Genomic DNA, 56,617 nt, shown 5'->3' with positions numbered 1-56,617 from the left:
CGGTGTTCGCGCTGTGCATGCTGACGCAGGATTTCGCGATGATGGTCGCGATGCTGGCGCTGACCTCGTTCCTGGTCGGCTTCCATCTCGGGCCGATCTTCGCGATCGCGCAGACCGTGGCAAAGCCGAGCATGCGCGCGCTGGCCTCCGCCCTGATCGCGCTCACCGCCACCTGCTTCGGCCAGGGCGTCGGCCCGCTGGCCGTCGGCATGGTCAACGATGCCCTCAAAGGCAGCTATGGCGCGGACGCCGTGCGTTATTCCCTGCTCTCGGCGGCGGTCACGACCACGTTGGGCGCCCTGCTGTTCGTCTGGGCGGCCTGCACCATCCGGGACGATATCGGCCGGGCCGCCGCCTGAGGGCGCCGCCTCGCCGCAAGCGCGGCGAAACCAACCGGGCTTATTAATGAAACCATTTTGCGGAACCCGCGAAACCATCCGGAAACAGATGGTCCTTAAGACATGAGCCCATAGACGGCGGCAAAGCCCGTCGGGAGGCTCAGATGAACCACTCAATTCACTCTGCTGATCGTGCGACCCACCTGAAGATCGTGGTGGTGGCGCTGGTTGCCGGCATTGCAGTGGCCGGTTTCGGGATTGCTGCCCGTACCAACGCCGATTACGGCCAGACCGCCCAGTCCACCCAGATGATCAAGGCCGGCAAGCCTGTGGCGATCACCAGCGCGGGCACGTCGGAGATTCGCTGACGGCGAAAAGGTTCGATTTGACCCCCAACCGGCCGCCCTCGGGCGGCCTTTTGATTTTCAGCCGTCGACTGAAGGTGGCCTGCCAAGCCTTTGAAATGTCAAGGGTGTATTCTATAGCTCGACGAGCCGGCAGACTGCGCCAAAGTCAGTCGGCCCGGTAGCTGCCGCAGCAATGCTTGAATTTCTGCCCCGAGCCGCAGGGACAGGGATCATTCCGGCCGGCATCGGCCTGCCCGTAGCGCAGCCGGTTCAATATCTTGCTGTTCTGTTCGAGGATCATCTTGCGGCGCGCCTCCTGCACCTCGATGACCGCCGCATTGTCGCCGGTATCCCAGAACGCCTGCGGCTTCAGGTGGGCGAGCTTGCCGCTGACATAGACGGGGTAAAACCAGCCGAGCGTTCCGTCGCGCAGGCGCTGCAGCGTCGTCAGGTCGTAGAGGAAGAAACCTGCCTCCAGCAGCGTCGCGTTGATGTCCTGGAAGTCGTCGATGTCGGCCTCGCACACGACGACGCTGCAATTTTCGAGCACGTAACGCGCGCCCTTCAGCGCGGCCTTTTCGGCGCCCTGCACGTCGAGCTTGAGCAGGAACGGCGGCTCGAGCGACAGTTCCTTGACCAGCGCATCGAGTGTCGTCGCCGGCACCTTGACCTTGCTCTTGATCAGGTCGTTGAGCCGCGCCCAGTAGAGATCGCCCGCCGGGCGCACGGACGACCAGTAGGGATGCACCGACTCGGTGATCTCGATCTCACCCTCATGGTCGGTGATGGCGCAGATCCGATAGTGCCCGCCAAGCACCTCCTTGATGGCCTTCAGGGAGTTCTCATAGATCCGGTTGGCATCAATGTTGAGCGGCACCGCACCACCGAGCCGTGACAGGTGGTTAAGAACGAAATGCCCATCGGCACAGCCAAGGTCGATCACGGCCCCGTACCGCACGCCCTTGGCGAACAAATTTTGCAGCGTTGCGCTGAAATCGGCTGCCTGCATTGGATTGATCCGAATGAGAGCGGTTTGACCGGTCGTCGGCGGTCTGGCGGGTTGCACAATGTGTTGCACACCGCTTGTTGCGGGCAAGATCGGAAACACGAAAAAATCGAAAATAACGACCACCCGCTCGCCGATCGTCGCATACGCGCTTTGCTCCGCTGGCGGTTTGCCAGGGAGGGTTTCTATTCAGCGATTAAGTTATTGATTTCCGCCATAAAATGGCGCGAGAGACGGGGCTCGAACCCGCGACCTCCGGCGTGACAGGCCGGCGCTCTAACCAACTGAGCTACTCCCGCGTGGCGCACAGATGTCCGCGGAACGAGGGGGGACTTAAAGGCCGGGCTTGGTGAAGTCAAGGACGTTGCATCCACAGCCTGAAGGAGCGGATATCCGCCGGTGGCGCGCAGGAACGTGACCCGGCCGCGCCGGGCGGCGTAGTCAGTCCGGTCCCGAATCGTCTACGCCTCCGGGAACCTGCGGGGTCCGGGGGCGGTCTCCCCAGCCACCGGCAAGAATCGAGGAGGCCAGACATGGCGAAGAAGGCAGCCGCTCCCGCCACCATCACCCTCAAGCACCTCGCCGCCGACATCGCGGAAAGCCAGGACCTGTCGAAGAAGCACGCCGAGGCCGTCCTCACCGACATGGTCGAGCTGATCGCCAAGCACCTGAAGAAGGGCGACCGCGTCCGGATCGTGGGGCTGGGCATCCTCCAGGTCCGCAAGCGCGCGGCCCGCACCGGCCGCAATCCCGCCACAGGCGAGCCCATCCACATCAAGGCCAGCAAGAAGGTCGCCTTCCGCCCGGTCAAGGAACTGAAAGAGGCGATCTGAGGTGACTGTTCGTTAAGCCTGATCGAAGCTCGTTCCGGCCGCAACGTGGCCCGCTTTTCTGATATACCGCCTGCTCCCCCTGACCCCCGGCGGTTTGACCAGAAATGTCCTCACTCATCTTCACGCATACCGTGACCGAGCGCTTCCTGCGCTACGTCACCATCGACACCCAGTCCGATCCGGAATCCCCCAGCTCGCCCTCGACCGAGAAGCAGAAAGACCTCGGCCGCGTCCTCGTCACCGAGCTGAAGGCAATGGGCGTCGCCGACGCCCATCTCGACGACTACGGCTACGTTTACGCAACGATCCCGGCCAACACCGACAAGAAGGTGCCGGTGATCTGCTTCTGCTCGCACATGGACACCTCGCCCGACGTCACCGGCAAGGACGTGAAACCGCAGGTCGTGAAGAACTATCGCGGCGGCGACATCACCCTGCCGGGCGATACCAGCCAGGTGATCCGCTTCGCCGAGCATCCCGCGCTGAAGAACCAGATCGGCAACGACATCATCACCACCGACGGCACCACGCTGCTGGGCGCCGACAACAAGGCCGGCGTCGCCGAGATCATGGATGCCGCGCATTTCTTCATCTACAACCCCGATGCGAAGCACGGCACCCTCAAGATCCTGTTCACGCCGGACGAGGAAATCGGCCGCGGCGTCGACAATGTCGACATCAAGAAGCTTGGCGCCGATTTCGGCTACACCATGGACGGCGAGACCGCGGGCTCCGTCGAGGACGAGACCTTCTCGGCTGATGGTGCCACCATCACCATCAACGGCGTCAGTGCCCATCCGGGCTATGCCAAGGGCAAGATGGAGCACGCGATCAAGATCGCAGCCGCCATCGTCGAGCGACTCCCGAAGGAAGGCTGTTCGCCCGAGACGACGTCAGGCAAGCAGGGCTTCCTGCATCCAATCGGCATCGACGGTGCGCTCGAGCAGGCAACGCTCTCCTTCATCGTGCGCGACTTCACCGAGGAAGGGCTGAAGGAGAAGGAGGTCCTGCTCGAGAACATCGTCAAGGATGTGATGAAGGACTATCCGCGCTCGACCTACAAGTTCGAGGTCAAGGAGCAGTATCGCAACATGAAGCAGGTGATCGACCGTCACCCGCACATTCTCGAATACGCCATCGAGGCGATCCGCCGCGCCGGCCTGCGCCCGATGCGCACCGCGATCCGCGGCGGCACCGACGGCTCGCGCCTGTCCTTCATGGGCCTGCCCTGCCCCAACATCTTCGCGGGCGAGCACGCGTTCCATTCGCGCCTGGAATGGGTCAGCCGGCAGGACATGGAAAAGGCGGTGCAGACGATCGTGCACCTCGCCATGATCTGGGAGGAGAAAGCGTAGGCGCGCGGCTAATCTCGGCGCGCGAAATAATTCCAAGCCCTAGGGAACGTTGGCGATCCAAGTCCCAAGGACGAAGATTGTGAGCACAAAGGCCTTAGCCGGTCAGCCCCGGGCTGGGGCCTTTTCGCGTCTCGATTGCGCCCGGGACCAGCCTGCCCCTCAGGCGGTCGCAGCAGCTTGGCCGCCGCGATACTCCGCCCACGCTTGCCGCAGGATCTGCAAAGATGAGGTGAGGAAAATTCCCGCCATCACGGCGGCAACAGCGAGATCAGGCCATGCCGTTCCGGTACCGAATACGCCAACGGCAGCAATCATCACAATGACGTTGCCGACCGCGTCATTGCGCGAGCAGAGCCATACCGACCGCACGTTGGCGTCGCCGTCCTTGTAGCGCGCGAGCAGGAGAACCGAGGTCAGATTCGCCGCCAGCGCGGCCAGGCTCATCGCTCCCATCAGCTCCGCACGGGGAAGCCCCAGGATCAGGGTCTGATAGACCGTTGATCCGAACACCCAGGCTGCCATCGCGCTGAGCGACACCCCCTTGAACAGTGCGGCGGTGGCCCGTGTCTTGAGGCTCGCGCCGATGACCGAAAGGCTCAAGCCGTAGGTGACTGTATCGGCCAGGAAGTCGAGAGCGTCGGCCTTGAGAGCCTGCGAGCCGGCCAAGTGGCCCGCCACCATTTCGCTCACGAACATCGCCGCGTTGATGGCGATGACGGTCCACAATATGCGCTTGTATCGTGGATCAAGCCCGTCGAAGACCGGAACACCTGCCGAGCAGCAGTCGGCGCAGCCCGACGTGGCGACCTCCTCCACGCGGGGTTTGGCGGCCTTCTCGCAGCACGCGTCGTGTGAGCAGCAGGACTCTTCAGGCACTCCAGGCTCCCTCCGGCGTCCCATTTTACCATGCGCCTGTAACGATGGCGATCTTCCAGGCGCGGTTCCACAATTGCCTCGGCCTCTAGTCCCTACGAACGAAGTCATCCCAATCCGCGTTGCGGACCACTCGATCGACCCCTCGCACCGTTTGCCTTGGAGGAGGAAAATGAGAACCTTGCGAACTGACTGTAACCAAGTCGGCAATACGAGCGAACTATAGCCATGTGGGTATGACGACCACGGAAACCGAGCTCAAGGCACTCATGCTTGCCAGCCAGGATGGCGATGCTGCGGCGCATCGCATGCTGCTTGAGCGGCTGAGCCGCCATTTGCGCGCCTATTACAAGGGCAAGTTCGCGAAAATAGGCCGAGGCGTGGCGGAGGCCGAGGATCTGGTTCAGGAGGCCGTGCTGGCGATCCACCTCCAGCGACACACCTACGATCCGCAGGAGCTGTTAACGCCCTGGGTGCACGCGATCGCGCGCTACAAGCTGATCGATTTTCTCCGCCGAAACCGGGCCTCGGTTACCGACGTGCCGATCGACGAGGCGGGCGACGTCATTGCCAATGACGATAACCTCAGCGCCGAGAGCAGCTTCGATCTCAGGCGGTTGCTCAAACACCTGCCGGAAAAGATGCAATGCGCGATCGAGGCCGTGAAACTCGACGGGCTGAGCGTCGCTGAAGCGGCACAGCGCTGCCACATCTCGGAATCGGGCGTGAAGGTCAATATTCACCGCGGGCTGAAGACCCTGGCGGCGTTGATCGCACAGAGGACGCAAACATGAAGACGGACGAGCTGATCAGCGCGCTCAGCGCGGGTGTCGAACCGGTCAACCGGCGACAGGTCAACCGCAGCGTCGGCACTGCGCTTGTGGTTGGAATGGCCGTTGCAATCGGAGTCACGTTCTTGGCACTCGGTGTCCGCACCGACCTGACCACGCCACGCACCCTGATTTTTCTGTTCCTGAAGATCGCATTCGCGTTCGGCACCACAGGCGCGGCGGCGGTCTATCTGGCACGGCTGGCGCGGCCTGGCGGGGAACGAAGGGTATCCCCGGGCCTCGCCGCACTGCCCTTTGTGGCGATCCTCCTGCTTGCCGGCATCAGCCTTGGGCAGGCGCCGAGCTCGCACTGGGACAGGATGGTGATGGGCGATCAATGGCTCGAATGCCTCATCTCGATTCCGATCATCGCGATTGTCCCGTTTGCCGTCGTCATCTGGGCTGTGCGACAGGCGGCTCCGACCAATCTGGTCCGTACCGGCGCCTTCAGCGGGCTCGTCGCAGGTGGCATGAGCGCGATGGCCTATGCGCTTCACTGCACCGACGACTCGCTGCCCTTCGTCGCGCTCTGGTATGGCGGTACGATCGTGCTGTGCACCCTCGCAGGCGCATTGTTGGGACCCCGGCTGCTGCGCTGGTGAGAGGCTGCACTCACGTCGGCGTGAGCCTGTAACCGACTCGCGGATGGCTCCGAACTCCTCAGAAGAAGCGCAACAGAGGCGCTTCCGCGAAAATCATGGAGCCGGAACTATGTTGACGAAGAGCCTTCTCGCACTCACGCTTCTCTTGGCCGTCTCGGCCAGCGCCCATGCGGGCTCGACCATTTCCGACAGGAGCTATTGGCCGAATGAGGCCAGGCAAACCTCGCAATCCAGAACGTTTGTCCTACCTCAAGGCCCGTATTCCGCGTTGGCCTATGATCGACAAGCGCCTGAGCTGCCCGCCACCGCACCGGCGGGCGGCGCATCCGGATGGCGTTATCAGGGAGGCCCCAAATCCCATTAGGATTGCGCAATAACATGGTACTCCGCGATCGCTCGAAACGGTTAACCACCAGCGCTCCCTGCTCTCACACTTGTGAACCGGGGGACTTTCCAGTGTTGCCACCGTGTGAGAGTGTCGCGCAATGATGGCTTGTCGCATCCTCAGGCTCGTGCTCGCGGTCCTCGTGACCGCGGGGCTGATGGTTGCGCCGCTGGTGACACCAGCAGCGGCGGAGCCTCTGATGGCTAGCGACATGCAGATGACCGGCGCACAGGACATGTCGGCGGACATGCCGTGCTGCCCCGACGAGCAGAACAGCAAGCAATGCCAGGACTGCCCGCTCCTCGCGATCTGCATGCTGAAGGCGTTGCAGGCAGGACGTGTCGTCGCGACCGCCATCCGCTATGCGCGTCCTCTCGCGCTGCTTCGGCCGCTCGATGATGCCATCGGCGACGGCCTCACCCGCCCACCTCCGGATCATCCCCCTCGATCGATCGTCTGACAGGCGCTCCGCCGCCTGGTGAACATGCGTGCCGCAATCGGCGCGCATGGCTGCATACCGTCTCGCGACGCGTCACGTCGTTGCGTGCGACTCCATCAGACCCGTCGAGGAAATTGAAATCATGACAACGTCCCACGTCGCGCGCGCCGCCATGGCCGCGCTGATCGCCACCGCGTTTGCGACCTCCGCACGCGCCGAAATCAAGAACTATGAATTCCAGCTCATGCAGCCGACCGTCAAGGCCGGCGCCGATCGCATCGTGACGGTACGGCTGGTCAACAAGACCTCCGGCAAGACCGTGCCGGATGCCGTGGTCTTCGCCAGCCGGCTCGACATGGCGCCCGACGGCATGCAGGAGATGGCCACCAAGGTCACGCCGATGCCGGGCACCGAGCCCGGCACCTACCGTTTCAAGGCCACCTTCGGCATGGCCGGGCGCTGGCAGCTCTCGCTTGGCGCCAAGGTGCAGGGCGAAAGCGGCACGGTCGAAAACAAGCTCGTCGTCACGGCCGAGCAATGAGCAAGAGCCGCCTCATCGGCACTACCGCTGCGCTTGTCGCAGCGGTAGGCGCCGCGCTGTTTGCCGGCAGCTTTTTGCCGGCGAATGGCGATCCGATTTTGTCCGCAGCGAATGCGGCGGATACGGCCGCCCCGCTCTATTATCAGGATCCGGACGGCAAGCCGCTCTATTCGCCGACGCCGAAGAAGACCGAGGACGGCCGCGACTACGTCGCCGTACCGGCGCCGTCCGATGCCGACGAGCCTAAAGGCGAGCACAAGGCCGATCGCAAGATCAAATATTACCGCAACCCGATGGGCCTGCCCGACACCTCACCAGTGCCGAAGAAGGATTCGATGGGGATGGATTACATCGCCGTCTATGACGGCGACGACAGCGACGACGGTTCGGTCAAGCTGTCGCCCGGCAAAATCCAGCGCAGCGGCGTCAAATCGGAGCCTGCCGAACTACGGCGGCTGCGGACGCTGGTGCGCGCGCCCGGCACTATCCAGCTCGACGAACGCCGGATCTCGGTCATCGCCATGCGCGCCGAGAGTTTTGTGCAGAAGGTTGCCGACGTCACCACCGGAAGCCGCGTGACCAAGGGGCAGTCGCTGATGGAGATCTACAGTCCGGCCGTATCGTCCGCAGCGGCCGAATATCTCGCGACCATCACCTCGAAGACGACCGCGGGCATCGAACCCTACGGCCGGGGCTCGCGGCAGCGGCTGGTCAATCTCGATGTCCCCGAACCCGTCATCGCCGAGATGGAGAAGAGCCATGCGGTGCCGATCACCATCCAATGGTCGTCGCCGCGTGACGGCATCGTGCTCCAGCGCAACGCCATCGACGGCATGCGCGCCCAGCCCGGCGACATCCTGTTTCGCATCGCCGATATCTCGCTGGTGTGGGCCAATGTCGACGTCGCCGAGCGCGACCTCGGCGGCATTGCCGTCGGCCAGCCCGTGACGGTGCGGGCGCGCAGCTATCCCGGTCGGGATTTTGGCGGCCGGATCAGCGTCATCTATCCGCAGCTGAACAAGGAAACGCGCACAGCGCGGATACGGATCGAACTCGCCAACGACGATCTCGCGCTGCTTCCCGACATGTATGTCGATGCCGCGATCGATACCGGCAATCCGGCGCCGGTGCTCAGCGTGGCCGAAAGCGCGGTGCTCGACACCGGCAGCCGGCAGGCCGTCCTGGTCGACAAGGGACAGGGCCGCTTCGAGCCGCGCGAGGTCAAGCTCGGGCGGCGGGGCGACGGCTATGTCGAGATCCGCGACGGGCTTGCCGAGGGCGACGTCATCGTCACCTCCGCCAACTTCCTGATCGATGCCGAGAGCAACCTCAAGGCGGCCCTCAAAGGACTCGCCGAAGGCGGCAACGCCCAAGGCACTAACGCGCAAGGCACTGATGCGCACGGCGGCCACGCGATGGGAGGCAAGCCATGATCGCGCGCATCATCGCCTGGTCGGCACGCAACCTGCTGCTGGTCCTGTTCGGCACCGGCTTTGCCGCCGCGGCCGGCCTCTATGCCTTGCTCCATCTGCCGCTGGACGCCATTCCAGACCTCTCCGACACCCAGGTCATCGTCTACACCGAATATCAGGGCCAGGCGCCCCAGGTGATCGAGGATCAGGTCACCTATCCCCTCACCACTGCGATGCTGACGGTGCCAAGGTCGAAGGTGGTGCGCGGCTTCTCCTTCTTCGGCGTCTCCTTCGTCTACGTCATCTTCGAGGACGGTACCGACATCTACTGGGCCCGTTCGCGCGTGCTCGAATTCCTCAACGGCGCCGCGTCGCGGCTGCCCGCCGGCGTCACGCCCACGATCGGGCCCGACGCCACCGGCGTCGGCTGGGTCTACCAATATGCGGTGATGTCCAAGGAATTGAACCTTGCTGAGACGCGGACGATCCAGGACTGGAATCTGAAGTTTGCGCTCGCCAAGGCGGAAGGCGTGGCGGAGATCGCGAGCATCGGCGGCTTCGTGCGGCAATACAACGTCATCCTCGATCCGCAGCGCATGCGCGACCTCGGCATCACCATGCAGAAGATGCGCGATGCCATCCGCGCCAGCAATGCCGACGTCGGCGGCCGCACCGTCGAGCTTTCCGAGTTCGAATATGTCATTCGCGGCAAGGGCTATCTGAAAAGCGTCGACGACATCGGCAACATCGTGCTGAAGACCGACAACGGAACGCCGGTCAAGCTGCGCGACGTCGCCCGCGTCGAGCTCGGACCGGACGAGCGGCGCGGCATCGCCGAGCTCAACGGCGAGGGCGAGGTGGCGAGCGGCATCGTGCTGCAGCGCTTCGGCATGAACGCACTCGACGTAATCGAGGGCGTCAAGAAGCGATTCAGGGAGATCGCAACCAGCCTGCCGAAATCGGTCGAGATCGTTCCGGTCTACGACCGCTCCAACCTGATCAAGGCCGCGATCGAGACGCTCCGGCATACGCTGCTCGAGGAGAGCATCGTGGTGGCGCTGGTCTGCATCGTGTTCCTGCTGCATGTCCGCAGCGCGCTGGTTGCCATCCTGATGCTCCCCGTCGGGGTGCTGATGGCGTTCGGGGCGATGAAGCTGCTCGGGATCGGCTCCAACATCATGAGCCTCGGCGGCATCGCGATCGCGATCGGCGCCATGATCGACGCGGCGATCGTCATGATCGAGAACGCGCACAAGCATCTCGAGCGCGCCGCGCCCGGCCATTCGCGGGTGGCGATCCTGATCGAGGCCGCCGCCGAGGTCGGCCCGGCGCTGTTCTTCAGCCTGCTGATCATCACCGTCTCGTTCATGCCGATCTTCACCCTGGAATCGCAGGAGGGCCGGCTGTTCAGCCCGCTCGCCTTCACCAAGACCTTCGCGATGGCGGCGGCGGCGCTGCTGTCGGTCACGCTGGTGCCGGCGCTGATGGTGATCTTCGTCCGCGGCAGGATCATCCCGGAGCACAAGAACCCGATCAACCGCTTCCTGATCTGGATCTACCGGCCGGTGATATCAGGCGTGCTGCGGGCGCGGATCCCAGTGATCTTGCTCGCACTTGGCGTGCTCGCCGCCTCGATCTGGCCGGCAGGCCGGCTCGGCTCCGAGTTCATGCCGAATCTCAACGAAGGCACCCTGCTCTACATGCCGACGACGCTTCCCGGCATTTCCGTGACCAAGGCGGCCGAGCTGATGCAGACCCAGGACCGCATCATCCGCTCGTTTCCGGAAGTCGCCTCGGTCTACGGCAAGGCCGGTCGTGCGGCAACCGCGACCGATCCGGCGCCGTCGGAGATGTTCGAGACCATCGTCGACCTCAAGCCGAAGGAGCAGTGGCGCGCCGGCGTGACGATCGACAGCCTGATCGCCGAGATGGACAAGGCGCTGCAGTTTCCGGGCGTCTCCAACGCCTGGACCATGCCGATCAAGGCGCGCATCGACATGCTCTCGACCGGCATCCGCACCCCCGTTGGCATCAAGGTCATGGGCACCGATCTCGCCGGGATCGACAAGGTGGCCCGGCAGATCGAGCAGGTGCTCAAGGCGGTGCCCGGCACCTCCTCGGCCTATGCCGAGCGGAGCCTCGGCGGCTACTATCTCGAGATCACGCCGGACCGCGAGGCGCTGTCGCGTTACGGCATCATGGTGCAGGACGTGCAGGACACGATTGCGACCGCGCTCGGCGGCCAGACGGTGACGACGACCGTCGAGGGCCGGCAGCGCTTCACCGTCAACATGCGCTATCCGCGCGACCTGCGCGACAATCCGAAGGCGATCGCCAGCGACATCCTGGTGCCGATGCCGGGCGGCGGCGCCGTCCCGCTCGGCGAGGTCGCAAGCGTCACGCCGGCGCGCGGGCCGACCTCGATCCGGACCGAGAACGGCCAGCTCGCCACCTACATCTATGTCGACATCCGCGACCGTGACCTCGGCGGCTATGTCGCCGATGCGAGGGCTGCGGTGCAGGCGAGCGTCCAGTTCCCATCAGGCTACTATGTGGTCTGGAGCGGGCAATACGAATATCTGGAACGCGCCACCGCGCGGCTGAAGATCGTGGTGCCGGTAACGCTGCTGATCATCTTCCTGCTGCTCTACCTCAACTTCCGCTCGATCACCGAGACCATGATCGTGATGCTCTCCCTGCCCTTCGCCCTCGTCGGTGGCCTGTGGCTGATGTGGTGGCTCGGCTTCAATCTCTCGGTCGCGGTCGCCGTCGGCTTCATCGCGCTCGCGGGCGTGGCGGCCGAGACCGGCGTGGTGATGCTGATCTATCTCAACCACGCCCTTGCCGAGACCGAAGCGCGCTGCGCGCGCGCCGGCCGTGTCCTGACTCGCGACGATCTCGACAAGGCAATCATGGAAGGTGCGGTCGAGCGCGTCCGCCCGAAGATGATGACGGTGGTTGCGATCATGGCCGGCCTGCTGCCGATCATGTGGAGCAGCGGGACGGGATCGGAGATCATGCAGCGGATCGCCGTGCCCATGATCGGCGGCATGATCTCGTCGACGCTGCTGACGCTGATCGTGATCCCCGCAATCTTCGGCCTGGTGAAGGGCTTCGGGCTCCGTACGGGCGATGGGGCTGTCGCGTCGGAGCAAATTCCGGAGGCCGCCGAATGAGCTCGTAATCCCCCGGAATGTTGCGCCCCGGTCGCACTCGCATCATGAGGTGCGGCTGCGACGTTGAGTTCCCCACACGTAACACTATTGCGGGTCGACACTGTTCCCGCTGCCATGCTAGGCCAGCCGAACCGACAGCGAGAGTGAATTCGTGGTCCTGAATCGCCGACCCTTCAGACGGAGCACCACGCGCCATTGGCGCGGGCTCGTGGCTGTGTTCGTCGCGGTCATGTATCTGCTCTCGGGCGCGCTCCACGGGGCCCACGACATCGATGTGACCAGCCCGTCCGGCGGCTCCGAGATCGCGGCGATGCTCGACCACGGCGCGGCCGGCCATGGCGATCATAAGGCGCTTGCCGGCCATCACTGCCACGGCTGCTTCTCCATCGCTGTCGTGCAACCGGTGCAGCCGGAAGCCGCGGCCGATGTAATGGCAGCGCCGGTCCCGCAGCGGCAGCCGGCGCTCGCCGGCATCGCGCCCGATACGGCATCCCCGCCCCCCAAGCACCTGACCTGAACGGATCAGCCGGGCGCCCCATCGCGCCCATCGGTTCTCCTTCACAGGTTCTGTTCATGTTTTGCAGGCGACTGGCTGCGCGCATCGCGTGCGCGCTGGCTATTCTCATCAGCCCACCCCTGGTGCTGACGTCACACGCCCAGACGCTGACCATGCGCGCGGCGCTCTCGCGCGCGCTGGCCGCGAGCCCGCGCCTGACGGCGGCGGAGCGCGACGTCGGCATCGCCACCGGTCAGCGCATCCAGGCCGGCGCGCTCCTCAATCCGGAACTGTCCTATGAACAGGACAATTCATTCGGGTCGGGCATCTATCGCGGCACGAAATCGGCCGAGACCACGCTCCAGATCAGCCAGGCCTTCGAGCTGTTCGGCAAGCGGGACGCCAGGATCGCGGCCGGACAGGCCGGCATCGAGGTCGCCGCGATCCAGCGCAAGGCCGTCAGGCTGGAAGTGCTGTCGGAGACGGCGATCGCCTTCCTCAGCGTACTCGGCGCGCAGCGGCGGATCCAGATCCTGGACGAGCAGATCGCCGCGATCGACCGGCTGACGCCGCTGCTCCGCCGCCGCGTGGAAGCCGGCGCCTCCTCTCCGGCCGAGACCGGCCGCGCCGAGGTCGCCTCCGCCCTGGTGAAGGCCGACCGCGAGCGATTCAAGGCGACGCTGGCAAGCGCCCGGCGCGAGCTCGCGGTGCTGATGGGCGACCGAGCTGCGAAGTTCGGCGAGGTCTCCGGCCGGCTCGACACCACGGGGCGCCCGCCGACGTTCCAGTCGGTGGTCGCCGCCATCGATGCCAATCCGCAATTGGTGCGCTGGACGGCGGTCTTTGCCCAGCGCAATGCCGAACTATTGATGGCGCGGCTCAAGCCCTATCCGGACGTGCGGATCGCGGCCGGCTGGCGCCATTTCAACGAAACCAATGACGATGCGGCGCGCCTCACCGTCTCGGTGCCGATACCCGTGTTCGACCAGAACCAGGGCAACATCCTCTCCGCGCAGGAAAGCCTCGCCAAGACCGGGGCCGAGCGCGAGGCCAACCGCAACACGCTGATCGTGATTGCCGGCCGTGCCTATGACTCGCTCCAGGGCTCGCTGCGCGAGCTCGCGGTGCTGCGCGAGACCGCCATCCCCAAGGCCACCGAGGCCTCGGAGGCGATCTCGCAAGGCTACGGCCAGGGCCGCTTCACCCTGCTCGAAGTGCTCGATGCGCAAGCGAGCGTCACCCAGGCGCGACTGCGCGAGCAGGAGGCGCTGCAGAACTTCCACGCCGGCGTCGCCACCATCGAAGGCCTCGTCGGCAATCCCTTTGCGCTGGCCCGGGAGAGCGCGCGATGAAGACATCCTCCACCATCCTCGTCGCGATCGTGACCGCAGCGCTCGGTGCCTACGGCTACGCCATGCTTGCAGCGCCCAAGGTCGCACCCGCGGAGCATGTCGAGCGTTCCGAACAGAAGAAGCCGAACGACCATGTCGAGCAGGACGAGCACGGCGCCGACCGCATCCGCATCTCCGACGTCAAGCTCGCGGCCGCCGGCGTGACGCTGGCGGAAGCCGCGGGCGCCACGCTGACCGACACGCTGGCCTTCAACGGCATCCTGCGCGCCAATCAGGAAGCCGTGGTGCAGGTGACGCCGCGCTTTCCGGGCGTCGCCAAGTCGATCCAGAAGCGCATCGGCGACAAGGTCGCCAGGGACGATCTGCTCGCCGCGATCGAGAGCAACCAGAGCCTCACGGTCTACGAGCTCAAGGCGCCGATCGCCGGCACCATCATCGAGCGGCAGATCTCGCTCGGCGAATACGCCTCCGAGCAGAAACCGGCCTTCGTCGTCGCCGACCTCTCCAGCATCTGGGTCGACCTGTCGATCTACCGGCAGGACCTCCGGCGCGTCCGCCTCAACGACGAGGTGCTGATCGACCCCGACGACGGCCGCGGCGAGATCAAGGGCGCGATCTCCTACATGGCGCCGATCGGCTCGAGCGAGACCCAGACCGCGCTGGCGCGCGTGGTGCTGCCAAATCCCGACGGCCGGCTCCGCCCCGGCCTGTTCGTCACGGCGCGGCTGATCCTCGCCGCACGCAACGTCGCAGTTGCCGTGCGGCGAAGTGCGATCCAGACGCTGGAGAACAAAACCATCGTGTTCGTCCGCGAGGACGGCGACAAAATCGAGGCACGTCCGGTCGAGCTCGGCGACTCCGATCCGAAATTCGTTGAGATCCGCGCAGGCCTTTTGGCCGGCGAGCGCTACGTCGCCGAGAACAGTTTTGTGGTCAAGGCGGAGATGGGCAAGGGAGACGCCGACCATGATTGACGCCCTCCTCGCCTTCTCCATTCGTCAACGATGGCTCGTGGTTCTGTTCGCGCTCGTCGCCGGCGGCTTCGGCGCCTGGAATTTCACCCGCCTGCCGATCGACGCGGTGCCCGACGTCACCAACGTCCAGGTCCAGATCAACACGCGCGCGCCGGGCCTGTCGCCGCTCGAAGCGGAGCAGCGCATCACCTTCCCGATCGAGACCGCGATGGGCGGCCTGCCCAGGCTCGACTACACCCGCTCGATCTCGCGCTACGGCCTGAGCCAGGTCACCGTCGTGTTCCAGGACGGCACCAACATCTATTTCGCGCGCCAGCTCGTCAACGAGCGCATCCAGCAGGCAAAGGACCTGCTGCCTGCAGGCACCGAGGTCGCAATGGGGCCGATCTCGACCGGGCTCGGCGAGATCTATGTCTACTCGGTCGAGGCCAAGGCCGGCGCGAAGTCACCGACCGGCGCCGAGTTCACGCCGACGGAACTGCGCACCATCCAGGACTGGATCATCAAGCCGCAACTGCGCACCATCCCCGGCGTGATCGAGGTCAACTCGATCGGCGGCTATGAGCGGCAATTCCACGTACTGCCGATCCCCGGCCGGCTGATGGCCTACAAGCTCGGCTTCCGCGACATCATGACGGCGCTGGCCGCCAACAACGCCAATGTCGGCGCCGGCTATATCGAGCGCAACGGCGAGCAATATCTCGTCCGCGCACCCGGCCAGGTCGCCAATATCGAGGACATCAGGGACATCGTGATCGGCTCGCGCGGCGGCGTGCCGGTGCGCATCCGCGACGTCGCCGACGTCCAGGAAGGCCAGGACCTGCGCTCGGGCGCCGCGACCACCAACGGCAACGAAACCGTCCTCGGCACCGCCATGCTGCTGATCGGCGAGAACAGCCGCACCGTGGCCCAGCGCGTCAAGGCGAGGCTCACGGAGATCGCGAAATCGCTTCCCGACGGCGTGATCGCGCGCGCCGTCTACGACCGCACGCATCTGGTGGAAGCGACCATCCAGACCGTCGAGAAGAACCTCGTCGAAGGCGCGGCGCTAGTGATCGCAGTGCTGTTCCTGATCCTCGGCAACATCCGCGCCGCACTGATCACGGCCTGCGTCATCCCGCTGTCGATGCTGTTCACGATATCAGGCATGGTCGAGAGCAAGGTCAGCGCCAATCTGATGAGCCTCGGCGCAATCGACTTCGGCATCATCGTCGACGGCGCGGTCATCATCGTCGAAAACTGCCTGCGGCTGCTCGCTGCCGAGCAGCACCGGCGCGGCCGGCTGCTGTCGCTCGAGGAACGGATGGAGACGATCCGCGCCGGCAGCAGCGAGGTCATCAAGCCGAGCCTGTTCGGCACGCTCATCATCGCCGTGGTCTACCTGCCGGTCCTGACCCTGACGGGGACCGAAGGCAAGATGTTCACGCCGATGGCCCTGACCGTGCTGATGGCGCTCGCGGGCGCGGCGCTGTTGTCGATCACCTTCGTCCCGGCCGCGGTGGCGATCTTCGTCACCGGCAGGGTCTCGGAGACGGAAAACCTCTTCATGCGGACCGCCAAGCGGTTCTATGTGCCGCTGCTCGACCGCGCCATCCGCTACCGCGGCAGCGTCGCGTTTGGCGCCGTCCTGATCGTCGCCGGCAGCGTCTTCGCCGCGACACGCATGGGCGGCGAATTCATCCCGAGCCTCGACGAGGGCGACATCACCATCGAGACCATCCGGATTCCCGGCACCAGCCTGACCCAGAGCGTCGACATGCAGATTCGGCTGGAGAAGGCGGTCAAGCAAGTGCCGGAGGTCGCGACCATCTTCTCCAAGGTCGGTACCGCCGAGATCGCCAACGACCCGATGCCGCCGAACGCCGCCGACACCTATGTCACGCTCAAGCCGCGCGAGGAATGGCCCGATCCCGCCAAGCCGAAGAACGAGGTGATCGAGGAGATCGAACGCGCCGCCAACACCCTGCCCGGCACCGCCTATGGCATGACCCAGCCGATCCAGATGCGCTTCAACGAGCTCATCGCCGGCATCCGCAGCGACGTCGGCGTCAAGATTTTCGGCGACGATCTCGACGTGCTCGCCGGCATCGCCCAGCAGGTCAACGGCGTGGTCCGCGGCATCGAGGGCGCCGCCGACGTCAAGACCGAGCAGGTCGCGGGCCTGCCGATCCTCACCGTCAAGCTCGATCGCCAGGCGCTGTCGCGCTATGGCCTCAGCCTCAGCGAGGTGCAGAACCTCGTCGAGATCGCGATCGGCGGAAAGCCGGTCGGCAAGCTGTTCGAAGGCGATCGCCGCTTCGACATCGTGGTCCGGCTGCCGGAAAGCCTGCGTGCCGACCCGGACACGATCAAGTCGCTGCCGATCCCGCTGCCGCCGGGCGAAGACGTCGCGGCCGTCACGAAGACCGCCTGGCCGGGGACATCGGGAACGACGCCGCGCTACGTGCCCCTCTCTTCCGTTGCGGCAATCGAGATCGCGCCGGGTCCCAACCAGATCAGCCGCGAGAACGGCAAGCGCCGCGTCGTGGTGATGGCCAACGTTCGCGGGCGCGATTTGCGCTCCTTCGTCGCCGAGACGCAAGCCGCCGTCGCGGAGAAGGTCAAGCTGCCGCCGGGCTACTGGATCGGCTGGGGCGGGCAGTTCGAGCAGCTGGTCTCGGCCACCAAGCGGCTGACCATCGTGGTGCCGGTGGCGCTGCTGCTGGTGTTCCTGCTGCTGTTCATGGGCATGGGATCGGCGGCGGATGCGGCGCTCGTGTTCTCCGGCGTGCCGCTGGCTCTGACGGGCGGCGTCGCGGCGCTCTTGCTGCGCGGCATCCCGCTGTCCATCAGCGCCGGCGTCGGCTTCATCGCGTTGTCGGGCGTCGCCGTGCTCAACGGCCTCGTCATCATCGCCTTCATCGAGCGGCTGCGCAGCGAGGGACGATCCGTTGCGGAGGCCGTGCGGGAGGGCGCGCTGACCCGGCTGCGCCCGGTGCTGATGACCGCGCTGGTCGCCTCGCTCGGCTTCGTGCCGATGGCGCTCGCCACCGGCGCCGGCGCCGAGGTGCAGCGGCCGCTCGCAACCGTGGTGATTGGCGGCATCATCTCCTCGACCGTGCTGACGCTCCTGGTGCTACCGGCGCTCTACATGCTGTTCCGGCGTGACGTGGCAAGCGAAACGCCTAGAATGGCGACTGATTTGGCGGCGTCCAGGGAGGTCTAGGTTTGGGCAGCCACGACCACGGCCATCACCATCATGACCATGCAGGTCACGGGCATGATCACGACCACGGTCATGATCATGGCCATGGTCGTGGTCTTGGCCACGCGCATGTCCATGCGCCCGCCAGTTTCGGCAAGGCCTTCGCGATCGGCATTTCGCTCAACACTGCGCTGGTCGTGGCCGAGGCGGTCTATGGCTATATCGGCAACTCCACCGCCCTGCTCGCGGACGCCGGCCACAATCTCTCCGACGTGCTCGGCCTGGTCGTGGCGTGGGGCGCCGCAATCGCGGCGCGGCGCGCGCCGAGCGGACGCTTCACCTACGGCCTGCGTGCCTCGACCATCCTGGCGGCACTGGCCAATGCCGTGTTCCTGCTGGTCGCGACCGGCGCGATCGGCTGGGAGGCGATTTTACGCCTGCGCGAGCCGGAGCCGGTCGCGGGGGTGACCGTGATGGTGGTCGCCGGCATCGGCATCCTCGTCAACGGTTTCACCGCCATGCTGTTCGCGAGCGGTCGCAAGGACGACATCAACATCGAGGGCGCCTATCTGCACATGGCCGCCGACGCCGCCGTCTCGCTCGGCGTCGTCGTCTCGGCGGCGCTGATCATCTGGACCGGCTGGCTTTGGCTCGACCCCGTCACCAGCCTCGTCATCTGCGCCGCCATTCTCTGGAGCACGACCAGCCTGCTCCGCGGCTCCATCGACATGTCGATGGCGGCCGCCCCCAAGGGCACCGACCTCGCCGCGATCAGGGCGCTCCTGCTGGCGCGCCCGGGTGTGTCCGCGATCCACGATCTGCACGTCTGGCCGATCTCGACCACCGAGACGGCGCTGACCTGCCATCTCGTCATGCCCGCAGGTAGCGGCGATGCGTTCCTGATGGAGACCGCGCAGATGCTGAAGGCGTCCTTCCGCATCGGCCACACCACGCTTCAGGTCGAGACGCATCCGGATAATGGCTGTGCGCTGGCGCCGGATGACGTGGTGTGAAGAGGCATTTGCTCAGCTTCAACTGCGCACAACGGCGTCGAGCAGCGAGCGCTACGACGCCTTCGCCGTCACGATCCAGATCGCGCCCTGAAGTGCCACCGACTGTCCCTTCAAAAACGGCGCGAGCATTTCGCGGATCGAGGCCTTAGCGGCCTCATACGTCTCCGGCGGATGCCCTTGCAGCGCACGGCTGGCCGGGCCGATCTGGAGCGCGCCGTCGACGGCGGCCTCGAGTCCACCGCCGATGGCGATATCCATCGCGAGATTGTGCGGCTCCATCGCCACATCGACGAAGCCCGCCCCTTTCAGGATGCGCATCACGCGCTCTTCGGATGCGAAGGCGAACGGGCCCGGCTCCTCCGGCCCGACCGGCGGCATTTTGGGCACGTGCTTGTAGACCGCCATCAGCGGCGCCATCATCCACGGGTTCTCCTTCGGCTCACGCCAACAGGCGAAGGCGAGCCGCCCGGACGGCTTCAGCGCGCGACGAAGGTTGGTGAAGGACGCAATGGGATCGGCGAAGAACATCACGCCGAAGCGCGAGGCCAGGAGGTCAAAGCTCGCCGGCTCGAACGGATGTACCGTCGCATCCGCCAGCACGAAATCGAGCGGCAGGCCCTTTGGCGCCAGCGCACGCGCCTGCGACAACATGGGGTCGGAGACATCGAGGCCGAGCGCGAAGCCGTTTGGCGCCACCGCCTTCGCAAATGCCACCGTCGTTGCGCCGGAGCCGCAGCCGACGTCGATCACGCGCTCGCCCGGCTTCGGCCCGGCGCGATCGATCAGGACATCCGCGATCGGCCCGAGCAACCTCTCCTGCACCGCATGTCGATCGGCCCAGCGTTGCCCGCTGGGGCCGTTCCAATAGGCGATCTGGTCGACATTCTGCTCGTGTCCGCTGGGTTGCTGCATCGGGACCTCATCGCGCACTCACGCGCCGTTCAGCCCATATCACGAACCGAAGTTGCGGCCCATTCAAATTGAAGGTCGGACGGGCACCGCTTGGATGCTTGTGCCTGGAGCCTACGAATTCGGCCAGGGCAGTTGGGCCTTGAGCTTCTCGCCAAGCAACTCCTCGCCGCAGGCGCTCAGATGATCGGGATCGCTGAACGTCAGACAATCGCCGGTCAGCAGGAAATACTGATCGACCTTGAGCACGTCGTAGAATGACAGATACTTGAAGGTCTGTGGCCCTTCGGCGACTTCCTTGGCAATCTCGGCGTCCAGCGCCTTGAAATGATGGAGCGAGACGGGATTCATCCTGAACGCGTCCCTTGCGATTGACGGCGGATCGCGGAAGTTGACCCGTGCTTCGACAAAGGGACCGAGCCACACGATCTTCGCCAGCGGCGCGATCGTCCGCAGATAGTTGATCGTGAAGGCGACCTTCTCGTAATTGATGAGATATCCCGTCTTCCACTCGAACAGGTGGTGGTTTTCCGAATTGCCTTCCAGGTCGGTCAGAAGGTGAGCTCCCGACACGTTGAAGACGATCCCGCGCACGGAAGCTCCGTTGCGCTCGAGGAAGCCCTTGAGCCTGGAATACGGACAGGCATCGCTGTCGTTCCACGCACGGCAGCCTTCGTCGACCAGACCGACGACGAACTCGCCGGGGCTCGCCTTGGCCACCGCATTGTAGACGTTCTCGCCGTGGGAATCGCCGACGACCATGGTTGCCGGGCCAAACTTCTCGGCACAGGATCGAAACCGCGCCTCGAACGCCTCGTCCGGACGGGGAGACCAGAACTGGCAGCCACGGTCGATCAGCCGGGCCTTGATATCGCGCAAGCCATATTGCTTGATGAGCGCATAGGCCCGCTGGGTCGCCATGTCGTTGCGGGCGAGATAGCTGTTCTCGAGCCCGCCGGTGAAGATGCCGACCAGGCCGAGGCCGGCCAGTCCCGCGGAGGCAGCACCGCAATAGGCGAACACCTCGTTCCGGGTGAGCCGCTTGCGGTCGCGCGCCGGGCGCTCGACCAGCACGTAGGTCAGGTAGGCCAGGAGCAGCGCAATCGCCGAAAGGCCGATGAAGACCGGGATATTGGCCTCATAGATCGCGCCGAGCCGCGCAAACGCAAACACGGGCTGATGCCAGAGATAGGCGCTGTAGCTGATCAGGCCGATGCCAACGAGGCCGCGCGTCGCAACGATGCGGCCCGATAGCGTATCGGGTCGCAGGAACACGATCGCCAGCGCCGTGCCGAGTGTCGGCGGCAACGTGTAAACGCCGGGATAGGGAATGTTGTGATAGGTGAAGATCGGAATCGCGATCAATGCAAGACCGAGCAACGCAAGCGGCTCGGCGAGCCGGCGCGGCAGGCGCCGCGCTTCGGTCTCGATGCGGCACAGCGGCAGCAGCGCACCGATCAAAAGCTCCCAATACCTTGCCGGCAGGAGGTAGAAGGTCGCTGCCGTCGCGTGACGCGATCCCCAAACAGCGAGAGCGAAGCTCAGTACAGCGGTCGCGACAAACAACGCGATGGCGTGACGTCGACCGAGCTTGAGCAACAAGAACAGCGCGATCGGAAAGACCAGATAGAACTGCTCTTCGACCGCAAGGCTCCAAGTATGGACGAGTGGCTTGAGCTCGGTCGGCCCGTCGAAATATCCGCTTTGCGACCAGAAGAAGAAGTTCGAAACGAAACCGCAGACCGAGAGCAGGCTCCTGGCGAACTCCTCGAGATCGCGCGGGCTCAGCGAATAGATGGCGAACGGAATGCTCGCAAGGCAGACCAGGAACAAGGGCGGCAGAATGCGCCGGGCGCGCCGCTCGTAGAAGCCGACGAAGCTGAAGCCGCCATTTTCATATTCGTCGAGGATGATCGACGTGATCAGATAGCCGCTGATCACGAAGAAGACGTCGACTCCGACAAAGCCGCCCGAGAATCCGGGAACCCCGGCATGATAGAGAATGACAGGCAGGACCGCGATCGCTCGCAGGCCGTCGATCTCCGGTCGGTAGGGCAGCTTGGTCGGCATATGGCCGGCGTCGGATCCAGGTGGTGCTTGGCAGGGCAGCCGCTCTACGCGTCCCAGTTCGGGCCGATATGCCCGACGCGAAGACCGGCCGCAAGCACAAGATGCAGCCGGAACCGATGGCCGTCGGCTCGGTGCTGCCCGCTCGGCCCGTTCCAATTGACGAGGCAGTACCGAAAAACGCGTTGGTGGGCGGTCACGGATTCGAACCGCGGACCCTCTCGGTGTAAACGAGATGCTCTAACCAGCTGAGCTAACCGCCCTCGCCGCCTCTTTATCCCTACCCGCCCTCGGTGAGCAAGTACGGAACATCAATCCTGCGGCCTCCCCGGCAGCCCCGGCACGGCGTCGATCCACACTGCCGCCGACTGGCACCAGATCTGTCGGCTGGGCCTCAGAGCGTCGCGCTGGCGGATGCTGCCCCAGCGGATGCCCCAGTCGTCGGCCTGGTCGCCCTCGCCGCTGGTGAACAGCGGGGAACCACAGTCGGCGCAAAAATGCTGGAAGCGCATCCGGCCGTTGTCGCCGCGCTTGCCGTAGATTTTTGGCGTGCCGCCGGTGAGCTTGACGTCGCCGGCGGAACAGATCGCGGTGACCCGGAACGGTGATCCCGTCAGCGTCTGGCAGTCCTGGCAATGGCAGACCGAGACCGCCTCGGGGTCGATCTCGGCTTCAAAGGTGATCTGCCCGCAATGGCATTGCCCGTCGATCTGCATCGCCCTCGTTCCCTTGCATCAAAGCAAAAACGGCGCCCGAAGGCGCCGTTTTATCATCTTTCGCTGGAGCTCAGTGAGCGGTCAGGCCGCCAGCGGCTTCGTCGCCGTCCGGCTTCACCGTCACCTTGGTGTCCTCTTCCCAGACGATCGGCACCGGTTTCTTCACCAGCGCCCTGGCGACGACGTCGTCGAGACGGGAGACCGGGATGATCTCCATGCCGCCCTTGATCGCATCGGAAATCTCCGTGAGATCCTTGGCGTTGTCCTCGGGGATCAGCACCGTCTTGATGCCGCCGCGGGCAGCAGCCAGCAGCTTCTCCTTCAGACCGCCGATCGGCAGCACGCGGCCGCGCAGCGTGATCTCGCCGGTCATCGCGACATCGTGGCGGACCGGGATTCCGGTCATGACCGAGATGATCGCGGTGGCCATCGCCACGCCCGCCGACGGACCATCCTTCGGCGTCGCACCTTCCGGCACGTGCACGTGGATGTCGCGCCGGTCGAACAGCGGCGGCTCGATCCCGTAGACGATCGCGCGCGAGCGGACGTAGGACGCCGCCGCCGAGATCGATTCCTTCATCACGTCGCGCAGGTTGCCCGTGACCGTCATCTTGCCCTTGCCCGGCATCATGACGCCTTCGATGGTCAGCAGCTCGCCGCCGACATCGGTCCAGGCAAGGCCGGTGACGATGCCGACCTGCGGCTCGCTCTCGATCTCGCCGAAGCGGTACTTCGGCACACCCAGAAGCTCTTCGAGAGACTTCTCCGTGACCTTGACCGACTTCTTCTTGGAGATCATCAGCTCCTTCACCGCCTTGCGGGCGAGTGTGGAGAGCTCGCGCTCCAGGTTACGCACGCCCGCTTCGCGGGTGTAGCGGCGGATCAGCAGCAGCAGCGCGTCGTCGTCGATCGAGAACTCCTTGGAGTCCAGGCCGTGCTTGGACACCGCGTTCGGGATCAGGTGCTTGCGCGCGATCTCGACCTTCTCGTTCTCGGTGTAGCCCGCGATCCGGATGATCTCCATGCGGTCCATCAACGGTCCCGGAATATTGAGCGTATTCGCGGTCGTGATGAACATCACGTTGGACAGATCGTAGTCGACCTCGAGATAGTGGTCGTTGAAGGTCCCGTTCTGCTCGGGGTCGAGGACCTCGAGCAAAGCCGAGGACGGATCACCGCGGAAGTCGGCGCCCATCTTGTCGATCTCGTCCAGCAGGAACAGCGGATTGGACGACTTGGCTTTCCGCATCGACTGGATGATCTTGCCGGGCATCGAGCCGATATAGGTGCGGCGGTGACCGCGGATCTCGGCCTCGTCGCGCACGCCGCCGAGCGAGACGCGCACGAACTCGCGTCCGGTCGCCTTCGCGATCGACTTGCCGAGCGAGGTCTTGCCGACGCCGGGAGGTCCGACGAGGCACAGGATCGGTCCCGTCAGCTTGTTGGCGCGCGACTGCACCGCGAGATACTCGACGATACGTTCCTTGACCTTCTCCAGACCGTAGTGATCGGAGTCCAGGATGGCCTGCGCCGATTCCAGGTCCTTCTTGACCTTGGACTTCTTGTTCCACGGGATCGACAGCAGCCAATCCAGGTAGTTGCGCACGACGGTCGCTTCCGCGGACATCGGCGACATCTGGCGCAGCTTCTTCAATTCGTGCTGCGCCTTCTCGCGCGCTTCCTTGGAGAGCTTGGTCTTGGAGATCTTCTCTTCGAGATCGGCGAGCTCGTCGCGACCGTCGTCGTCGCCGAGTTCCTTCTGGATCGCCTTCATCTGCTCGTTGAGATAATACTCGCGCTGGGTCTTCTCCATCTGGCGCTTGACGCGCGAGCGGATGCGCTTCTCGACCTGGAGCACCGAGATCTCGCTCTCCATCAGGCCCAGCACCTTTTCGAGGCGCGTGGTGACCGACAGCGTCTCCAGGATGCCCTGGCGATCCGCGATCTTGACGGCGAGATGGGAGGCGACCGTGTCGGCGAGCTTGGCGAAATCGGTGATCGCCTGCACCACGCCGACGACCTCGGCCGAGATCTTCTTGTTGAGCTTCACATAGCTCTCGAAGTCGGACACGACCGAGCGTGCCAGCGCTTCCGCCTCGACCGACTTCGCATCGGTATCGGCGAGCGCAATCGCGGTCGCTTCATAGTAGTCGGCGCGATCGGTGTATTTTTGCACGCGCGCACGCTCGAGCCCTTCGACCAGCACCTTCACGGTGCCGTCGGGAAGCTTCAAGAGCTGGAGCACGCTGGCAAGCGTACCGGTCTCGTAAATCGCATCGGGCGCCGGATCATCGTCGGACGCGTTCTTCTGCGTCGCGAGCATGATCAGCGCGTCGTTCTTCATCACCTCTTCGAGCGCGCGGATCGACTTCTCGCGGCCGACGAAGAGCGGCACGATCATGTGCGGGAAGACGACGATGTCGCGCAAGGGAAGCACGGGATAAGCGTGCGTTTCGCCATGGACGATGGTTGGCCTGGGTTTTGGATTAGTCATGGCCTTTTCCTTTTGCTTTGCCCCCTTGCACGCAGCCCGCCATGCTCATGCGCAACCGCCACAAGGTGCCGAGGTGATCCACAAAACCAGTCTACCATTCCAAGGGTGGACCGGGCTTGCCGGATCGGAACTGAGGCGAATCTTGAAGAGAATTCACGCTCGCCGCCGACATTAGGTGGCTATCGACCGGGGGGGTGTCAAGTCATTGAAAAACGCGCGCCATCAGGCGCTTACGCACACGGGTAAGCGACGCTAACTCGGCTGCGGAGATACATTCCGCAGCCGTCACTTCTCAGGACGATTGGAGCGTTCCAGCGCCGCAAATCAGGCGCTGGCGTTCTCGACGGCGCGATCGGATCGATCGGCGTAGATGTAGAGCGGACGGGCCGTGCCTTCCACGACTTCGCGGGAAATCACGACTTCTTCCACACCTTCCAGACCCGGCAGGTCGAACATGGTCTCGAGCAGGATCGCCTCGAGGATCGAACGCAGGCCACGGGCGCCGGTCTTGCGCTCGATCGCCTTGCGGGCGACCGCGCCAAGCGCCTCGTCGGCAAAGGTCAGCTCGATGTTCTCCATCTCGAACAGGCGCTGGTACTGCTTCACAAGCGCGTTCTTCGGCTCGGTCAGGATCTTCTTCAGCGAGGTCTCGTCCAGATCCTCGAGCGTCGCCACCACAGGCAGACGGCCGACGAACTCGGGGATGAGACCATACTTCAGGAGATCCTCAGGCTCGACGTGACGGAAGATCTCGCCGGTACGGCGGTCCTCCGGCGCGAGCACCTGGGCGCCGAAGCCGATCGAGGTCGACCGTCCGCGTGCCGAGATGATCTTCTCGAGGCCGGCGAAGGCGCCGCCGCAGATGAACAGGATGTTGGTGGTATCCACCTGCAGGAACTCCTGCTGCGGATGCTTGCGGCCGCCCTGCGGCGGGACCGAAGCCACCGTGCCTTCCATGATCTTCAAGAGCGCCTGCTGCACGCCCTCACCCGACACGTCGCGCGTGATCGAGGGATTGTCGGACTTGCGGCTGATCTTGTCGATTTCGTCGATGTAGACGATGCCGCGCTGGGCGCGCTCGACATTGTAGTCGGCGGCCTGGAGCAGCTTCAGGATGATGTTCTCGACGTCCTCACCGACATAGCCGGCTTCGGTCAGCGTCGTTGCGTCCGCCATCGTGAAGGGCACGTCCAGGATGCGGGCGAGCGTCTGCGCGAGCAGCGTCTTGCCCGAACCGGTCGGACCGATCAGCAGGATGTTCGACTTCGCGAGCTCGACGTCGTTGTGCTTGGTCTGGTGGTTGAGGCGCTTGTAGTGGTTGTGCACCGCGACCGACAGGACCTTCTTCGCGTGGCTCTGGCCGATCACGTAATCGTCCAGCACCTTGCAGATTTCCTTCGGCGTCGGAATGCCGTCGCGCGACTTGACCAGCGAGGACTTGTTCTCCTCGCGGATGATGTCCATGCAAAGCTCGACGCACTCGTCGCAGATGAAGACCGTGGGACCCGCGATCAGTTTGCGGACTTCGTGCTGGCTCTTGCCGCAGAACGAGCAATATAGCGTGTTCTTGGAGTCGCTCGTGCCGACCTTACTCATTCATGTCTCCGTCCGCGGTTCGATCCCGTTCCGCTCGATCGCTCCATCCCGACACACCGGTCGGTATGAAGTTCAAATAGAGCAAATTCCGTACCAAAAAAGACCCTACGCGCTACATCCCGTGCGAATCACGGTCACTCGATTCTCCCGCGATCATAGCGGATCATTCGTAGCCAACCATGCTGTCACCCGACTATCAAGAATTCGCTAATCGGGGGTCGCCGGCTACCCGTGACAATACCGTGATTTCAGGTCTTGGCACGGGCGAAGTGATCGAAATCACCCCGGCGTTGCTGGATTGCCACGAAAAACAAGCACGAAAGCGGAACTTTCTGCCTGTCGCAGGGCGCAAAACGGCGTTTTGCAGCGCGCACACGAGTCCTAAACGTGAACGCTCCCCTGAAGGTACCCGGGCGCCCCCAAGGGACGCCGCTACCGACCGGTAGTGCTACTGGGTCTTCGCCGCGGCCGGCTCTTCGGCGCGCTTGTCGATGACCCTGTCGACCAGGCCGAACTCCTTGGCGTCGTTGGCGGTCAGGAACTTGTCGCGTTCCAGCGCGTCCTCGATCGTCTTGTAGGTCTGGCCGGTATGCTTCACGTAGATCTCGTTGAGCCGCTTCTTCAGGTTCAGGATTTCCTGCGCGTGCAGCATGATGTCGGTGGCTTGGCCCTGGAAGCCGCCGGAGGGCTGGTGCACCATGATGCGCGCGTTCGGCAGCGAGAAGCGCATGTCCTTCTCGCCGGCGGCGAGCAGCAGCGAGCCCATCGAGGCCGCCTGCCCCGTGCACAGCGTCGAGACCGGCGGGCGGATGAACTGCATGGTGTCGTAGATCGCAAGGCCCGACGTCACCACGCCGCCCGGCGAGTTGATGTACATCGAGATTTCCTTCTTCGGATTTTCCGCTTCGAGGAACAACAGCTGCGCGACGACCAGCGTCGACATGCCGTCCTCGACCGGACCGGTCAGGAAAATGATGCGCTCTTTCAGCAGGCGCGAGAAAATGTCGTAGGCGCGCTCGCCACGGTTGGTCTGCTCGACCACCATGGGCACGAGGTTCATGTAGGTTTCAACCGGATCGCGCATGAGTCACCTAGGGTTTTCGGAGGCGGACATCGCCACTCTTGGCTGCCAGTTTGGCTGGATTTGCCGGAAGGCCGATGGACGCCCGTGATGCAGGAAGTTGGTAGCGGTAGAAGTTTGGGTACAGGGTGTACCGACAGATATAGCCCAATTCGCGCCAGACAAGTGCGGAGCGAATTAAGGCTTAATCCGCCGGGCACTTGAAGCTGATTCTCGCAAGAAGGCCCAGCCAGCCACATGGCTAGCCGGGCCCTTCCGCTGATCATCCTTAATAGAAGACTGTCTCAAAGCCTTCAGGCCGCGGTCTTTTCCGCCTCATCGTCCTTGTAGAGGTCCTCGCGCGAAACCTTCTTCTCGGTCACGTTGGCGAGCTCGAGGATGAAGTCGACGACCTTGTCCTCATAGATCGGCGCACGAAGCTGGGCCAGCGCCTGGGCGTTGCTGCGGTAATAGTCCCAGACTTCCTTCTCGCGGCCGGGCATCTGGCGGGCCCGCTCGATCACGGCGCGGCCGACCTCGTCGTCGGTCACGGTGATCTTGTTCTTCTCGCCGATCTCGGAGAGCACGAGGCCGAGGCGCACGCGGCGGTCGGCGATCTTGCGGTACTCTTCCTTGGCGGCATCTTCGGTGGTGTCCTCGTCGGCAAAGGTCTTGCCGGCCGAGTCCATCTCGGCCTTGACCGAGTTCCACATCAGATTGAACTCCTCGTCGACGAGCGAGGGCGGCGCCTCGAAGCGATGCGCCTCGTCGAGACGGTCGAGCAGCGCGCGCTTGACGCGCTGGCGCGTCGCACCGGCGAACTCGGCAACCAGACGCTCGCGCGCGGCTTCCTTCAGCTTGTCCAGCGATTCGAGGCCGAGCGTCTTGGCGAACTCGTCATCGATCGCAATGTCCTGCGGCGCTTCGATCGAGGTCGCGGTGGTCTCGAACTCGGCCGGCTGGCCGGCGAGCTTGTCGTTCATGTAGTTCTTGGGGAACGACACTTTCAGCGTGCGCGTCTCGCCCGCGCCGATGCCGGTGAGCTGCTCCTCGAAGCCGGGGATGAAGGTGTTGGAGCCGATGACGACCTGGATGCCCTCGCCGGTGCCGCCCTCGAAGACTTCGCCGTTGATGGTGCCCTTGAAGTTGATGGTGACGCGGTCGCCCGACTCGGCCTTGGCCCCGTCGGCCTTCGCGGCATAGCCGCGGTTGGTGTCGGCGATGCGCTTGATCGCCTCGTCGACGTCGGCGTCGGTAACGTCAGCCACGGGCTTCTCGACCTGGAAGGTCTTGAAGTCGGCGAGCGCGATCGACGGCACCACCTCGATCGCAACCGTGTAGGTCAGATCGGTCTTGCCGCTCAGCAGCTCCTCGACCTCGGCCTGCTCGCTCGGCATCGTGATCTTCGGCTCGGTCGCGAGGCGGAAGCCGCGCTCGGAGAACAGCTGCGTGTTGGTGTCGCGGATGGTCTGGTCGATGGTCTCGGCCATCACCGAGCGGCCATAGACCTTCTTCAGATGAGCGACCGGCACCTTGCCGGGACGGAAGCCGTTGATGCGGACCTTGTCCTTGAGGTCGACGAGCTTGGCGCCGGCCTTGGCGTCGAGATCAGACGCGGGAACGCTGATCTTGAACTCGTGCTTCAAACCTTCCGAGAGGGTTTCTGTGACCTGCATGGCGTCCAATCTTCTTCTCGTTCGGCCCCGGCACGCATGCGTCGGGACGCTGTCATTAATCGATCCAACGCGAGGCAAACGCCTCAACGCCGGTGGTTCATCAGAGCCCTGCTCCAGACGGAAAACATCCGCACGAAGCGAGGCCCTTCGGTAATCCGTGCAAACGCTGAAAGCGCTTGGTGCGGGCGGAGGGACTCGAACCCCCACAACTTTCGTCACTGGAACCTAAATCCAGCGCGTCTACCAGTTCCGCCACGCCCGCGTGAATTTGCATCAAGACCGGCCGCGATGCCGCGGGCGGCCGGGCTTATAGCATGCGCCTGACTGTTCGCAGCAAAAAAATGGCCTGATGGAGGCAGGCTTCAAGTAGGCACGATGGCTGGACTTATCCAGCGCGGCGTGGTCCGGATCGGGCCATGAAACCGCGGATCTTTCACCCGAGCCGACGCGAGGTTCTGGTTGGCCTCGGAGCCTCGGCTGCGGGGCTGATGGCCGGCGGCGCAGGTCCGTCCGTGACCGCCCAGATCGCCCTTCAGGCGAGGCCGGCAACGCTGGCTCTGAAGCCGGGGCAGCCGCCCACACCAATCTGGGAGCTGGCCGCCGTAAGCCATACCAGGGGCGTCCATCTCAAGCGCGGCGACCGCTGCGAGGTGGTATTCCGCAACGACCTGCCTGTGCCGCTTGCCCCAGTCTGGTACGGCCTCAACGGCCCGGCTGCGGCGGACCCGCTGCGAGGGCGCGCGCCGACGGCGCCGGACGCGACTGAAACTTCAATTATTTCAATACCAAACGCCGGAACCCTGCTGACCGACTTTCGCCTCTTCGAGGACGGCCTGAAGCAGCCGGCGCGGCCGCTTCCGATCATCGCGGAGGAGACGAGCCGCATCGCCGTCGATCGTGACGAGGTCCTGCTGATCGAGGAATGGCGCCTGCGGCCGGATGGGACCGCGCTGCCCCCGGGCCGCGACCCCAAGGACGCGACCCCGCTCTATACAATCAACGGGCAGACTTCATGCGAGCTCGCAGCCGCCGCCAATGAGCGGCTGCGGCTGCGCTTTATCAATGGCTCCCAACGCACTGTCCTCGCAATCAAATTGGAAAATCACGACGTCCGCGTGATGGCCCTGGACGGACAGCCGGCCGAGCCGTTCCCGGCCCGCAATGGCGCCCTGGTGCTGGCCCCGGGCGGACGGGCCGACGCCTTTGTGGACGCAGCCACATCGGCCCAATTTCTGCTGCATGACGGCAAGGAGGCCCGCCCGATCGGAAACCTCTCGATCTCCGGCAGACTGGAGCGGCGCGCGCCGCTGTTGCCGCCACAACCGCTCCCTGCGAATGCCCTGCCCGACCAGCTCGATCTCAAAGGCGCCCTGCGGTTCGATGTCGCGCTCGGTGCACCCGATACCGGTTGGACGCGGCCTGCGGATTTCTCCACCTCGTCGGCGCCGGCCTTCCGCACCAGGACCGGCCGCACCGTCGTGCTGACCCTCAAGAACCCCGCGCCCCTCACCGCCGTGTTCCACCTGCACGGCCATCCCTTCCGCCTGCTCGACAAGCTCGACGACGGCTGGAAGCCCTATTGGCTCGACACGCTCGCGATCGAGTCCGGCCAGACCCAGCGCATCGCGTTCGCGGCGACCTCGCCCGGACGTTGGCTGATCGAATCCGTCGTGACCGACTGGGCCGCGCCGCGGCTGGTGCGCTGGTACGCGGTGGAGTGAGGTTTCGTAGGATGGGTAGAGCGCAGCGAAACCCACCGCCACCGTGCCGAGGTTTGAGATGATGGGTTTCGCTGCGCTCTACCCATCCTACCCGCCGTAGCGAGCAGCTCAGTACTCGATCCCCAGTGCATTATAGATCCGCCGGTGCACGGCCGGCAGGGTCTCGGTCAGGTCCTCCGCGATCAGCCCCGGCCCCGCCTCGCTTGCCGCCTCGCCATGCATCCACACGCCGATGCTGGCGGCTTCGAAGGCCGGCACGCCCTGCGCCAGGAGCCCCGCGATGATGCCGGAGAGCACGTCGCCCGCACCCGCCGTGGCGAGCCAGGGCGGCGCATTGGCGGCGATGGTGGCGCGGCCGTCCGGCGCGGCGATGGTGGTATCCGGCCCCTTCAGCAGCACCACGGCGCCGGAGCGTTCGGCGGCGGCGCGGACGCGCTCGAGCTTGGAACGGCCGGGGTGCTTGTTGCTGAGATCGGAGAACAGGCGCGGAAACTCGCCCTCGTGCGGCGTCAGCACCACCGCATTGTCGTGCGAGGCCTTGATCGATTCGAACAGGCGCTCGGGATTCGCGGCAAAGCTCGTCAGCGCATCCGCGTCCAGCACCAGATGCCGCTGCGCGCCAAGCGCGGTGTGGACGAAATCGCAGGTGCGATCGCCAACGCCTGTACCGGGGCCGATGATGCAGGTGTTGTAGCGCTTGTCGCCGAGCAACTCGCCGAACTCGATCGCGGTGTCGACGGGGCGAACCATCACCGCGGTCAGCGCGGCCGCATTGATCGCGAGCGCATCGCGCGGGCTCGCCAGCGTCACCAGGCCCGCGCCGGCCCGCAACGCGCCGCGCGCGGCGAGCCGCGCCGCGCCGGTCGCGGCTGCATCGCCCGAGACCGCCAGCACATGCCCTCGCGCATATTTGTGGCCGTCGATCCGCGGCACCGGAAAGGCCGCGCCCCAGAAATCCGGGTCGTTCTCGAAGGTCTGCGGCCTGATCTCGTCAAGCACCTGTGCGTCGATACCGATGTCGGCAACGCGCACGCGGCCGCAATGCATCCGCCCCGGCAGCAGCAGGTGCGCCGGCTTCTTGCGGAAGAAGGTGACGGTCTCGGTGGCGTTGACCGCAGCGCCCAGCACGGCGGCGCTGGTGCCGTTGATGCCGCTCGGCAGATCGACCGCGAGCACCAAGGCACCATTGGCGTTGACGGCCTCGATCATCGCGCGCGCCTCGCCGTCAACGGGGCGGCTGAGGCCCGCACCGAACAGCGCGTCGATGATCAGCGCGGGCTTTCCGATCGCCTGCGGATTGAACGGGAGCACCGGGTGCTTCCAGCCGCGCGCGGCGGAGGCCGCGTCGCCCTGGAGCTGGTCGCGCTCGCACATCAGGATCACCGAGACCTCGCGCCCCTGGGCGGCGAGCTCGGCGGCTGCGACAAAACCGTCGCCGCCATTGTTGCCGGGGCCGGCCACGATCAGGATCGGCCCCTCCTCCACCAGCGCGTTGGCGGCCTCGGCGACCGCCTGGCCCGCGCTCAGCATCAGCTTGAAGCCGGGCGTGCCGGCCGCGATCGAGAGCTGGTCGGCGCGCTGCATTTCGGCGTTGGTCAGAACTTCCATGCCACTTCCCTGTACAAACGCCTCTTCAACAGGCATCTTCTGTGCCGATCCGACCGCCGGAACGCCGATTTGCCCACAGATTGAACCGTTTGCCTATTTCGTAGTCTTCGGTATTTTGGGCCGGTCGGCTCCACCTATCAGAGATGCTCGTTAAAAGGCTGATAACGCTCCAATAATCAGGGCATTTGCAACTTGGCATAGACCCTGCTTTCGAGGAAGCCGCTTCGGTTCGTCGTGCTCACTGACATCTATCAGGGTGTGGCCGGCCGTTGGTGCCGGGCTGGTCAGGGATCCCGGCATAGCGAAGACAAGATCGTGCGTGAGAAAAGCGCATCCTGACGAAGACGTTGCTATTTGATCGAAATGCCGGGAGGCGCGCAGTGAAGAAAATCGAAGCCATCATCAAGCCGTTCAAGCTCGACGAGGTGAAGGAAGCGCTTCAGGAAGTCGGCCTTCAGGGCATCACCGTCACCGAGGCCAAGGGCTTTGGCCGGCAGAAGGGACACGCCGAGCTTTACCGCGGCGCAGAATACATCGTCGACTTCCTGCCCAAGGTGAAGATCGAGATCGTGATCGGCGACGATCTGGTCGAGCGCGCCATCGACGCGATCCGCCGCGCTGCGCAGACCGGTCGCATCGGTGACGGCAAGATTTTCGTCTCCAACATCGAAGAGGCGATCCGCATCCGAACCGGCGAATCCGGGCTGGACGCTATCTGAGCCGGGTGCTATCCCGCATTTTGCGACACTCTGACAAGAAATAAGGCTGCTTCGGCGGCCCGAATTCGTTTGTGCGGTCGCGCGCGAACTCGCCAAAAGCGAGAATAATCCTGCTCATCTGGAAACCGACCCGCAGAGCCAAAAGGGGTATGCATGAAGACCGCCAAAGACGTCCTGAAATCGATCAAGGACAACGACGTCAAGTACGTCGACCTGCGCTTCACCGATCCGCGCGGCAAGTGGCAGCATGTGACGTTCGACGTCAGCATGATCGATGAAGACATATTTGCCGAAGGGACGATGTTCGACGGCTCCTCGATCGCCGGCTGGAAGGCGATCAACGAGTCCGACATGTGCCTGATGCCGGATCCGGTGACCGCGACGATCGATCCGTTCTTCGCCGAGACCACCATGGTCATCACCTGTGACGTGCTCGAGCCGACCACCGGCGAGCCCTACAACCGCGACCCCCGCGGCATCGCCAAGAAGGCCGAGGCGATGGTGAAGTCGATGGGCGTCGGCGACACCGTCTTCGTCGGTCCCGAAGCCGAGTTCTTCGTGTTCGACGACGTGCGCTTTTCCTCCAGCCCCTACAACACCGGCTTCAGGCTCGACTCCTCGGAGCTGCCGACCAACACCGACACCGAATATGAAGGCGGCAATCTCGGCCACCGCGTCCGCACCAAGGGCGGCTACTTCCCGGTCCCGCCGCAGGACTCGGTGCAGGACATGCGCTCGGAAATGCTCGGCGCCATGGCCAAGATGGGCGTCAAGGTCGAGAAGCATCACCACGAGGTCGCCTCCGCCCAGCACGAGCTCGGCATGAAGTTCGACACGCTGACGCTGATGGCCGACCATCTGCAGATCTACAAATACTGCATCCACCAGGTCGCCCACATCTACGGCAAGACCGCCACCTTCATGCCGAAGCCGGTCTATGGCGACAACGGCTCGGGCATGCACGTGCACCAGTCGATCTGGAAGGACGGCAAGCCGGTGTTCGCCGGCAACAAATACGCCGACCTGTCGGAGACCTGCCTCCACTACATCGGCGGCATCATCAAGCACGCCAAGGCGATCAACGCCTTCACCAACCCCTCGACCAACTCCTACAAGCGTCTGGTCCCGGGCTATGAGGCTCCCGTGCTGCTCGCCTATTCCGCGCGCAACCGGTCGGCCTCCTGCCGCATCCCCTACACCGCTTCGCCGAAGGCCAAGCGTGTCGAGGTGCGCTTCCCGGATCCGCTCGCCAATCCCTATCTCGGCTTCGCCGCGATGCTGATGGCCGGCCTCGACGGCATCAAGAACAAGATCGATCCGGGTCCGGCGATGGACAAGGACCTCTACGACCTGCCGAAGGAAGAGCTGAAGCAGATCCCGACGGTGTGCGGCAGCTTGCGCGAGGCGCTCGAGAACCTCGACAAGGACCGCGCCTTCCTCAAGGCCGGCGGCGTGTTCGACGACGACTTCATCGACAGCTACATCGAGCTGAAGATGACCGAAGTCGAGCGCTTCGAAATGACCCCGCACCCGGTCGAGTTCGACATGTACTATTCGGGCTAAGCGGCCCGAACTGTCTGCGACAAGCAAAAGGCGCTCCGCGAGGGGCGCCTTTTCGTTTTGGGGCGCCTCGTCGCCGATCCAGTCACCATGTCGCTGTAAAAGCCCGCTGCAGCTCGGCCGGAGCCGTGACGCCGCTCGCGATCAGCAATTGGGTGAGAACGCGTGCCTTCTGGGGATTGAGGTCCTCGGACACGACGAAGCCATTCTTGTCATCGTCGACCTCGACATTGCGGGTGACGAAGCCAGACCGAACCCGCGTGGAACGGACGACGAGGATCCCTTTCTTCGCGGCCGCTTCGAGCGCATCGAGCGCCGGCTTCGACGTATTGCCGTCACCGACACCGGCCAGCACGATGCCTTTGGCGCCGTGGGAAATGGCGTCCTCGATCGGAACGGCGTCCATGTTGGCATGCGAGTAGACGATCTCGACCCGCGGCAATTGCTCGCCTGCCGGGAGCTGATAGGCCGCGCGCTTGAGACCGGCAGCCTGGGCCATGAAACGGATGCCGCCCGCGGTGTCGACATAGCCGATCGGCCCGCCGTTGGGAGAATTGAACGTCTCGATGCTCGTGGTGTTGGTCTTGGTGACCGAGCGTGCTCCCTCGATCTTGTCGTTCAGCACGGCCATGACGCCGCGCCCGCGGGATCGGGGATCGGCGGCCACCTGGACCGCTTCGTACAGATTGCCGGGGCCATCCGCGCTGACGGCTGAAGCCGGACGCATCGAGCCGACGATGACCACCGGCTTGTCGCCACGCACCACATTGTCGAGAAAGAACGCCGTCTCCTCGAGCGTATCCGTGCCGTGGGTCACGATGACGCCGTCGGCCTCGTTCTTGTCGAAGGCCTCCTGAATGCGACGGGCCAGCGCAAACCAGACCTTGTCGTTCATGTCCTGGGATCCGATCGACGAAATCTGTTCGGCGTTCAGCTTTGCCAGCTTGTCCAGACCCGGCACCGACTGCATCAATTGCTCGCCCGTGATCTGGCCCGATTTGTACGCACCGGTCGCACGCGCGTCAGCCTGGCCTGCGATGGTGCCTCCCGTCGCAAGCACGAGAATGCGCGGCAGGCCTCCGGCCGAAGCGTCCTTGCCCGGCTCTGCAGCGTGCGCCGCTGCGCCGATGCCGCCGGACCAGAGCGCAAAAGACAGCAGTGGAATGGCAAGCATGGATGTTCGACGTTGGCGACAGCTGGCTGGGCTGGCGGTAGGCTTCGTCATCGAATTGTCCTCCCATTCAAGTAGGGATCGACATTCGATACGCCCATTGAGGCCGAAGATGGGTCAGCCTGCTGCTTTCCCTATGGGTTGTCCCGCCGCGGCATAAAATGATCGAGCAAACCCGTCGGTAGCGGAAAGACGACGGTCGACGACCGTTCGCCCGCGATGTCGTGCAGGGCCGCGAAGTAACGTAGCTGCATCGCCTGCGGCTCCTGCGCGAGAATCCGGCCGGCCTCGACGAGCTTTTCGGCGGCCTGCTGCTCGCCCATCGCGTTGATCACCTTGGCGCGCCGCAACCGTTCCGCTTCGGCCTGCTTGGCGATCGCGCGCACCATGGTTTCGTTGAGATCGATGTCCTTGATCTCGATCCCGGTGACCTTGATGCCCCAGACGTCGGTCTGCTTGTCGAGGATCTCCTGGATGTCGGCGTTCAACCTGTCGCGTTCGGCAAGCATCTCGTCGAGCTCGTGCTTGCCGAGCACCGAGCGTAACGTGGTCTGCGCGAGCTGGCTGGTGGCGGCCATGTAATCGCCGACCTTGATGATGGCCCGCTCGGGATCGACGATGCGGAAATACAGAACGGCGTTGACCTTGACGGAGACGTTGTCCCGCGAAATCACGTCCTGGGGCGGGACGACCTGCACCATCACCCGTAGATCGACCTTTACCAATTGCTGCACGACCGGAATGAGGATGATGAGGCCCGGGCCCTTCACGCCGGTAAAGCGACCGAGCGTAAAGACGACGCCACGCTCGTATTCACGCAGGATTCGAATAGCCTGGGAGAGGAACATGATGACAAGCAACGCGAGCGCCGCATAGGTCAGATATTCCAGCATCATGATGGATCTCCCTCGCCTGTTCGGGCTGGTGCGCGCCGTATCAGCAGCGTCAGGTCGACGACGTTTGCGACTTCGACCGTCTCTCCGGGCTTGAACGTTTCGGCGCCGCGCGCCTGCCAGCGCTCGCCATGGGCGAAGACATGACCTTCGCTCCCACGCCAGTCGAGAACCTCGGCGGGCAAGCCTCGCATGGCCTGCGCGCCGACCCGTTCAGGAGCGTTGGCGGCACGCCGCAGCGAACCAAGCACGACGAGCGCAAAGCCGGTGAACACAGTTGCAGCGATGCCGATTACCCACCACGACAGGTGGTAGCCGGGCGCCTCGACCCTGAAAAGCATCAGCGCTCCCAGCACGAAAGCGACGATCCCTCCGAGACCGATCACCACCGTCGGATTGAAGGCTTCGACAGTGAGAAGCACTATGCCGACCAGCATCAGGGCAAGCCCGGCATAGTTGATTGGCAGCAAATTGAGCGCATAGAGGCCGATCAACAGGCAGATCGCGCCGACGACTCCCGGAGCGACGGCTCCGGGAGACATGAACTCGAAGATCAGGCCGTAGATGCCGACCATCAGGAGAATGAACGCCACATTCGGATCGGTGATGACCGCCAGGAAGCGGGATATCCATCCGGGGTCGATGGCTTCAACGACCGCATCCTTCGTCGCGAGGCGTTGCGTTTTGCCGCCTGCAACCTCCACCACGCGGCCATCGAGTTGCCTCAGCAATTCGGCCTGATCGCGCGCGACGAGATCGATGGCATGGGCCTCTAGCGCGCCGTTGGCAGAGAGAGTGGCGGCCTCACGGACCGCTTTCTCCGCCCAGTCCACATTGCGGTTGCGCAGCTCCGCAAGGCTACGGATGAAAGCAACCGCATCATTGGTCACCTTTGCCGTCATCGCATCCTTGGGCTGATCCTTCTCGCTCTGCTGGTCACCGTCCTTCTTGTCCTTGCCGCCCTTGTCCGGTGTACCGCTCGGCAGACCCGGCAGCGGTCCGCCAATCTGCACCGGCGTTGCTGCACCAATATTGGTGCCCGACGCCATCGCCGCGATGTGGGTCGCATAAAGGATATAGGTCCCCGCGCTCGCCGCGTGGGCGCCGGAGGGAGCGACGTAACCGACGACAGGGACGGGCGAGGCCAGCACATCCGCAACGATCTCGCGCATGCTGGAATTGAGTCCGCCGGGAGTGTTGATTCTCAGAAGCACGACCTCGGCGCGCCGTTCGCTTGCGTGGGCCAAGGCCTCCTTCACGTAACTGGCCGACGCGGGGCCAATGGCCCCGTCGATCGAAACAATCAGTGCAAGACGGCCGTTCTCCTCTGCTGAACTGGGAAGGAGGCAGCAGATCAAAGCCACGACGCCAATCGCCGTAACGAGGGCCGCCTTCATGGTCTGCACGGCAGGACTCCCTTGCAGAACATATGGTGTTCGTCTCTTGAAGCTCAATGCAGCCGTGTGCAGGCCCTTGTCTGATTGTGCGATGCAATGGAAATCGCCCCGCGGATCGGTTGAGCACAGGGCGGTGGCGGACCATGCCTTGGGGACCATGCCTTGGGCTGATCCGCCCGTGCACTTGGCGGCTACGGCCTCGCGATCCGCACCCCGTCCGCTCCGATCGCGCCGAACGTACTCGCGATGATCTCGCTCGTCGGCTGCATGCCGCCGAGCGACCAGTGCGAAGGTTCCTGCTCCTCGATCCTGACCCAGACGTTGCGGCGGAAGTCCGGACTGCCCTGCCCTTCGACCTCGACCAGGAGGTCGGTGACGCGTTCGAGCAGCGTTTTCTTCTGCGCGGCGTCCAGGATGCCGCGGACGGTGGATATGGTGACGTAAGGCATGTCTCTCTCCAATCATGTCGTGTGACGACAGAGCGAATTTGGACCCGGTGCCCCGGGCAGGGCAGTGGCGGATCAGCCAGAGATCGGGCAATTTCCGCCACGCATCGCTGGCGCCGATCGGTTAGGGTCGCCAGTGGCTGGCAGGAGATCCCATGAAGCTCGCAGTTCTGGCGCTGGAAGGTTGCATGCATTCGGCGATCTCAGGCGTCGCCGACGTCCTGTCGCTCGCCAATCACGTCATGCAGCAGAGCGGCGAAAAATCCCGCTTCACCTGGCAGACGCTGTCGCTCGACGGCAAGGCGGTGCGCGCCGGCGGCGGCCAGACGGTCGCAGTCGACGGCGCGATCGGCAAGCGCGCCGGCTTCGACGCGATCCTCGTCCCCGGCAACCTCGTCGATCACGTCACGGCCGAGCGCCTGCGGCCGCAATACGTCCGTGCCGGCGCCTGGCTGCGGCAGCAGCACGCCAACGGCCGGCTGATCGGCGCCTTTTGCAGCGGCGTCTTCCTGCTTGCGGGAGCGGGCCTGCTCGACAACCGCCGCGCCACCATCACCTGGTGGCTGCAAAGCGAGCTTCGGCAGCGCCATCCCGCGATCGACCTCGCCCCGGACGCCGTCATCACCAGCGCGGACCGCGTCGTCTGCGCCGCCGGCCCGATGTCGTGGGTCGACCTCCTGCTCAGGCTGATCGAGATGGTCGACGGCAAGCAGATCGCAAAACTGTGCGCGGACTACGTCGTCATCGACACCGCACAGCGCACCCAATCGATCTTCATGCCCGTGGGCTACCTGCTCTCGCAGGACCCGCTGCTGACCAGGGCCGACCTGCTGGTTCGTCGCACCGGCAAGAGCCCGATGACGGTCAAGCGCCTTGCCGGCGCGCTCGGCCTCAGCGAGCGCACGCTGAACCGGAAGTTTCAGGAGCTCACGCACGAGCCGCCACAAGCCTTCATCATGCGCCGCCGCGTCGAGCACGCGCGCACGCTGCTGGAGACGACGACGCAGCCGATCAAGATCATCGCGCGCACGACAGGGTATGAAGACGAGAGCAGCTTTCGCAAGGCGTTCCGCAAGCTGACGTTGATGTCGCCTCAGGCGTATCGCGCGCGGCGGATGGAGCGGACGGCGTAACCGCTGACCAAGGGTGTTCGACCCAGCTTAGCGCCTTGCTCGCCCGGCAAATCCACAACTGCGGTGACAGTGCACTTAACTCTGCTCCAGCCGACGCCGCGAGCAGATCGCGGCCGAGCAATACCGTAATACGCAGTAATCGAACTCGTCTCAGAAAGATGCAGCCATCCTCGCGCGAGAAACAGGTCGCGCCATGAGGTGGATCAACGAGTTGGCGCGACTTTTCTGATGTAATGATGTTTGAAGAGTTGACCCGCGCCACCGGATCGAAGCCGAAGGGAGGCGACATTGACGAGTTCCCCTGACCGATACGGTACTGTTCCCCAGTTCCTCCACTGGGCGACGGTAGTTCTGGTGATCGTTGCGTGGACGCTCGGCATATTTGGCGATGACTTGCCCAAGGGTGGCGCGCGCGAGACAGGCCTGCTTGTTCATGTTTCCGCCGGCCTGTTGATCTTGGCCGCATTGATCATGCGGCTGGTGTGGAGGGCGGCCGTTCCGCCGCCACCTCCTGAGCCAAACGAATTCCGCAGATGGCTTGGCGCCTTCGCCGACCCATCCGCCCGTCTTTTTCATTATACGCTCTACGCCTTGCTCGTTGTCGTTCCGGTCGCCGGGATCGTTACGCAGTTTGCGCGTGGCGAGGCGTTGCCGCTGCTCGGCATCTACGAAATATCATCGCCATGGATACGAGATAGAGCCTTCGCGCACTCGGTCAAGGAGATCCACGAAATTGCGGCCCACGCGCTTGTATTCGTCGCGTTCTTTCATGCTGGCGCAGCTCTGATCCATCATATCGTTTTTCGCGACAATACGTTGAACCGCATGCTACCTCGCAGCAAATGATGGCGTACCACGGGTACCGCAACATCCTCGGCGAGTGATGCAACGATCGAGGCGGCGGCGGACCAACGTGCTATTTCTGGACCTTTGTGGCGCCGCATGAACCGTGGGCGCTGGTTCGCGACCGGCTCATCCAGGAAATCAAGCGGCGCCCCCTGCCCATCATATTGATTTGCCTCAAGCCGAACCCGGACTGGATCGGCATCGTTGTGATTTCGGATCAACGTCGGAGGAACAGCTGCCCTGAACCATCCCGCGTTCGCTCAGACGGCATCTGATCACGAGGCCCATCATCCGGGATCGGACCAAGCAGCGGCACCCGCGCAAACGACGCCCCCCGCAAGCCCGTCCGGAGAGCGACAAGGCATGATGGGTGGTGGAGACATGATGGGTCGCGCGATGAAGGGGCGCAGCAGGATGGGCGTGGACGCGATGGGGCCTCCCATAATGTTCCGCATGATGTTTGCGCTTATGGACTCCGACGGCGACGGAGCCATCTCGTCGGCAGAGTTTCAGGCAGCCCACGAGCGAATTTTCAAGGCAATGGACAGCAATAAGGATGGCAAACTCACGCCGGAAGAGATGCAAGCGTTCCTACAAACCAGAAGATAGGCTGACTATCCGCCAAACGAGCTATCCCCCAGCAGGACCTCCGAGCAGCGTGGGTCCCGGATCGGCGCTTCGCTTGTCCGGGACACGAACGTGATCTACGCCGTCGCGCGCTGCCGCTCCACCAGCGCTGCGCCAAACGCCTCGAACAGCTTCCGGTTGATCGGATTGCGCTGGGGATCGTATTCGGCGTGCCATTGCACGCCGAGCGCAAAGGTCGGGGCTTCCGCGATGCGGATGGCCTCGATGGTGCCGTCCTCGGCGACACCTTCGATCAGCACGCGCTTGCCGGGATCGAGGATGCCCTGGCCGTGCAGAGAATTGACCCGGATCCTCTCACAGCCCAGCAGCCGTGCGAACGCCCCGCCCGGCGTGAGGTCGACATCGTGGCGGTCGGCGAACACCACGGTCGGATCGGGGTGGATCTCGCCGTTCTCGAGCCGGGGCATGCGATGGTTCATGCGACCCGGGATCTCGCGGATCTCGGGGTGCAGCGAGCCGCCGAAGGCGACGTTCATCTCCTGGAGGCCGCGGCAGATGCCGAACAGCGGGATGCCGCGCGCAACGCAGGCGACGGAAAGCGCCAGCGCCACCTCGTCGCGGTGGATGTCGTAGGGCTCGTGCTTCTCGCAAGGGTCTACGTTGAAGCGGGTCGGATGGACATTGGCGCGGGCGCCCGTGAGGACGATGCCGTCGACGGTATCGAGCAGCGCACCGATGTCGGTGATGTCGGGCGAGCCCGCAAACATCACCGGCAGGCCGCCGGAGACCTCGGCCACCGCACGCAAATTGCGCTCGCCGACCATCTGGACCTGAAATCGATTTTCGACGCGATGGGCGTTCCCGATCACGCCGACGACCGGCTTTCTCATCTTCCGTTTCCGACCTCCCCCGTAAGAAGATTCTCCAAACATGCCCTTCCGATGGAACAAATTCAACCGAAGGGATTGCGGGACGGCAATGCTATTTTCGCGCCTTTGGCGCCGCGTCGGCCCACTTTCGCGCCCCGGCGTCGGCCAAAGCAGGCCCGCCGAGGCGTCAAACCGGTGCATAGCCTCGGCTTGATCCCAGGTAAGATTTGGCGAAAGAGTGCGCTCTGCGGCCTTCCCAAAAGGAGACGACGTGACAATTTCCCGAGATGAACGACCCCGGACCCGCAGCGACCTGGCCTGGGCCATCTCGGTCGGCGGCATCAGCGTCGTGCTGGTCACGGCGCTGCTCGCCTTCACCTGGTATTTTGCCGCCACCCTGCTCCTGATCTTCACCGGCATGCTGCTCGGCGTCGGCCTCAACGCGCTGACCAATGCACTCGGCCGCCGCGTGCACCTGCCGCACACAATGCGGCTTGCGATCGTCTGCATCGCGCTGGCCCTGATGCTCGCAGGCGTCGCCTATCTCGGCGGCGCCACCATCGCCGAACAGGCCTCGCTGCTCAGCAAGACCATCAGGTCGCAGATCACCAACGTGAAGTCCTTTCTCGACACCCACGGTATCGACACCAGCTTCTTCGATTTCGGCAACGCCGCACCCGCCGCCTCCACCGATGCAGGGTCGACGCCCACCCCAAACACGGCCCCGCGCGGCAATTTGCCGGGTGCAGGCGCCCTCGCGTCCAGCGGCGGGGCGATCGTGAGCCAGACCTTCAAGCTGCTGCTTGGCACCATCAGCGCCGTCGGCAACATCTTCATCGTGCTGTTTCTCGGGCTGGCCTTCGCTGCCCAGCCCAGCGTCTATCACGACGGCCTGCTGTTCCTCGTGCCGGCCAGGCACCGCACGCGGGCTACGCTCATCGTCGACCGCATCAGCGAGACGCTGGAGCGCTGGCTGATCGCGCAGATCATCGTCATGCTGGCAGTCGGCGTGGTGACCTGGATCGGGCTCGCCATCATCGGTATCCCCGGGTCGTTCATCCTGGGAATCCAGGCCGGCCTCCTCGCCTTCATCCCGACCGTCGGCGCCATCATCGCCGGCGTCGTCGTGGTGCTGGCGAGTCTCGCCTCGGGCTGGATCCCGGCGCTATCCGCACTGATCCTGTTTCTCGGCGTGCATGCGATGGAGAGCTACGTGCTGACGCCGCTGCTCCAGCGGCAGGCGCTGGACATTCCGCCGGCCACGCTGTTCGCGTTCCAGATCCTGCTCGGCGTCGTCTTTGGAATCTGGGGCCTGGCGCTGGCGCTGCCACTGGTCGCCATCGCCAAGGTCATGATCGACCATTTCAAGACCTATGAGGCGCCGCCTCTGGCGGAGGCGGCTTGAGGCGGCTCAGGTCGTCAGCACAGTCTCGGTGTGCTCGACCTCCGGGGGCGCAGCAAAATACTGGCCGACGAGGCTGCGCCATTCGGCGAAGTTCTCGGAGCCGCGGAAATCGACGGTGTGGTTCTCCAGCGTCGCCCACTTCACCATCAGGCGATAGCGCTGCGGCTTCTCGATCGATTTGTGCAGCTCGAAGCCGTGAAAGCCCTTGGAGCGGCCGAACGCGGCCTTGGCCTTGGCGACAGCGGCCTCGAAATCCTTCTCGCTGCCCGGCTTGACGTCGATTTGCGCGATCTCGGTGATCATCGGCTTCCACCCTTCTTGTTTGACGGGCGTGTCTACCGCACCCCGCCCAAAAGAAAAAGGCGCCGAAACGGCGCCCTGGCTGGCCGGAAACTGCAGGTCTCTCAGGCGAACAGCAGGACGGTGCCTGCCACGATGAGCGCGCAACCGACGAACAGCGCGAGCGGCCAATAGCTGCGGCGCTGCTGCGTGTAGCGTCCCTGGGCACGGCGCTCGGTGATCAGCGCCGTCTCATATTCCTCCGCGGTCGAGAACAGACAGGCGAAGCCGCCTCGCGCCGAGGCGGCTTGAGCTTCGAGCGACATCAGGGCGGCCTGCGGGGTCTGTCGACGGATCGATTCCATGACCGGAATGGTAGGGATCGAATGGTAAACAAGGAATTACCCCAGGGCCCTTTGCCTCAAGCCGTGGCCGGACGCGCCTGCGGCGCGCCGATCCGCGCGGCGCTCTGGCGGCGCCAGTTCTCCAGCGACAGCGGCAGCTCCTCCGCGGCCTCGACGCGGTTACGGCCGCCGCGCTTGGCCTGGTAGAGTGCAGTGTCGGCCGAGGCCAGCAGCACCTCGAGCTCGGTACCGGCCGGACCGCCGGCGACGCCAATGCTGACGGTGGTGTCGACCGGGCCCTCATCGACCACGACGCCGGAGGTCTCGAAGGCTTCGCGCACGCGCTCGGCGACCAGCACGCCCTCCTCCAGCGAACACGGCAGCAACGCCGCGAATTCCTCGCCGCCGATGCGGCCCGACATGTCGGTGATGCGCAGATTGCTGACGACCACGGTCGAGAACAGTTTCAGCATCTCGTCGCCGGCGGGATGGCCGAAGCGGTCGTTGATCGACTTGAAGTGGTCGATGTCGAAGATCATCACGGTCACGGGACGCCCGGCCTTGGCCTCGCGCTCGATCACGCGGCCGCAGGCTTCCGAGAAGCCGCGGCGGTTGAGCATGCCGGTCAGGGGATCGGTGGATGCGGCGGTCCGGTGCGCGGTGACGGCGCGCTCCGACACCAGCATGAAGATCACGAACACGGTGCCGACGGCATAGAGCACGAGCTCGACCGCGAACACGGTGACCCAGATGCTGCTGGAGAAGCCGGCATCGTGCGGGCGCAGGAAGCTGCCGAGCAGGATCGGCAGCATCAGCACGCAGCCGTGCATCACCGGCACCACGAAGGCCGGCCAGCGCCGTTGCAGGCTCTTGCGCCGCTCGACCCAGAGCTCGCTTGCGGTCAGCGCGGCATAGACCGAGACGATGCCGGCGCCGATGATCATGCGCAGCATGGACGCCGCGGGATCGAGCAGCGTCACGGCGGCGGCCCATGCGAGCGCGCCGAGCACGAGGCCGGGCCAGTTCGGCTTGCGACCGTGGAAGACGCGCGCAGCATTCCACACCATGCCGCAGGCGACGAAGCCGACGGCATTTAACGCCAGATAGAGATGCGGCCCCAGCCTGTCGCCGGCCGCCGTCCACAATGCGACCGAGGCCGCGCCGAGGAGATAGGCGGTGCCCCACCATTTCAGCGCAGGACTGTTCTCCTGCCTGCCGAAGAACACCATCATGGCGCCGAGCAGTGCGGCGACCATGGTGGCAACCAAATAGAGCGTGATGCTATCGAGCGACATCATGTCGGCCCCCTTGAAAACATAGCAGTTACGCGACCGGCCCAGCCGATTTGCGCGCCCTTCCAAAGGCGACGCTAAGTTCCCGCGGGTTCCATTCAGGTTTTCACGCGGCCCCAACTTTTCGGGAAACACGTCGTCAATTTGCATACAAACGAACAACAAAAAGGGCGCTGAAATCAGCGCCCTTTTGCATCTCATTGAAGCCGCTTTCGCGGCGAATGTGACCGAAGCGATTAACGCTTCGAGAACTGGAAGGACCGGCGGGCCTTGGCCTTGCCGTACTTCTTGCGCTCGACCACGCGGCTGTCGCGGGTGAGGAAGCCGCCCTTCTTGAGCACGGTGCGCAGCTCCGGCTCGAAATAGGTGAGCGCCTTGGAGATGCCGTGACGGACGGCGCCGGCCTGGCCGGACAGACCGCCGCCGGCGACGGTGCAGATCACGTCGTACTGGCCGGAACGCTGGGCCACGGAGAACGGCTGCTCGATCATCATGCGCAGCACGGGACGCGCGAAATAGACCTCGACCTCACGCGAATTGACCGTGACCTTGCCGGCACCCGGCTTGATCCAGACACGGGCGACCGCGTCCTTGCGCTTGCCGGTGGCATAGGCGCGGTTGAACTTGTCGACCTTCTTCTCGTGCTTGGGCGCGTCGGGCGCGGCCGCCGTCTTGAGCTGCGAGAGCTGGTCGAGCGACTGAATGGATTCGGCCATGTTATGCGGCCCTCGTGTTCTTGCGGTTCAACTTGGCGATGTCGATCTTCTCGGGCTGCTGCGCCTCGTGCGGATGATCGGCCCCGCCGTAGACGCGGAGGTTACCCATCTGCACGCGACCGAGCGGACCACGCGGAATCATGCGCTCGACGGCCTTCTCGAGCACGCGCTCGGGATGCTTGCCCTCGAGGATCTGGCGCGCGGTGCGCTCCTTGACGTGGCCGACATAGCCGGTGTGCTTGTAGTAGGTCTTCTGCTCGCGCTTGCGACCGGTGAGGACCGCATGCTGCGCGTTGATGATGATGACGTTGTCGCCGCAATCAACGTGCGGGGTGTAGGTCGGGAGGTGCTTGCCGCGCAGGCGCATGGCGACGATGGTGGCGAGACGGCCGACGACCAGACCCTTGGCGTCGATCAGCACCCACTTCTTCGTCACCTCAGCCGGCTTTGCCGAAAAGGTTTTCATATCGGAGTTTCCGTGGACGGGAGATATCGGCGCGAACACCGCACCGGACTGCGCGGTTTTCTAGAGAAGAGACGCGCAACGGTCAATGCCCGAAGACGGAAATTACGCTCGTAAAATCAACAGCTTAAAAATATGGTGCTATATTACCTGCAAAAAGCTCAAACATTTGGAATGGAATAGGTCGAGGTGACATGGGCGATCGGATCGGGCGAGGTGCCGGACAAGAGGTTCACTTCCCCGACCGCCAGGCGCTTGCCGAGCTTGAGCAGCCGCGCCTCGGCCAGAACGTCCTGGCCGGGCTGGCCCTTGCGCAGGAAGTTGATGTTGAGATTGGTGGTGACCGCGAGCCCGATCGGCCCGATCGCGGACAGAAGCACCACGTACATCGCGAAATCGGCGAGCGCCATCAGCGTCGGGCCGGACACGGTTCCGCCCGGCCGCAGCATCCTTTCGCTGTAGCGCTGGCGCAAAAGGCAGGTCTGGCCGTCCGCGCTCTCGATCGTGATGTCGCCGCCACTGAAGGCCTGGGGAAACTCGTCACGGAGAAACTGCTCGACCTCCGCCACGCTCATTTTCGCTAACGCCATGCCACCCCCACCCTCGCTTCAGGTCCGCTGTTACATTAGGTTATCTGCATCATCCAATTGCAATAATCCAACTGGAAACGCTTCGATGTCCGTCCAGCCCGCCCGCCCCCCCTTCCCGGAACCGCCGATCCTGCTGCGGGAGATCGTCGGCACCGTCGCCGTGCTCACGCTGAACCGCCCCGCCGCGCGCAACAGCCTGTCGGAGGCGATGATCGGCCAGCTGCATGCGAGCTTCAACGCAATTGCCGAGGACAAGCGCATCCGCGCCGCCGTCATCGCCGCCAACGGTCCGGCCTTCTCCGCCGGCCACGATATGAAGGAATTGACCGCGCGCCGCAGCGACCCCGATCGCGGCCGCGCATATTTCGCCGAGATGATGAACGCCTGTAGCGCGATGATGCAGGCGATCGTGCACCTGCCAAAGCCCGTGATCGCCGCCGTCCAGGGCATCGCGACCGCCGCCGGCTGCCAGCTCGTCGCAAGCTGCGATCTCGCGGTCGCCTCGGAGGACGCGAAGTTCGCCACGCCCGGCGTCGACATCGGCCTGTTCTGCTCGACGCCGATGGTGGCGCTGTCGCGCAACGTTCCGCGCAAACAGGCGATGGAGATGCTGCTGACGGGCGAGCCTGTCACGGCCGACCGCGCCCGCGAGATCGGCCTCGTCAATCGCGTCGTGACAGCGGGTACCGAGCGCGGCGCCGCGATTGCGCTGGCGGAACAGGTCGCGCTGAAATCCGCCTACACGGTCAAGCTCGGCAAGGAGGCGTTCTATCGCCAGGCCGAGATGAGCCTTGCGGACGCCTATCGCTATGCGGCAGAGGTGATGACCGAGAACATGATGGCGCGCGACGCCGAGGAAGGCATCGGCGCCTTCATCGAGAAGCGCGCGCCGACGTGGCGGGATGAATAGCGACGTTTCACGCACCGTCATTCCGGGCGATGCGGAGCATCGAACTATGGTGCGCAATTGCGCACCTGAGAATCTCGAGATTCCGAGTTCGGCTCTGCGAGCCGCCCCGGAATGACGAACGAAAGAAAAAGATGAACCACGACGCCTATCCCGACAATTACATCCGCGCCATCCTCAATAGCGTGAAGTCGATCGCGATGGTCGGCGCCTCGCCGGTCAATGTGCGGCCGAGCTATTTCGCGTTCAAATATCTGGCGCAGCGCGGCTATGACATGATTCCGGTCAATCCCGGCCATGTCGGCAAGGAGCTGCTCGGAAAACCCTTCGTCGCCTCGATGTCCGACATCGGCCGTCCCGTCGACATGATCGACATCTTTCGCAACTCCAGCCACATCATGCCCGTGGTCGAGGAAGCCCTGGCGCTCGATCCGCTGCCGAAGGTGATCTGGATGCAGCTCGGCGCGCGTGACGACGTCGCGGCGGCGAAGGCCGAAGCGGTCGGTATCAAGGTCGTGATGAACCGCTGCCCAAAGATCGAATATGGCCGCTTGTCGTCCGAGATCTCCTGGATGGGCGTCAATTCGCGCACGCTCAGCTCCAAGCGCGCGCCGGCGCCGACGCAAGGCATGCGGCTATCCCTCAATCGGATGAGTGTCGGCGGTGGCGATACCGCGGCATCCGATCGTGCCGCCAAAAACAAGAGCGAGCAAAGCTGACGCAATTGCGAACGATTCTTTTCGCGAACGCGACAATACGCAGAACGATCGTTCCGATGTGAAGCCGCGCCTTGACGGCAGCAGCGGCGCCGATCAGCATGCCGCGCGATTTCAGACCACAAGAACAGGACGCCCTCAATGAGCGATCGCCTTCCGGGATTTTCAACCCTCGCCGTGCATGCCGGTGCACAGCCCGACCCCACGACCGGTGCGCGCGCGACGCCGATTTATCAAACGACCTCTTTCGTCTTCAACGACGCCGACCACGCCGCCTCGCTGTTCGGATTGCAGGCGTTCGGCAACATCTATACCCGCATCGGCAACCCAACCAACGCGGTGCTGGAAGAACGCGTCGCTGCGCTCGAAGGCGGCACGGCGGCGCTGGCCGTTGCCTCCGGCCACGCCGCGCAGGTCGTGGTGTTGCAGCAATTGCTCCAGCCCGGCGACGAGTTCATCGCCGCGCGAAAGCTCTATGGCGGCTCGATCAACCAGTTCACGCATGCGTTCAAGAGCTTCGGCTGGAACGTGGTGTGGGCCGATTCCGACGACATCGCCAGCTTCGAGCGCGCCGTCACCCCGCGCACCAAGGCGATCTTCATCGAGTCCATCGCCAACCCCGGCGGCAGCATCACCGACATCGAGGCGGTCTCGACGGTGGCGCGCAAGGCGGGCGTGCCGCTGATCGTCGACAACACGCTGGCCTCGCCCTACCTGATCCGCCCGATCGATCACGGTGCCGACATCGTCGTGCACTCGCTGACGAAGTTTCTGGGCGGCCACGGCAATTCGCTCGGCGGCATCATCGTCGATGCCGGCACGTTCGACTGGTCGACCGGCGGCAAATATCCGATGCTGTCGGAGCCGCGGCCGGAATATCACGGCATCCGCCTCCAGGAGACCTTTGGCAATTTCGCCTTCGCGATTGCCTGCCGCGTGCTGGGCTTGCGCGACCTCGGGCCGGCGCTGTCGCCGTTCAACGCCTTCATGATCCTGACCGGCATCGAGACGCTGCCGCTGCGCATGCAGAAGCACTGCGACAACGCCAAGGCGGTCGCCGAATTCCTCGCCGGCCATCCGGCGGTGGCCTCGGTGAGCTACGCGGGCCTTGCCAGCGACAAGTACAACCGGCTTGCGCGCAAATACGCGCCAAAGGGCGCAGGCGCCGTGTTCACCTTCAGCCTGAAGGGCGGCTATGACGCCGGCGTCAGCCTGGTGTCGAAACTGCAGTTGTTCTCGCATCTGGCCAATGTCGGCGACACCCGCTCGCTGGTGATCCATCCGGCCTCGACCACGCACAGCCAGCTCGACGACGCCGCCAAGGTGAAGTCCGGCGCCGGCCCCGACGTGGTGCGGCTCTCGATCGGCATCGAGGACAAGGAAGACCTGATCGCCGATCTGGAACAGGCGCTGGGGGCTTAGTTGCCCGTCGTTCCGAGGCGGTGCGAAGCACCGAACCCGGAACCTCGACGTCATTTGCTCATCTCTGGATTCCGGGTTCGGTCCTACCGGACCGCCCCGGAATGACGGACGGCGCATGGTGGCGGCGCCGCCCCCCTCAGTTAACAGTCATTAACCATATCTGCCGCATACATCGTCTTTGGATCGCCCTTTGATTCGGAGCCGACGATGCTGCGCTGGATGGTGCCTGCCCTTGCGGCGATGCTGACGCTCTCAAGCGCGCTCGCCGCCGACCTTCCGGCCACGCCGAAGCGGCGGGCCGCCGTGCCGCCGCAGGAGGCGCCAACGGTCTATGTCGAGACCGATCCGGATGCGCTGATCTCGCCGGCCTATGGCATCGGCAGCTACGTCCGCAATCTGCCGGGCACGCCGCTGCTGCCCGGCTCTCACACGCTGCCGGGCTATTATGGCCGCCCCTGGGACTACGACTATCAGGGCCCGTATTACGGCGGGAAGCAGGTCGACTATTTCTGGCGCCTGCCCTACGCGTGCGGCGTCTACGGCTATTGCTGATCAGCCGGGCTGATGGTGATCAGCCGGGCTGACTGACCGGGACCACGCGCGGCTGCGTCTCGGCAGATTGCCGCGAGGCCAGCCGTTCCGTCTGCATCACCGCGAGCGTCAAGACCGCGATCGCGACTGCCTGATGCGCGAGCGCAAGCCCGATCGGCACCTGGTTGAGCAGCGTGAGAATGCCGAGCACCGCTTGCAGGCTCACCGCAGCAAACAGCCAGAGCGCGCCGCTCGCAGCGAGACCCGCGCGCGAGCGCACCGCGTCGAACGCATGCAGCGCCGCCAACACGAACAGCGCATAGGCCGTCATGCGGTGCTCGAACTGCACCGTCAGCACATTGTCGAACATGTTGCGCCACCACGGCGTCTCGAACCACAGCCGCTCGGCGGAGGGAATGAGCGCGCCGTCGATCTCAGGCCAGGTGTTGTAGGCGCGGCCCGCGCGCAGGCCCGCGACCAATGCACCGAGATAGATCTGCACGAAGGTCACGACAAGCAGCAGCGCACTCGTGAACCGCAGCCGCGCGGGCGCGGCGATCTGCGCCCGCTCCTTGAGCCGCCGCACCGTCCAGACGATGCCGGCGAAGATCAGCAGCGCGAGCACCAGATGCGTCGCCAGCCGATATTGCGACACCTCGACCCGCTCCGAGAGACCCGAGGCCACCATCCACCAGCCGACCGCGCCTTGAAGCCCGCCGAGCGCGAACAGCAGCCACAGCCTGCGCTTCAACTCACGGGACAAGCCCCCGCGCCACAGGAAGAAAAGAAACGGCAACAGATAAGCGACGCCGATGAAGCGGCCGAGCAACCGGTGGCTCCACTCCCACCAGAAAATCTCCTTGAACTCGGACAGGCTCATGCCCGCGTTGAGCTCGCGATATTGCGGGATCTTCTTGTAGGCCTCGAACGCCTCGGTCCACTGCGCCGCCGAGAGCGGCGGCAGGCTGCCCGTCACTGGCTTCCATTCGACGATCGAGAGGCCGGATTCCGTCAGCCGCGTCGCGCCGCCGACCAGCACCATCAGCGCGATCAGCGCGGCCACGGAAATCAGCCACCAGCGCACGGCGCGATACGGCTCGGACGGGGCGGAAATCGTCGTCATTTCAGGGCGAAACCAAACCTTGTAGCTAAGAGACTTGAACCAGGAGGCTTGAACCGGACTGCGTGCCCCTTATAGTCCCCCGCTTCCGCAGCGCAAGTTGCGCAAGAGACCGCGACATTCCGTCATGACGATCCGCACCCGCAAGTTCCTCGGCGCCATCCTGCTCCTGGTGCTGGCCACCGTCTGGGCCCTGCTCGGCATGGCGGCGGCGCAGATGCCGTGGATCGCCGAATCCGGCTGGCGGCAGGCGATCTACTACGTGGTGGTCGGCATGGGCTGGGTGCTGCCGGCGATGCCGATCGTGAGCTGGATGCAGCGGCCCGATCGGGCCAAGCCCACCTAACGCTTCTACGTAACGCTCCTACGTCGCGCGGCCGGTCGGTTTCACCGGCGCAAAGGCGACACCCGACGCCAGCACGCGCAGCATGCGCAGCGAGCGCACCCGGCCATCCCAGGAAATGCGCGGCAGCGCGCGCAGATTGGTTCGCCCTTCCGCATCCACGATGCCTGGTATCGCCGACACCGCGCTGGTAAAGCCCGCCTCCTCCGCCATCACCACGTGGCTGCGCCGGAACGAGGCGCGATCGCCGAACGGAAAAGCGAGATGCCTGATCTCGCGGTGGAAGGCCGCTTCCGCAACCACCTTGCCCATCGTCATCTCACGCAGCGCCGCACTGTCCTTCATGTTGGCGAGAACGGGATAGTTCACGGTCGCGCTGCCGATCGTGACGAGCGGATCGGCCGCGAGCTTCGCCAGATCCTCCCAATCCATCGACGCTTCGCGCGAGAGCGCAGCCAGGTCGATCCGGTAGCGCGTGCAGAGATCGGCGATCGCAGCCGACACATCCGCCGGAGGCAGCGAGCGCAGCCAGCTCTCGAGGAACGAGAACAGCGCCCGCTTCTCGGCATTGCCAGTGACGGTGAAGCGCTGCTCCTTCTCGCCCATCATCAGGCTGATGCGACTCTCGCGCGCGATCACCTGCTCGAGCCCGAGCCACCAGGCCTCTCCGACCCCGTCGGGAAACGCGGTGGGCACATAGATCGTGAACGGTACGGCGTGGCGGGCCAGCACCGGGTAGGCGAACGTGATCAGATCTTTGCTGGCGCCGTCGAAGGTGAGCGCCGCGAAGCGCCGCTTCTCCGGCAGCGTCACCGCACGCCGGCAAACCTCGTCCATGCCGAGGATGTCGTACCTCCAGCGCTTCAGCGCCCGAATGGCACGGTCGAGGAATTGCGGCGTGATCTCGTTCTCGCGCAGCGGCTGAAATCCGCCGCGCCGCCGCGGCCGCACGTGCTGAAAGCGCAGGATGGCGCCGGCTCCACGACTGCGCAGCGCGGCCTGGCCGGTGAACCAGGTCAGCTCATGGCGCAGCCGTTCCAGCCATCTGTCGTCGGATGCCAATATCCCACCTTCGCGCTCGCCGGCGGCCCGTTCCCTCGCCTATTGTCATTACCCTTTGTTGACATTTCTTTGCAAAGGTCGGCCACAGGCCGAATTACGCATATTTTTGATTTCTCGACAGGTTTCGCGAATGACCATGGCTGCGGCGATGCAAAGCCGGACGGCAGAAGCGCCAGCGCGGTCGAAAGCGAGCCGTATCGCGCAGGTCGACATCGTCACCGATCTCAATCAGGCCGAGCCGGTCTGGCGCGCCCTCGAGGAGAGCGGCCACCTCTTCACGCCCTACCAGCGCTTCGACCTGCTCAGCCCCTGGCAGCGGCTGGTCGGCGGCTGCGAGGGCGCGCGCCCCTTCATCGTGATCGCCCGCGACGCCGAACATGCGCCGCTCCTGCTGCTGCCGCTCTCGCTGCGCCAAGGTCACGGGGTGCGCACGGCCTGCTTCATGGGCGGCAAGCATACGACCTTCAACATGGGACTGTGGAACGCCGAGTTCGCGGCACAGGCCGTCGCCGCCGATCTCGATGCACTGCTCGCGCCGCTGCGCGAGCATGTCGACGTGCTCTCGCTGACGCAGCAGCCGCTGCGCTGGAACGATCAGCAGAACCCGTTCGCGGCTCTCCCGCGGCAGAGTGCGATCAACGGCTGCCCGCTGCTGGTGATGGAGCCGGGCGGCCCGCCCGCGTCGCGGATCAGCAACTCCTTCCGCCGCCGCCTCAAGAGCAAGGAGAAGAAGCTCCAGGCGCTCGCCGGCTATCGTTATCACCTCGCCACCAACGACGCCGACGTCACCCGCCTGCTCGACTGGTTCTTCCGCGTCAAGCCGGTGCGGATGGCCGAACAGAAACTGCCCAACGTCTTCGCCGAGCCGGGCGTCGAACAGTTCGTCCGCAGCGCCTGCCTGGCGCCGCGCGGCGACGGCCGTGTCATCGACATCCACGCGCTCGAATGCGACGACGAGGTGATCGCGATCTTCGCCGGCGTCGCCGACGGCCAGCGCTTCTCGATGATGTTCAACACCTACACCATGTCCGAGCACGCCCGCTACAGCCCGGGCCTGATCCTGATGCGCTACATCATCGACCGCTACGCCGAGCGCGGCTACCGCTCGCTCGACCTCGGCATCGGCTCGGACGACTACAAGCGGATGTTCTGCAAGGACGACGAGGACATCTTTGACAGCTTCGTGCCGCTGACCTCGCGCGGCAAGCTTGCGGCGATGGCGATGTCCTCGCTCAGCCACGGCAAGCGGCTGGTGAAGCAGAACCAGATGCTGTTCGATCTGGCGCAGCGGCTGCGGCGCGCGTTCGGGTAGACTTCGTAGTAACGTAGGGTGGGCAAAGCGAAGCGTGCCCACCACCTCTGCCGCAATCGTTGAAAGGCGGTGGGCACGGCGCAAGTGCGCCTTTGCCCACCCTACGATTCCGAACTCGTGGAGAGTGACCCTTCACCCGTCTCACCCGGCTTCGCTTTCGCGAAGCCACCCTCTCCCACACGGGGAGAGGGTAAAATCTACTAAGCCGCGACCACGCGCGGTCCCATCTCGCGTGCATCCGACGGCTGGACCGGCCTGCTCAGCATCGTCACCTCGCTGAAGCCGACGGCCTTGAGCTGCTCGCTCATCAGCCTGCGCGCATCCGGCTCCATTGACGCATCGGGCACCACGACGGCGCGGGCATTGGCGGTCAGCAATTCTGCCGGCAGGTCGGAGGCGCTGCCGGCGTCGAGCAGCACGTGGTCGTAGGCGCGAAGCAAGGCGTCGATCGCGAGCGTCACGCGCGGCGATTGCAGCAGGCTGCGATCGAAGCCGGGACGACCAGCCATGACCAGATGCAGCCGCGACAGCTTGTCCCTTGTGATCACCTGCGCAAACGAGGCTTCGCCCTGCATCAGCTCGGCAAGGCCGGGCGCCGAGGCATCGACGGACACCGCGGCAATCGTCGGCGAGGACGCGGCGAGATCGACCACGACCACCCGCGCATCGCGCGCCAGGTGCCGGGCCAGCGTCAGCGCCGACAGCGTGACGGCTTCGCCTGGCGCGGTGCCGAGCACCGTGATCTTCTTTGCCGCCGCGGCGCGCAGCCTGTCGGCCAGATGCTCGATCTCGGCAAACTCGGAGACATCGGCATCGGCCGTCATCTCCGGCTGAAGCGGCGCGGGCTCGTCCATGACCGGTTCGACCACCGGCTCGACCATCGGCCGGACGAATGGTTCTTGACGCACCGCCGCCTGTGCCTGCGGCTGCGCCGGAGCAAAGACAGCCGCCGCGCGCGGCGCGGTCTGGCGCAATAGCTCGCCGGTGACGACGACACCGGACGAGAGCAGCAACGTCGCGATGGTTGCGATCAGCACGATCGGAAGCTTCTTCGGATAGGCCGGCGTGTTCGAGACGACGGCGCGCGAGATGATGCGGCCTTCCGCCGGCGCCGTATCGATGCTCTCGCGGGTGCTCGCTTCGCGGTACTTGCCAAGATACGTTTCCAGCAAGTCGCGCTGCGCCTTGGCCTCGCGCTCGAGCGCGCGGAGCTGGACGTCCTGGCCGTTGGTCGAGGTCGCCTGCTTCTTGAGCTGCTCGAGGCTCGTGGTCAGGCCGTCGACCCGGCCACCGGCGATGCGCGCATCGCTTTCGAGCGAGCGGGAGATCTTGGCCGCTTCGTCGCGAATCTGGTTGTCGAGGTCGCCGAGCTGCGCCTTCAGCTCCTTGATCCGCGGGTGATTGCCGAGCAGCGTGGACGACTGTTCGGCGAGCTGCGCCCGCAGCGTGACCCGCTGCTCGGACAGCCGCCGCATCAATTCGGAGTTCAC

Annotated in this window: 51 protein-coding genes, 3 tRNA genes and 1 pseudogene (2 of these 55 running past the window's edge); 28 read left to right on the top strand and 27 right to left on the bottom strand. The window is 64.6% G+C overall.

Going from position 1 to position 56,617, the window contains the following annotated elements; translation table 11 throughout:
• Nucleotides 1-359, top strand: the 3' portion of a protein-coding gene (locus AB5K84_RS21775; RefSeq protein ID WP_011087688.1) for a spinster family MFS transporter. 937 nt of this gene lie to the left of the window's left edge; only the last 359 of its 1,296 coding nucleotides appear in the window; the start codon falls outside the window, past its left edge; the stop codon is at nucleotides 357-359.
• A gap of 143 nt (nucleotides 360-502) precedes the next feature.
• Nucleotides 503-706: a hypothetical protein gene (locus tag AB5K84_RS21770; protein WP_028171704.1), complete on the top strand. Its 204-nt coding sequence runs from the start codon at nucleotides 503-505 to the stop codon at nucleotides 704-706.
• Nucleotides 707-851: 145 nt separating this feature from the next.
• Here the strand turns inward: AB5K84_RS21770 and AB5K84_RS21765 are convergent, their stop codons facing one another.
• Nucleotides 852-1,694 (bottom strand): FkbM family methyltransferase, encoded by an 843-nt coding sequence (locus AB5K84_RS21765; RefSeq protein ID WP_236842066.1) that lies wholly within the window; start codon nucleotides 1,692-1,694, stop codon nucleotides 852-854.
• A gap of 219 nt (nucleotides 1,695-1,913) precedes the next feature.
• Nucleotides 1,914-1,990, bottom strand: a tRNA-Asp gene (locus AB5K84_RS21760).
• Nucleotides 1,991-2,218: 228 nt separating this feature from the next.
• Here AB5K84_RS21760 and AB5K84_RS21755 point away from each other — a divergent pair.
• Nucleotides 2,219-2,524 (top strand): annotated as a pseudogene (locus AB5K84_RS21755) (HU family DNA-binding protein); the annotation flags it as partial.
• Between the two features lie 104 nt (nucleotides 2,525-2,628).
• Nucleotides 2,629-3,879, top strand: a complete 1,251-nt coding sequence (gene pepT, locus AB5K84_RS21750; protein WP_038966300.1) for a peptidase T — start codon at nucleotides 2,629-2,631, stop codon at nucleotides 3,877-3,879.
• Nucleotides 3,880-4,038: 159 nt separating this feature from the next.
• Here the strand turns inward: pepT and AB5K84_RS21745 are convergent, their stop codons facing one another.
• On the bottom strand, nucleotides 4,039-4,755 hold the full coding sequence (locus AB5K84_RS21745) for a cation transporter (protein ID WP_038966301.1): 717 nt from the start codon (nucleotides 4,753-4,755) through the stop codon (nucleotides 4,039-4,041).
• Between the two features lie 233 nt (nucleotides 4,756-4,988).
• On the opposite strand from AB5K84_RS21745, the gene AB5K84_RS21740 reads away from it, so the two are divergent.
• The 11 genes from AB5K84_RS21740 to AB5K84_RS21690 all read left to right on the top strand — a co-directional run bounded on the left by AB5K84_RS21740 (nucleotide 4,989) and on the right by AB5K84_RS21690 (nucleotide 19,156).
• The gene (locus AB5K84_RS21740; protein ID WP_028171699.1) at nucleotides 4,989-5,546 is read left to right on the top strand and encodes a sigma-70 family RNA polymerase sigma factor; all 558 of its coding nucleotides are present in this window, start codon (nucleotides 4,989-4,991) and stop codon (nucleotides 5,544-5,546) included.
• Nucleotides 5,543-6,184: an NrsF family protein gene (locus AB5K84_RS21735; RefSeq protein WP_011087694.1), complete on the top strand. Its 642-nt coding sequence runs from the start codon at nucleotides 5,543-5,545 to the stop codon at nucleotides 6,182-6,184. Before AB5K84_RS21740 ends, AB5K84_RS21735 begins: the two co-directional genes overlap by 4 nt.
• A gap of 485 nt (nucleotides 6,185-6,669) precedes the next feature.
• Nucleotides 6,670-7,029 (top strand): hypothetical protein, encoded by a 360-nt coding sequence (locus AB5K84_RS21730; protein ID WP_011087695.1) that lies wholly within the window; start codon nucleotides 6,670-6,672, stop codon nucleotides 7,027-7,029.
• Nucleotides 7,030-7,150: 121 nt separating this feature from the next.
• A complete protein-coding gene (locus AB5K84_RS21725; RefSeq protein ID WP_028171697.1) occupies nucleotides 7,151-7,549 on the top strand; it encodes a FixH family protein in 399 nt (132 codons plus the stop codon).
• Nucleotides 7,546-8,982 (top strand): efflux RND transporter periplasmic adaptor subunit, encoded by a 1,437-nt coding sequence (locus AB5K84_RS21720; protein ID WP_011087697.1) that lies wholly within the window; start codon nucleotides 7,546-7,548, stop codon nucleotides 8,980-8,982. Before AB5K84_RS21725 ends, AB5K84_RS21720 begins: the two co-directional genes overlap by 4 nt.
• The gene (locus AB5K84_RS21715) at nucleotides 8,979-12,137 is read left to right on the top strand and encodes an efflux RND transporter permease subunit (protein ID WP_011087698.1); all 3,159 of its coding nucleotides are present in this window, start codon (nucleotides 8,979-8,981) and stop codon (nucleotides 12,135-12,137) included. Before AB5K84_RS21720 ends, AB5K84_RS21715 begins: the two co-directional genes overlap by 4 nt.
• Nucleotides 12,138-12,288: 151 nt before the next feature.
• Nucleotides 12,289-12,654 (top strand): hypothetical protein, encoded by a 366-nt coding sequence (locus AB5K84_RS21710; protein ID WP_011087699.1) that lies wholly within the window; start codon nucleotides 12,289-12,291, stop codon nucleotides 12,652-12,654.
• A gap of 56 nt (nucleotides 12,655-12,710) precedes the next feature.
• Nucleotides 12,711-13,985 carry a divalent metal ion exporter subunit IhpA gene (ihpA, locus tag AB5K84_RS21705; protein ID WP_011087700.1) on the top strand — a complete coding sequence of 425 codons (1,275 nt, stop codon included), beginning with the start codon at nucleotides 12,711-12,713 and terminating at the stop codon, nucleotides 13,983-13,985.
• Nucleotides 13,982-14,959 (top strand): divalent metal ion exporter adaptor subunit IhpB, encoded by a 978-nt coding sequence (gene ihpB, locus AB5K84_RS21700; RefSeq protein WP_011087701.1) that lies wholly within the window; start codon nucleotides 13,982-13,984, stop codon nucleotides 14,957-14,959. Before ihpA ends, ihpB begins: the two co-directional genes overlap by 4 nt.
• Nucleotides 14,952-18,164 (top strand): divalent metal ion exporter subunit IhpC, encoded by a 3,213-nt coding sequence (gene ihpC, locus AB5K84_RS21695; RefSeq protein WP_011087702.1) that lies wholly within the window; start codon nucleotides 14,952-14,954, stop codon nucleotides 18,162-18,164. Before ihpB ends, ihpC begins: the two co-directional genes overlap by 8 nt.
• Before the next feature lie 2 nt (nucleotides 18,165-18,166).
• A complete protein-coding gene (locus AB5K84_RS21690; protein ID WP_038966302.1) occupies nucleotides 18,167-19,156 on the top strand; it encodes a cation diffusion facilitator family transporter in 990 nt (329 codons plus the stop codon).
• A gap of 51 nt (nucleotides 19,157-19,207) precedes the next feature.
• Here AB5K84_RS21690 and AB5K84_RS21685 read toward each other — a convergent pair whose 3' ends face one another.
• From AB5K84_RS21685 to AB5K84_RS21645, 9 genes are all read right to left on the bottom strand, one after another.
• Nucleotides 19,208-20,068, bottom strand: a complete 861-nt coding sequence (locus AB5K84_RS21685; protein WP_038966304.1) for a class I SAM-dependent methyltransferase — start codon at nucleotides 20,066-20,068, stop codon at nucleotides 19,208-19,210.
• Nucleotides 20,069-20,179: 111 nt separating this feature from the next.
• Entirely contained in the window at nucleotides 20,180-22,135 is a 1,956-nt protein-coding gene (locus AB5K84_RS21680) for an acyltransferase family protein (protein WP_011087705.1), read from the bottom strand.
• A 183-nt stretch (nucleotides 22,136-22,318) separates the two neighbouring features.
• Nucleotides 22,319-22,395: transfer RNA gene (locus AB5K84_RS21675), tRNA-Val, on the bottom strand.
• Between the two features lie 48 nt (nucleotides 22,396-22,443).
• Nucleotides 22,444-22,848 carry a GFA family protein gene (locus AB5K84_RS21670; protein ID WP_011087706.1) on the bottom strand — a complete coding sequence of 135 codons (405 nt, stop codon included), beginning with the start codon at nucleotides 22,846-22,848 and terminating at the stop codon, nucleotides 22,444-22,446.
• A 70-nt stretch (nucleotides 22,849-22,918) separates the two neighbouring features.
• Nucleotides 22,919-25,342 (bottom strand): endopeptidase La, encoded by a 2,424-nt coding sequence (gene lon / locus AB5K84_RS21665; RefSeq protein ID WP_011087707.1) that lies wholly within the window; start codon nucleotides 25,340-25,342, stop codon nucleotides 22,919-22,921.
• Nucleotides 25,343-25,666: 324 nt separating this feature from the next.
• On the bottom strand, nucleotides 25,667-26,938 hold the full coding sequence (gene clpX, locus AB5K84_RS21660) for an ATP-dependent Clp protease ATP-binding subunit ClpX (RefSeq protein WP_008547851.1): 1,272 nt from the start codon (nucleotides 26,936-26,938) through the stop codon (nucleotides 25,667-25,669).
• A 448-nt stretch (nucleotides 26,939-27,386) separates the two neighbouring features.
• Nucleotides 27,387-28,022 (bottom strand): ATP-dependent Clp protease proteolytic subunit, encoded by a 636-nt coding sequence (locus AB5K84_RS21655; RefSeq protein WP_011087708.1) that lies wholly within the window; start codon nucleotides 28,020-28,022, stop codon nucleotides 27,387-27,389.
• Nucleotides 28,023-28,312: 290 nt separating this feature from the next.
• Nucleotides 28,313-29,674, bottom strand: coding sequence for a trigger factor (tig, locus tag AB5K84_RS21650; protein ID WP_011087709.1), 1,362 nt, complete (start codon nucleotides 29,672-29,674; stop codon nucleotides 28,313-28,315).
• Nucleotides 29,675-29,851: 177 nt separating this feature from the next.
• A tRNA-Leu gene (locus AB5K84_RS21645) sits at nucleotides 29,852-29,936 on the bottom strand.
• A 154-nt stretch (nucleotides 29,937-30,090) separates the two neighbouring features.
• Between AB5K84_RS21645 and AB5K84_RS21640 the strand changes: the two genes are divergently transcribed.
• The gene (locus AB5K84_RS21640; protein ID WP_011087710.1) at nucleotides 30,091-31,395 is read left to right on the top strand and encodes a multicopper oxidase domain-containing protein; all 1,305 of its coding nucleotides are present in this window, start codon (nucleotides 30,091-30,093) and stop codon (nucleotides 31,393-31,395) included.
• A gap of 108 nt (nucleotides 31,396-31,503) precedes the next feature.
• Here AB5K84_RS21640 and AB5K84_RS21635 read toward each other — a convergent pair whose 3' ends face one another.
• On the bottom strand, nucleotides 31,504-33,003 hold the full coding sequence (locus tag AB5K84_RS21635) for a bifunctional ADP-dependent NAD(P)H-hydrate dehydratase/NAD(P)H-hydrate epimerase (RefSeq protein WP_038966309.1): 1,500 nt from the start codon (nucleotides 33,001-33,003) through the stop codon (nucleotides 31,504-31,506).
• Between the two features lie 380 nt (nucleotides 33,004-33,383).
• On the opposite strand from AB5K84_RS21635, the gene AB5K84_RS21630 reads away from it, so the two are divergent.
• Both AB5K84_RS21630 and glnA read left to right on the top strand, forming a co-directional pair.
• Nucleotides 33,384-33,722 carry a P-II family nitrogen regulator gene (locus AB5K84_RS21630; protein ID WP_007603495.1) on the top strand — a complete coding sequence of 113 codons (339 nt, stop codon included), beginning with the start codon at nucleotides 33,384-33,386 and terminating at the stop codon, nucleotides 33,720-33,722.
• A gap of 153 nt (nucleotides 33,723-33,875) precedes the next feature.
• Nucleotides 33,876-35,285 carry a type I glutamate--ammonia ligase gene (gene glnA / locus AB5K84_RS21625; RefSeq protein WP_011087712.1) on the top strand — a complete coding sequence of 470 codons (1,410 nt, stop codon included), beginning with the start codon at nucleotides 33,876-33,878 and terminating at the stop codon, nucleotides 35,283-35,285.
• Nucleotides 35,286-35,367: 82 nt separating this feature from the next.
• Here glnA and AB5K84_RS21620 read toward each other — a convergent pair whose 3' ends face one another.
• The 4 genes from AB5K84_RS21620 to AB5K84_RS21605 form a co-directional block, all read right to left on the bottom strand.
• A complete protein-coding gene (locus AB5K84_RS21620; protein ID WP_236842067.1) occupies nucleotides 35,368-36,456 on the bottom strand; it encodes an asparaginase in 1,089 nt (362 codons plus the stop codon).
• A 131-nt stretch (nucleotides 36,457-36,587) separates the two neighbouring features.
• Nucleotides 36,588-37,349 carry a slipin family protein gene (locus AB5K84_RS21615; protein WP_028171684.1) on the bottom strand — a complete coding sequence of 254 codons (762 nt, stop codon included), beginning with the start codon at nucleotides 37,347-37,349 and terminating at the stop codon, nucleotides 36,588-36,590.
• Complete coding sequence (locus AB5K84_RS21610) at nucleotides 37,346-38,752, bottom strand: NfeD family protein (RefSeq protein WP_011087715.1); 1,407 nt, start codon at nucleotides 38,750-38,752, stop codon at nucleotides 37,346-37,348. Before AB5K84_RS21610 ends, AB5K84_RS21615 begins: the two co-directional genes overlap by 4 nt.
• Nucleotides 38,753-38,934: 182 nt before the next feature.
• Complete coding sequence (locus AB5K84_RS21605; protein WP_011087716.1) at nucleotides 38,935-39,192, bottom strand: tautomerase family protein; 258 nt, start codon at nucleotides 39,190-39,192, stop codon at nucleotides 38,935-38,937.
• A 152-nt stretch (nucleotides 39,193-39,344) separates the two neighbouring features.
• Between AB5K84_RS21605 and AB5K84_RS21600 the strand changes: the two genes are divergently transcribed.
• From AB5K84_RS21600 to AB5K84_RS21590, 3 genes are all read left to right on the top strand, one after another.
• Entirely contained in the window at nucleotides 39,345-40,322 is a 978-nt protein-coding gene (locus AB5K84_RS21600) for a GlxA family transcriptional regulator (RefSeq protein WP_011087717.1), read from the top strand.
• A gap of 288 nt (nucleotides 40,323-40,610) precedes the next feature.
• On the top strand, nucleotides 40,611-41,168 hold the full coding sequence (locus AB5K84_RS21595; protein ID WP_038966310.1) for a cytochrome b: 558 nt from the start codon (nucleotides 40,611-40,613) through the stop codon (nucleotides 41,166-41,168).
• A 363-nt stretch (nucleotides 41,169-41,531) separates the two neighbouring features.
• On the top strand, nucleotides 41,532-41,777 hold the full coding sequence (locus AB5K84_RS21590) for an EF-hand domain-containing protein (protein ID WP_011087720.1): 246 nt from the start codon (nucleotides 41,532-41,534) through the stop codon (nucleotides 41,775-41,777).
• A 95-nt stretch (nucleotides 41,778-41,872) separates the two neighbouring features.
• Here the strand turns inward: AB5K84_RS21590 and AB5K84_RS21585 are convergent, their stop codons facing one another.
• Nucleotides 41,873-42,646, bottom strand: a complete 774-nt coding sequence (locus AB5K84_RS21585) for a gamma-glutamyl-gamma-aminobutyrate hydrolase family protein (RefSeq protein WP_028171680.1) — start codon at nucleotides 42,644-42,646, stop codon at nucleotides 41,873-41,875.
• 250 nt (nucleotides 42,647-42,896) lie between these two features.
• Between AB5K84_RS21585 and AB5K84_RS21580 the strand changes: the two genes are divergently transcribed.
• Nucleotides 42,897-44,030: an AI-2E family transporter gene (locus tag AB5K84_RS21580; protein ID WP_038966312.1), complete on the top strand. Its 1,134-nt coding sequence runs from the start codon at nucleotides 42,897-42,899 to the stop codon at nucleotides 44,028-44,030.
• Nucleotides 44,031-44,036: 6 nt separating this feature from the next.
• Here AB5K84_RS21580 and AB5K84_RS21575 read toward each other — a convergent pair whose 3' ends face one another.
• The 6 genes from AB5K84_RS21575 to AB5K84_RS21550 all read right to left on the bottom strand — a co-directional run bounded on the left by AB5K84_RS21575 (nucleotide 44,037) and on the right by AB5K84_RS21550 (nucleotide 47,714).
• Nucleotides 44,037-44,333 (bottom strand): antibiotic biosynthesis monooxygenase family protein, encoded by a 297-nt coding sequence (locus tag AB5K84_RS21575; RefSeq protein ID WP_011087723.1) that lies wholly within the window; start codon nucleotides 44,331-44,333, stop codon nucleotides 44,037-44,039.
• Nucleotides 44,334-44,434: 101 nt separating this feature from the next.
• Complete coding sequence (locus tag AB5K84_RS21570; protein ID WP_038966313.1) at nucleotides 44,435-44,674, bottom strand: hypothetical protein; 240 nt, start codon at nucleotides 44,672-44,674, stop codon at nucleotides 44,435-44,437.
• A 56-nt stretch (nucleotides 44,675-44,730) separates the two neighbouring features.
• Nucleotides 44,731-45,951 (bottom strand): GGDEF domain-containing protein, encoded by a 1,221-nt coding sequence (locus AB5K84_RS21565; protein WP_038966314.1) that lies wholly within the window; start codon nucleotides 45,949-45,951, stop codon nucleotides 44,731-44,733.
• A 230-nt stretch (nucleotides 45,952-46,181) separates the two neighbouring features.
• Nucleotides 46,182-46,661 (bottom strand): 30S ribosomal protein S9, encoded by a 480-nt coding sequence (rpsI, locus tag AB5K84_RS21560; protein WP_011087725.1) that lies wholly within the window; start codon nucleotides 46,659-46,661, stop codon nucleotides 46,182-46,184.
• A 1-nt stretch (nucleotide 46,662) separates the two neighbouring features.
• On the bottom strand, nucleotides 46,663-47,127 hold the full coding sequence (gene rplM / locus AB5K84_RS21555) for a 50S ribosomal protein L13 (RefSeq protein WP_011087726.1): 465 nt from the start codon (nucleotides 47,125-47,127) through the stop codon (nucleotides 46,663-46,665).
• A 158-nt stretch (nucleotides 47,128-47,285) separates the two neighbouring features.
• Nucleotides 47,286-47,714 (bottom strand): PaaI family thioesterase, encoded by a 429-nt coding sequence (locus AB5K84_RS21550; protein WP_011087727.1) that lies wholly within the window; start codon nucleotides 47,712-47,714, stop codon nucleotides 47,286-47,288.
• An 85-nt stretch (nucleotides 47,715-47,799) separates the two neighbouring features.
• On the opposite strand from AB5K84_RS21550, the gene AB5K84_RS21545 reads away from it, so the two are divergent.
• The 4 genes from AB5K84_RS21545 (at nucleotide 47,800) to AB5K84_RS21530 (ending at nucleotide 51,311) form a co-directional block, all read left to right on the top strand.
• Nucleotides 47,800-48,624, top strand: coding sequence for an enoyl-CoA hydratase (locus AB5K84_RS21545; protein WP_038966315.1), 825 nt, complete (start codon nucleotides 47,800-47,802; stop codon nucleotides 48,622-48,624).
• A 131-nt stretch (nucleotides 48,625-48,755) separates the two neighbouring features.
• Nucleotides 48,756-49,340, top strand: coding sequence for a CoA-binding protein (locus AB5K84_RS21540; protein ID WP_038966316.1), 585 nt, complete (start codon nucleotides 48,756-48,758; stop codon nucleotides 49,338-49,340).
• A gap of 138 nt (nucleotides 49,341-49,478) precedes the next feature.
• Nucleotides 49,479-50,759 carry an O-acetylhomoserine aminocarboxypropyltransferase gene (locus tag AB5K84_RS21535; RefSeq protein ID WP_011087730.1) on the top strand — a complete coding sequence of 427 codons (1,281 nt, stop codon included), beginning with the start codon at nucleotides 49,479-49,481 and terminating at the stop codon, nucleotides 50,757-50,759.
• A gap of 207 nt (nucleotides 50,760-50,966) precedes the next feature.
• Nucleotides 50,967-51,311 (top strand): hypothetical protein, encoded by a 345-nt coding sequence (locus AB5K84_RS21530; protein WP_028171673.1) that lies wholly within the window; start codon nucleotides 50,967-50,969, stop codon nucleotides 51,309-51,311.
• A gap of 19 nt (nucleotides 51,312-51,330) precedes the next feature.
• Here the strand turns inward: AB5K84_RS21530 and AB5K84_RS21525 are convergent, their stop codons facing one another.
• Nucleotides 51,331-52,413 (bottom strand): COX15/CtaA family protein, encoded by a 1,083-nt coding sequence (locus AB5K84_RS21525; RefSeq protein WP_038966318.1) that lies wholly within the window; start codon nucleotides 52,411-52,413, stop codon nucleotides 51,331-51,333.
• Nucleotides 52,414-52,537: 124 nt separating this feature from the next.
• Here AB5K84_RS21525 and AB5K84_RS21520 point away from each other — a divergent pair, with 124 nt between their 5' ends.
• Nucleotides 52,538-52,756, top strand: a complete 219-nt coding sequence (locus AB5K84_RS21520) for a DUF2842 domain-containing protein (protein WP_011087732.1) — start codon at nucleotides 52,538-52,540, stop codon at nucleotides 52,754-52,756.
• A gap of 18 nt (nucleotides 52,757-52,774) precedes the next feature.
• Here AB5K84_RS21520 and AB5K84_RS21515 read toward each other — a convergent pair whose 3' ends face one another.
• A complete protein-coding gene (locus AB5K84_RS21515) occupies nucleotides 52,775-53,815 on the bottom strand; it encodes a polysaccharide deacetylase family protein (RefSeq protein ID WP_038966319.1) in 1,041 nt (346 codons plus the stop codon).
• Between the two features lie 130 nt (nucleotides 53,816-53,945).
• Between AB5K84_RS21515 and AB5K84_RS21510 the strand changes: the two genes are divergently transcribed.
• A complete protein-coding gene (locus AB5K84_RS21510) occupies nucleotides 53,946-55,127 on the top strand; it encodes a GNAT family N-acetyltransferase (RefSeq protein ID WP_038966320.1) in 1,182 nt (393 codons plus the stop codon).
• A gap of 200 nt (nucleotides 55,128-55,327) precedes the next feature.
• Here the strand turns inward: AB5K84_RS21510 and AB5K84_RS21505 are convergent, their stop codons facing one another.
• Nucleotides 55,328-56,617, bottom strand: the 3' portion of a protein-coding gene (locus AB5K84_RS21505) for a GumC family protein (RefSeq protein WP_011087735.1). 993 nt of this gene lie beyond the right edge of the window; 1,290 of the gene's 2,283 nt are visible here — the last part of the coding sequence; its start codon lies off the right edge, out of view; the stop codon is at nucleotides 55,328-55,330.

This window comes from Bradyrhizobium sp. 1200_D9_N1_1 (assembly GCF_052075915.1).
Taxonomy (GTDB): Bacteria; Pseudomonadota; Alphaproteobacteria; order Rhizobiales; family Xanthobacteraceae; genus Bradyrhizobium; species Bradyrhizobium diazoefficiens.
This window is presented reverse-complemented; position numbering and strand designations above follow the sequence as displayed.

Coding starts and splice junctions, on each gene's coding strand:
- rplM (WP_011087726.1), bottom strand. CDS start 47,127: ATGAAAACCTTTTCGGCAAAGCCGGCTGAGGTGACGAAGAAGTGGGTG.
- AB5K84_RS21740 (WP_028171699.1), top strand. CDS start 4,989: ATGACGACCACGGAAACCGAGCTCAAGGCACTCATGCTTGCCAGCCAG.
- AB5K84_RS21765 (WP_236842066.1), bottom strand. CDS start 1,694: ATGCAGGCAGCCGATTTCAGCGCAACGCTGCAAAATTTGTTCGCCAAG.
- tig (WP_011087709.1), bottom strand. CDS start 29,674: ATGCAGGTCACAGAAACCCTCTCGGAAGGTTTGAAGCACGAGTTCAAG.
- AB5K84_RS21670 (WP_011087706.1), bottom strand. CDS start 22,848: ATGCAGATCGACGGGCAATGCCATTGCGGGCAGATCACCTTTGAAGCC.
- ihpA (WP_011087700.1), top strand. CDS start 12,711: ATGTTTTGCAGGCGACTGGCTGCGCGCATCGCGTGCGCGCTGGCTATT.
- AB5K84_RS21605 (WP_011087716.1), bottom strand. CDS start 39,192: ATGCCTTACGTCACCATATCCACCGTCCGCGGCATCCTGGACGCCGCG.
- AB5K84_RS21640 (WP_011087710.1), top strand. CDS start 30,091: ATGAAACCGCGGATCTTTCACCCGAGCCGACGCGAGGTTCTGGTTGGC.
- AB5K84_RS21545 (WP_038966315.1), top strand. CDS start 47,800: ATGTCCGTCCAGCCCGCCCGCCCCCCCTTCCCGGAACCGCCGATCCTG.
- rpsI (WP_011087725.1), bottom strand. CDS start 46,661: ATGGCCGAATCCATTCAGTCGCTCGACCAGCTCTCGCAGCTCAAGACG.
- AB5K84_RS21725 (WP_028171697.1), top strand. CDS start 7,151: ATGACAACGTCCCACGTCGCGCGCGCCGCCATGGCCGCGCTGATCGCC.
- AB5K84_RS21655 (WP_011087708.1), bottom strand. CDS start 28,022: ATGCGCGATCCGGTTGAAACCTACATGAACCTCGTGCCCATGGTGGTC.
- glnA (WP_011087712.1), top strand. CDS start 33,876: ATGAAGACCGCCAAAGACGTCCTGAAATCGATCAAGGACAACGACGTC.
- AB5K84_RS21525 (WP_038966318.1), bottom strand. CDS start 52,413: ATGACGACGATTTCCGCCCCGTCCGAGCCGTATCGCGCCGTGCGCTGG.
- AB5K84_RS21685 (WP_038966304.1), bottom strand. CDS start 20,068: ATGCAGCAACCCAGCGGACACGAGCAGAATGTCGACCAGATCGCCTAT.
- AB5K84_RS21720 (WP_011087697.1), top strand. CDS start 7,546: ATGAGCAAGAGCCGCCTCATCGGCACTACCGCTGCGCTTGTCGCAGCG.
- ihpC (WP_011087702.1), top strand. CDS start 14,952: ATGATTGACGCCCTCCTCGCCTTCTCCATTCGTCAACGATGGCTCGTG.
- AB5K84_RS21570 (WP_038966313.1), bottom strand. CDS start 44,674: ATGGAATCGATCCGTCGACAGACCCCGCAGGCCGCCCTGATGTCGCTC.
- AB5K84_RS21520 (WP_011087732.1), top strand. CDS start 52,538: ATGACGATCCGCACCCGCAAGTTCCTCGGCGCCATCCTGCTCCTGGTG.
- AB5K84_RS21590 (WP_011087720.1), top strand. CDS start 41,532: ATGATGGGTGGTGGAGACATGATGGGTCGCGCGATGAAGGGGCGCAGC.
- AB5K84_RS21530 (WP_028171673.1), top strand. CDS start 50,967: ATGCTGCGCTGGATGGTGCCTGCCCTTGCGGCGATGCTGACGCTCTCA.
- pepT (WP_038966300.1), top strand. CDS start 2,629: ATGTCCTCACTCATCTTCACGCATACCGTGACCGAGCGCTTCCTGCGC.
- AB5K84_RS21770 (WP_028171704.1), top strand. CDS start 503: ATGAACCACTCAATTCACTCTGCTGATCGTGCGACCCACCTGAAGATC.
- AB5K84_RS21635 (WP_038966309.1), bottom strand. CDS start 33,003: ATGGAAGTTCTGACCAACGCCGAAATGCAGCGCGCCGACCAGCTCTCG.
- AB5K84_RS21585 (WP_028171680.1), bottom strand. CDS start 42,646: ATGAGAAAGCCGGTCGTCGGCGTGATCGGGAACGCCCATCGCGTCGAA.
- AB5K84_RS21715 (WP_011087698.1), top strand. CDS start 8,979: ATGATCGCGCGCATCATCGCCTGGTCGGCACGCAACCTGCTGCTGGTC.
- AB5K84_RS21600 (WP_011087717.1), top strand. CDS start 39,345: ATGAAGCTCGCAGTTCTGGCGCTGGAAGGTTGCATGCATTCGGCGATC.
- AB5K84_RS21620 (WP_236842067.1), bottom strand. CDS start 36,456: ATGCTTGCCATTCCACTGCTGTCTTTTGCGCTCTGGTCCGGCGGCATC.
- clpX (WP_008547851.1), bottom strand. CDS start 26,938: ATGAGTAAGGTCGGCACGAGCGACTCCAAGAACACGCTATATTGCTCG.
- AB5K84_RS21615 (WP_028171684.1), bottom strand. CDS start 37,349: ATGATGCTGGAATATCTGACCTATGCGGCGCTCGCGTTGCTTGTCATC.
- AB5K84_RS21565 (WP_038966314.1), bottom strand. CDS start 45,951: ATGATGTCGCTCGATAGCATCACGCTCTATTTGGTTGCCACCATGGTC.
- AB5K84_RS21540 (WP_038966316.1), top strand. CDS start 48,756: ATGAACCACGACGCCTATCCCGACAATTACATCCGCGCCATCCTCAAT.
- lon (WP_011087707.1), bottom strand. CDS start 25,342: ATGACTAATCCAAAACCCAGGCCAACCATCGTCCATGGCGAAACGCAC.
- AB5K84_RS21550 (WP_011087727.1), bottom strand. CDS start 47,714: ATGGCGTTAGCGAAAATGAGCGTGGCGGAGGTCGAGCAGTTTCTCCGT.
- AB5K84_RS21575 (WP_011087723.1), bottom strand. CDS start 44,333: ATGATCACCGAGATCGCGCAAATCGACGTCAAGCCGGGCAGCGAGAAG.
- AB5K84_RS21735 (WP_011087694.1), top strand. CDS start 5,543: ATGAAGACGGACGAGCTGATCAGCGCGCTCAGCGCGGGTGTCGAACCG.
- AB5K84_RS21535 (WP_011087730.1), top strand. CDS start 49,479: ATGAGCGATCGCCTTCCGGGATTTTCAACCCTCGCCGTGCATGCCGGT.
- AB5K84_RS21730 (WP_011087695.1), top strand. CDS start 6,670: ATGATGGCTTGTCGCATCCTCAGGCTCGTGCTCGCGGTCCTCGTGACC.
- AB5K84_RS21680 (WP_011087705.1), bottom strand. CDS start 22,135: ATGCCGACCAAGCTGCCCTACCGACCGGAGATCGACGGCCTGCGAGCG.
- AB5K84_RS21510 (WP_038966320.1), top strand. CDS start 53,946: ATGACCATGGCTGCGGCGATGCAAAGCCGGACGGCAGAAGCGCCAGCG.
- ihpB (WP_011087701.1), top strand. CDS start 13,982: ATGAAGACATCCTCCACCATCCTCGTCGCGATCGTGACCGCAGCGCTC.